The sequence below is a fragment of the Methanobacterium congolense genome (assembly GCF_900095295.1).
Taxonomy (GTDB): Archaea; Methanobacteriota; Methanobacteria; order Methanobacteriales; family Methanobacteriaceae; genus Methanobacterium_C; species Methanobacterium_C congolense.
The window spans coordinates 57,672-115,342 of sequence record NZ_LT607756.1 but is presented as its reverse complement, the minus strand read 5'-3'; the positions used below and the strand labels follow the sequence as shown (position 1 = coordinate 115,342).

At 40.5% G+C, this 57,671-nt stretch carries 47 protein-coding genes (2 of these 47 cut by a window edge); 21 read left to right on the top strand and 26 right to left on the bottom strand.

The window, feature by feature from the left end:
• The 4 genes from MCBB_RS00535 to polC all read right to left on the bottom strand — a co-directional run.
• Positions 1-874, bottom strand: partial view of a DUF11 domain-containing protein gene (locus tag MCBB_RS00535; RefSeq protein ID WP_071905775.1) — the 5' portion only. Its footprint begins 701 nt before the window's first position; the window shows 874 of its 1,575 coding nt (coding positions 1-874); its start codon is at positions 872-874; its stop codon lies off the left edge, out of view.
• Positions 875-1,247: 373 nt separating this feature from the next.
• A complete protein-coding gene (locus tag MCBB_RS00530) occupies positions 1,248-1,703 on the bottom strand; it encodes a nucleoside deaminase (RefSeq protein ID WP_071905774.1) in 456 nt (151 codons plus the stop codon).
• 100 nt (positions 1,704-1,803) lie between these two features.
• Positions 1,804-4,125 (bottom strand): anaerobic ribonucleoside-triphosphate reductase, encoded by a 2,322-nt coding sequence (gene nrdD / locus MCBB_RS00525; RefSeq protein WP_171899052.1) that lies wholly within the window; start codon positions 4,123-4,125, stop codon positions 1,804-1,806.
• 105 nt (positions 4,126-4,230) lie between these two features.
• Entirely contained in the window at positions 4,231-7,548 is a 3,318-nt protein-coding gene (gene polC, locus MCBB_RS00520) for a DNA polymerase II large subunit (protein ID WP_071905773.1), read from the bottom strand.
• Between the two features lie 626 nt (positions 7,549-8,174).
• Here polC and MCBB_RS00515 point away from each other — a divergent pair.
• The 5 genes from MCBB_RS00515 (at position 8,175) to MCBB_RS00495 (ending at position 12,866) form a co-directional block, all read left to right on the top strand.
• Complete coding sequence (locus MCBB_RS00515; RefSeq protein WP_071905772.1) at positions 8,175-8,336, top strand: preprotein translocase subunit Sec61beta; 162 nt, start codon at positions 8,175-8,177, stop codon at positions 8,334-8,336.
• A gap of 180 nt (positions 8,337-8,516) precedes the next feature.
• A complete protein-coding gene (purB, locus tag MCBB_RS00510) occupies positions 8,517-9,866 on the top strand; it encodes an adenylosuccinate lyase (RefSeq protein ID WP_071905771.1) in 1,350 nt (449 codons plus the stop codon).
• A gap of 342 nt (positions 9,867-10,208) precedes the next feature.
• Positions 10,209-11,111 (top strand): hypothetical protein, encoded by a 903-nt coding sequence (locus tag MCBB_RS00505; RefSeq protein ID WP_071905770.1) that lies wholly within the window; start codon positions 10,209-10,211, stop codon positions 11,109-11,111.
• A 218-nt stretch (positions 11,112-11,329) separates the two neighbouring features.
• Positions 11,330-12,235: a hypothetical protein gene (locus MCBB_RS00500; RefSeq protein ID WP_071905769.1), complete on the top strand. Its 906-nt coding sequence runs from the start codon at positions 11,330-11,332 to the stop codon at positions 12,233-12,235.
• 232 nt (positions 12,236-12,467) lie between these two features.
• A complete protein-coding gene (locus MCBB_RS00495; protein WP_071907937.1) occupies positions 12,468-12,866 on the top strand; it encodes a DUF126 domain-containing protein in 399 nt (132 codons plus the stop codon).
• A gap of 114 nt (positions 12,867-12,980) precedes the next feature.
• On the opposite strand, the gene MCBB_RS00490 is transcribed toward MCBB_RS00495, so the two are convergent.
• The 3 genes from MCBB_RS00490 to MCBB_RS00480 all read right to left on the bottom strand — a co-directional run bounded on the left by MCBB_RS00490 (position 12,981) and on the right by MCBB_RS00480 (position 14,375).
• A complete protein-coding gene (locus MCBB_RS00490; protein ID WP_071905768.1) occupies positions 12,981-13,388 on the bottom strand; it encodes a DUF5518 domain-containing protein in 408 nt (135 codons plus the stop codon).
• 35 nt (positions 13,389-13,423) lie between these two features.
• Complete coding sequence (locus tag MCBB_RS00485; RefSeq protein ID WP_071905767.1) at positions 13,424-13,882, bottom strand: DUF5518 domain-containing protein; 459 nt, start codon at positions 13,880-13,882, stop codon at positions 13,424-13,426.
• Positions 13,883-14,015: 133 nt separating this feature from the next.
• Entirely contained in the window at positions 14,016-14,375 is a 360-nt protein-coding gene (locus MCBB_RS00480) for a DUF5518 domain-containing protein (protein WP_071905766.1), read from the bottom strand.
• 289 nt (positions 14,376-14,664) lie between these two features.
• Between MCBB_RS00480 and MCBB_RS00475 the strand changes: the two genes are divergently transcribed.
• From MCBB_RS00475 to MCBB_RS00460, 5 genes are all read left to right on the top strand, one after another.
• On the top strand, positions 14,665-15,939 hold the full coding sequence (locus MCBB_RS00475; protein WP_071905765.1) for a metal-dependent hydrolase family protein: 1,275 nt from the start codon (positions 14,665-14,667) through the stop codon (positions 15,937-15,939).
• A 144-nt stretch (positions 15,940-16,083) separates the two neighbouring features.
• Complete coding sequence (locus MCBB_RS00470; RefSeq protein ID WP_071905764.1) at positions 16,084-18,531, top strand: heavy metal translocating P-type ATPase; 2,448 nt, start codon at positions 16,084-16,086, stop codon at positions 18,529-18,531.
• A gap of 90 nt (positions 18,532-18,621) precedes the next feature.
• Positions 18,622-18,768 (top strand): YHS domain-containing protein, encoded by a 147-nt coding sequence (locus tag MCBB_RS00465; RefSeq protein ID WP_071905763.1) that lies wholly within the window; start codon positions 18,622-18,624, stop codon positions 18,766-18,768.
• A complete protein-coding gene (locus MCBB_RS12010) occupies positions 18,755-18,916 on the top strand; it encodes a hypothetical protein (RefSeq protein WP_171899051.1) in 162 nt (53 codons plus the stop codon). The genes MCBB_RS00465 and MCBB_RS12010 overlap by 14 nt, the downstream gene beginning before the upstream one ends.
• 234 nt (positions 18,917-19,150) lie before the next feature.
• Entirely contained in the window at positions 19,151-19,381 is a 231-nt protein-coding gene (locus tag MCBB_RS00460; RefSeq protein ID WP_071905762.1) for a hypothetical protein, read from the top strand.
• A 211-nt stretch (positions 19,382-19,592) separates the two neighbouring features.
• Here MCBB_RS00460 and truD read toward each other — a convergent pair whose 3' ends face one another.
• From truD to ftsA, 3 genes are all read right to left on the bottom strand, one after another.
• Complete coding sequence (gene truD / locus MCBB_RS00455; protein WP_071905761.1) at positions 19,593-20,846, bottom strand: tRNA pseudouridine(13) synthase TruD; 1,254 nt, start codon at positions 20,844-20,846, stop codon at positions 19,593-19,595.
• Positions 20,847-21,006: 160 nt separating this feature from the next.
• A complete protein-coding gene (locus MCBB_RS00450) occupies positions 21,007-22,125 on the bottom strand; it encodes an AAA family ATPase (RefSeq protein WP_071905760.1) in 1,119 nt (372 codons plus the stop codon).
• A gap of 500 nt (positions 22,126-22,625) precedes the next feature.
• Positions 22,626-23,969, bottom strand: coding sequence for a coenzyme F390 synthetase (gene ftsA, locus MCBB_RS00445; protein WP_071905759.1), 1,344 nt, complete (start codon positions 23,967-23,969; stop codon positions 22,626-22,628).
• A gap of 119 nt (positions 23,970-24,088) precedes the next feature.
• Between ftsA and MCBB_RS00440 the strand changes: the two genes are divergently transcribed.
• Complete coding sequence (locus tag MCBB_RS00440; RefSeq protein ID WP_071905758.1) at positions 24,089-24,865, top strand: hypothetical protein; 777 nt, start codon at positions 24,089-24,091, stop codon at positions 24,863-24,865.
• A 65-nt stretch (positions 24,866-24,930) separates the two neighbouring features.
• Here the strand turns inward: MCBB_RS00440 and MCBB_RS00435 are convergent, their stop codons facing one another.
• Together MCBB_RS00435 and MCBB_RS00430 are read right to left on the bottom strand one after the other, a co-directional pair.
• Positions 24,931-25,662 (bottom strand): HAD family hydrolase, encoded by a 732-nt coding sequence (locus MCBB_RS00435; protein WP_071905757.1) that lies wholly within the window; start codon positions 25,660-25,662, stop codon positions 24,931-24,933.
• A gap of 113 nt (positions 25,663-25,775) precedes the next feature.
• Entirely contained in the window at positions 25,776-27,071 is a 1,296-nt protein-coding gene (locus tag MCBB_RS00430; RefSeq protein WP_145975978.1) for an amidohydrolase family protein, read from the bottom strand.
• Positions 27,072-27,287: 216 nt separating this feature from the next.
• On the opposite strand from MCBB_RS00430, the gene hisG reads away from it, so the two are divergent.
• Positions 27,288-28,148, top strand: a complete 861-nt coding sequence (gene hisG / locus MCBB_RS00425) for an ATP phosphoribosyltransferase (protein WP_071905756.1) — start codon at positions 27,288-27,290, stop codon at positions 28,146-28,148.
• 210 nt (positions 28,149-28,358) lie between these two features.
• Positions 28,359-29,138 (top strand): fumarylacetoacetate hydrolase family protein, encoded by a 780-nt coding sequence (locus MCBB_RS00420; protein ID WP_071905755.1) that lies wholly within the window; start codon positions 28,359-28,361, stop codon positions 29,136-29,138.
• 232 nt (positions 29,139-29,370) lie between these two features.
• Here the strand turns inward: MCBB_RS00420 and MCBB_RS00415 are convergent, their stop codons facing one another.
• From MCBB_RS00415 to MCBB_RS00400, 4 genes are all read right to left on the bottom strand, one after another.
• On the bottom strand, positions 29,371-29,769 hold the full coding sequence (locus MCBB_RS00415) for a DUF5518 domain-containing protein (protein WP_071905754.1): 399 nt from the start codon (positions 29,767-29,769) through the stop codon (positions 29,371-29,373).
• Between the two features lie 235 nt (positions 29,770-30,004).
• Entirely contained in the window at positions 30,005-32,881 is a 2,877-nt protein-coding gene (gene leuS, locus MCBB_RS00410) for a leucine--tRNA ligase (RefSeq protein ID WP_071905753.1), read from the bottom strand.
• Positions 32,882-33,123: 242 nt separating this feature from the next.
• Positions 33,124-33,438: a divalent-cation tolerance protein CutA gene (gene cutA / locus MCBB_RS00405; protein ID WP_071905752.1), complete on the bottom strand. Its 315-nt coding sequence runs from the start codon at positions 33,436-33,438 to the stop codon at positions 33,124-33,126.
• A 90-nt stretch (positions 33,439-33,528) separates the two neighbouring features.
• Entirely contained in the window at positions 33,529-34,335 is an 807-nt protein-coding gene (locus MCBB_RS00400; protein WP_071905751.1) for an NAD+ synthase, read from the bottom strand.
• Positions 34,336-34,633: 298 nt separating this feature from the next.
• Here MCBB_RS00400 and MCBB_RS00395 point away from each other — a divergent pair, with 298 nt between their 5' ends.
• Positions 34,634-35,632 (top strand): ArsA family ATPase, encoded by a 999-nt coding sequence (locus tag MCBB_RS00395; RefSeq protein WP_071905750.1) that lies wholly within the window; start codon positions 34,634-34,636, stop codon positions 35,630-35,632.
• Positions 35,633-35,857: 225 nt separating this feature from the next.
• Positions 35,858-36,223, top strand: a complete 366-nt coding sequence (locus tag MCBB_RS00390; protein WP_071905749.1) for a cupin domain-containing protein — start codon at positions 35,858-35,860, stop codon at positions 36,221-36,223.
• 6 nt (positions 36,224-36,229) lie between these two features.
• Here MCBB_RS00390 and MCBB_RS11915 read toward each other — a convergent pair whose 3' ends face one another.
• The 6 genes from MCBB_RS11915 to cbiE form a co-directional block, all read right to left on the bottom strand.
• Positions 36,230-37,342, bottom strand: a complete 1,113-nt coding sequence (locus MCBB_RS11915) for an RDD family protein (protein WP_071905748.1) — start codon at positions 37,340-37,342, stop codon at positions 36,230-36,232.
• 76 nt (positions 37,343-37,418) lie between these two features.
• The gene (locus MCBB_RS00380) at positions 37,419-37,694 is read right to left on the bottom strand and encodes a hypothetical protein (RefSeq protein WP_071905747.1); all 276 of its coding nucleotides are present in this window, start codon (positions 37,692-37,694) and stop codon (positions 37,419-37,421) included.
• A 6-nt stretch (positions 37,695-37,700) separates the two neighbouring features.
• Positions 37,701-38,435: a hypothetical protein gene (locus MCBB_RS00375; RefSeq protein WP_071905746.1), complete on the bottom strand. Its 735-nt coding sequence runs from the start codon at positions 38,433-38,435 to the stop codon at positions 37,701-37,703.
• 4 nt (positions 38,436-38,439) lie between these two features.
• On the bottom strand, positions 38,440-40,059 hold the full coding sequence (locus tag MCBB_RS11910) for an Ig-like domain-containing protein (protein ID WP_071905745.1): 1,620 nt from the start codon (positions 40,057-40,059) through the stop codon (positions 38,440-38,442).
• Between the two features lie 13 nt (positions 40,060-40,072).
• Entirely contained in the window at positions 40,073-41,512 is a 1,440-nt protein-coding gene (locus tag MCBB_RS00365) for an Ig-like domain-containing protein (RefSeq protein ID WP_145975977.1), read from the bottom strand.
• A gap of 468 nt (positions 41,513-41,980) precedes the next feature.
• A complete protein-coding gene (cbiE, locus tag MCBB_RS00360) occupies positions 41,981-42,670 on the bottom strand; it encodes a precorrin-6y C5,15-methyltransferase (decarboxylating) subunit CbiE (protein WP_331709795.1) in 690 nt (229 codons plus the stop codon).
• A gap of 99 nt (positions 42,671-42,769) precedes the next feature.
• Between cbiE and MCBB_RS00355 the strand changes: the two genes are divergently transcribed.
• Entirely contained in the window at positions 42,770-43,957 is a 1,188-nt protein-coding gene (locus MCBB_RS00355; protein WP_071905742.1) for a redox-regulated ATPase YchF, read from the top strand.
• 146 nt (positions 43,958-44,103) lie between these two features.
• On the opposite strand, the gene MCBB_RS00350 is transcribed toward MCBB_RS00355, so the two are convergent.
• Positions 44,104-45,489, bottom strand: a complete 1,386-nt coding sequence (locus MCBB_RS00350; RefSeq protein ID WP_071905741.1) for an NAD(P)/FAD-dependent oxidoreductase — start codon at positions 45,487-45,489, stop codon at positions 44,104-44,106.
• A 174-nt stretch (positions 45,490-45,663) separates the two neighbouring features.
• Here MCBB_RS00350 and MCBB_RS00345 point away from each other — a divergent pair, with 174 nt between their 5' ends.
• The gene (locus MCBB_RS00345) at positions 45,664-48,465 is read left to right on the top strand and encodes a cation-translocating P-type ATPase (RefSeq protein ID WP_071905740.1); all 2,802 of its coding nucleotides are present in this window, start codon (positions 45,664-45,666) and stop codon (positions 48,463-48,465) included.
• A 335-nt stretch (positions 48,466-48,800) separates the two neighbouring features.
• On the opposite strand, the gene MCBB_RS11835 is transcribed toward MCBB_RS00345, so the two are convergent.
• Complete coding sequence (locus MCBB_RS11835; RefSeq protein ID WP_084789721.1) at positions 48,801-51,599, bottom strand: PAS domain S-box protein; 2,799 nt, start codon at positions 51,597-51,599, stop codon at positions 48,801-48,803.
• Between the two features lie 527 nt (positions 51,600-52,126).
• Here MCBB_RS11835 and MCBB_RS00320 point away from each other — a divergent pair.
• Positions 52,127-52,414, top strand: a complete 288-nt coding sequence (locus MCBB_RS00320) for a hypothetical protein (protein WP_145975976.1) — start codon at positions 52,127-52,129, stop codon at positions 52,412-52,414.
• A gap of 16 nt (positions 52,415-52,430) precedes the next feature.
• A complete protein-coding gene (locus tag MCBB_RS00315) occupies positions 52,431-53,447 on the top strand; it encodes a potassium channel family protein (protein ID WP_071905738.1) in 1,017 nt (338 codons plus the stop codon).
• A gap of 184 nt (positions 53,448-53,631) precedes the next feature.
• Here the strand turns inward: MCBB_RS00315 and sfsA are convergent, their stop codons facing one another.
• Positions 53,632-54,429 (bottom strand): DNA/RNA nuclease SfsA, encoded by a 798-nt coding sequence (gene sfsA, locus MCBB_RS00310; RefSeq protein WP_071905737.1) that lies wholly within the window; start codon positions 54,427-54,429, stop codon positions 53,632-53,634.
• Between the two features lie 178 nt (positions 54,430-54,607).
• Positions 54,608-55,360 carry a hypothetical protein gene (locus MCBB_RS00305; RefSeq protein ID WP_071905736.1) on the bottom strand — a complete coding sequence of 251 codons (753 nt, stop codon included), beginning with the start codon at positions 55,358-55,360 and terminating at the stop codon, positions 54,608-54,610.
• A gap of 360 nt (positions 55,361-55,720) precedes the next feature.
• Here MCBB_RS00305 and cfbD point away from each other — a divergent pair, with 360 nt between their 5' ends.
• Together cfbD and MCBB_RS00295 are read left to right on the top strand one after the other, a co-directional pair.
• Positions 55,721-56,794 carry a Ni-sirohydrochlorin a,c-diamide reductive cyclase catalytic subunit gene (gene cfbD, locus MCBB_RS00300; RefSeq protein ID WP_071905735.1) on the top strand — a complete coding sequence of 358 codons (1,074 nt, stop codon included), beginning with the start codon at positions 55,721-55,723 and terminating at the stop codon, positions 56,792-56,794.
• A gap of 251 nt (positions 56,795-57,045) precedes the next feature.
• Positions 57,046-57,671: the 5' portion of a sugar phosphate nucleotidyltransferase gene (locus MCBB_RS00295; RefSeq protein WP_071905734.1), read on the top strand. 382 nt of this gene lie beyond the right edge of the window; only the first 626 of its 1,008 coding nucleotides appear in the window; its start codon is at positions 57,046-57,048; its stop codon lies beyond the right edge, outside the window.

The window sequence follows — 57,671 nt, the reverse complement described above, 5'->3', positions numbered from 1 at the left end:
GATCGAATGGAGTAACTGTAGTACCATTATACTGGTTGTTGAAGCTAACTGTGACAAAACTAGTCTGAGTATTGTTAATGACGGTTTTTGTAGTGTCTATTGTCATGTATAACCAGTTTGTAGGATTTGACATTCCAGATATGAGATTTGCCCATACTGGATTATTAGAACCCCACCAGTTATTTTCAGCACTCACTGAACCCATAATATTATATATAGAACACGCTCCGTTGTTAATGAACTGGCTGAATGAAACCACAGAAGTAGCAGTAGTAGAATCAATATTCCAATTATCAATGGCTCCACCACCTTCACCATTTGCTATATTGTTTATGAATGTGCTTCCGTAAACCGCCAGAGAACCCCTATTTTCAATAGCACCACCATAATCAGTTACTGTGTTGTTGGTTAATGTACAATTAGTCACGGTTAACGTACCATAATTATAGATAGCACCACCATTCCCCGCCATATAACCTTGAGTTAGTGTTAAGTTTGTGATGGTGACATTAACACCACTGTTGATATGGAATATCCAGTTGGTACCTGCTCCGTTGATTATGGTTCCTGTATGGCTTTGACCTGTGATGTTCATGTTTCTATTGATGGTAATGTTTGTGTTGCCAGTTCCATTGTATACTCCATTTGCAATGTACACAGTTCCATTTTCTGAAATGGAATCCACTCCTTTCTGTATTGTGAGGTATGGAGAATCTGCAGTACCACTGTTGGCATCTGAACCATTGGTACTCACATAAACCTGCGAAGCAGTTGTTAATGGAGCAGCATTGACACTAGATACTGAAACCATGATAACAAAAATTGTGAGTAAAAGGAACATAACCTGTGCTTTTGGCTTTATTTGTTTTCGCATATTTTCACCTCCTTCATGCCCGTTATAAACAGGATATTCAGTATTATACCCTAATCAGAATAATACGTTCACAATAATAAAACTTTGGATTTTATCCGCAAAATACGGGCAATTAACGCGAATAAAATCAATCCACAGAAAATGTCGAAGCCCGAGGCAGTAATACTTTCAAATTAAACAGTCACATAACATACTAACCAAAATATAAAAAAGATCCCAGATTACTGCATAAAAACTGATTAAATAAATAAAATAACGTGGCATAAACATTAAAATTGTTTAAAAGCAAAAAAAAGTAGCCATTCACAAAAATGAAAAAAAATGTTTTTAAAAAAAGCAATTTTTAGAGGTAATGATAAAATAAATTGGGCTTTCAGTATCCCACACGTTCCATCTCTTCATCCCAGAGCTTTGAATTAGTTTTTATGTAATCACCCATGAGCTTCCTGCACTCGGGAAGGTCCAGATTCAAAACCTCAACCCCGTTCTCCCTTAAAAGGGCTTCAGGACCTTTAAGAGTTTCATTCTCACCTATCACAACCCTTGGGATTTTGTAGAGGATTATCATACCTGAACACATCTCACAAGGTGAAAGGGTTGTGTAGAGTGTGCATCTTCGGTAATCTGCACCTTTAAGTCTGCCTGCATTCTCGATGCAGTCCATTTCACCGTGAAGAACTGTGGATCCCCTCTGAAGGAGCTGGTTGTGGCCCCTGGAGATGATCTTTGCATCCTCAACAAGGACTGCGCCTATTGGGATTCCTCCCTCTTTTAAACTTTTTCTGGCCTCTCTCAGGGCTTCCTGCATGAAGGTTTGGTGGGTTGGCATTTTAATCCTTCTTTTGTTTTAATACTGGTGAAAAAAAGAATGAATATTATTTAATGGATTTAAATTAACGAAAATAAAAAAAATAATCTAAAGAAAAGGTTTAAAACCTCTTCCTATCCCTTAACTCCTGCATCTTTCCAGGGTTCCATCCGCCTGAAGCTGATTTGGACCTTCCAACCTGCTGGACGTATCCAGTTATTCTGTCGTACCATTCAACTTCTTTCTGTTCCCCGCAGTTTCCACACTGGTCCTGAAGGCCTTTCATTAGGCTTTTGCACTTCATGCAGAAGCTCATTGCTGAGCTGTAGGCCCAGAATCCTATGTCGGATTTTGTGGCTATCTTGTTGGTGAGGCTCATGAGTGATTCTGGGTTTGCGTAGGCCTCTCCCATGAATGCGTGGAATATGTGTCCTCCCAGTGTCATTGGGTGGAATTTTTCCTCGATCCTTATCTTCTCAGGTAACAAAACATCTGCGTTCACAGGTACGTGGGAGGAGTTGGTGTAGTAGTATGCACCAGCATCTCCCTGTGTGATTGCCTTGTCCCCGAATTTTTCCTTGTCGAGCATTGCGAATCTGTAGGCAGTGGACTCTGCAGGTGTCTGGAGAACACTCCATCTCAATCCTGTTTCCTCTTTAAGTGTGGCTGCGCGCTGGTTTATGTATTTTATAACGTCCAGTCCGAATTTTCTAGCATCTTCATCTTCTATGCCATTACCGCAGTGTTCAAGGAGCATTTCATTGAGTCCAACGAATCCGAAGGACATGGTTGAATTCTCCACCCTGTAGTACCTCTCTCCGTCAACATCCTGGGTCAGGAATGGGAGCAGGTTGTAGTCGTCAAGGCAGTGCATTGCCTGTCTTCTCCTGAGCATCAGCACCTGTTCTGCAAGGTTCATGTAAGAATCCAGGTACTCGAAGACGTCATCATCATCCCTTGAGTTGTAGGCTATCCTTGGCAGGTTCAGTGTGACGTATGCAAGGTTTCCTGTCCTCAGACAGTCCTTGTCCCAGTCTCCTGTCCAGTTGTCGTTGAGCTGGGTTCTGCATCCCATGTAGTTGGCCATGTTACCCCTGTAGTCAGGGAGCATGTTGGTGAAGTAGGCTGTTCCGTATTTGGCTGAGAGTTCATGGACCTTGAGCAGATCTTCTTCAAATTCACTGCCTAAAACCTCTTTACGGAGTGTGTAGATGGTGTTTGGGAAGAGGTGTGGTTTTCCATCTGAATCTCCCTTCAGGAGTTCCTCTGTGAATGCTCTTTCTAGTGCCCTTGTTTCCTCCTCGAAGTCACCGTAAACCCCTACAGCCTTACCTCCAGGCCCGTAGGCTGTTTCGTCTTTAAGGAAGTCAGGAACTGTGAATTCAAGGTTCATGGATGTGAATGGTACCTGACTGCCTCTGGCAGCGTAGGCCATGTTCAGGTTGTATATGAGCATCTGGACTGCCTGTTTGATCTCATCGTAGGAGAGCCCTGCAGCGAATGGTGCCACGAAGACGTTCCACAGGCTCATTGACTGTCCTCCACTCATGTTCTGCTGTGCTGCCAGCATTATTTCCCCTGTGTGATTCATGAGTGTTCCTATATGTTTTGGTGCTCCTGCAACTGAAGTGTGGTCCCCTGTACCGTCAACCCTTAATCCGTATCGTATGAAGGTTCTGAGGTCGTGCTGGAGGCAGTTGATGGGTCTTCCTGCAAAGAACTCAAGGTCGTGTATGTGTATGTCCCCGCTCATGTGTGCGTCTGCAAGTTCCTGTGGGATGCTTAGAAGTGCGTACTGTTTGAGGGCTTCATCTGCAACGTACTTGTGAACTGTTTCAGGGTTGTGTATCATATTTGCGTTGTCCCTGGAACCGTTTTTTATGAGGTTTGTAATGTTGTAAACAGGTATACCAAGTCGAGTGTACTTTTTACGCAGTGTTTCAAGGCCGTTTTCAACAAGCTTTGTGTTAACTATTTCCCTTATCATTGGCGCGGTTAAGTATTCCACGTCAAGTTTTTTAAGTTCCTTCCATACTTGAGTGGCTATTTTCCGAGCCAGTTCTCCTGACGCTTCAGTTTCCACTATCAGGGTTTTTTCTATTTTCCGTTGATCGAAGGGTTCTATTGTATCCCTTGATGTCCTGACACGCAAAGTGTTTGTTGCCAGGTACTTGTCTGCAACCTCCCCATCTATCTTTTTCAGGTGGTCGAACACCAACATCTTTATCTCTGCGGTGGATATGCCGTCGTATGCTGTTTTTGCAACGTAAGAGGCAATTTTTTCTGAAGCCCAGAGTGGAGCTCCCACCATGAGACAAGATCTAACTATCTTCTCGTGGCTGAACCTTTCGAATATTCCGTTGTTTTTTATGACACATGTTTGAGCCTTGGTTTGAAGTGCTGCAATAACACGTGCATCTTTTATTTCTAAGTCATCCCTCATGTAAACACCTTATATTAATTAAGACCTCAAAGTTCTTAAAGTTTTTTAAATCGAGTTTTAGTTATGAATATTATTGAACATTATATGGTTATGGTTGAAATTTTTCTATAGGAACACATCTAGTGAACTCTGTTTGGATTTATCACTTTCAAAGAGTGAGTTTATACCAGACTCAAGCAACCCTATCCTCTGAACAAGGTAAGGGTCTATTGGATATCTTTTCGATAATTCATTGGATATTTCAAGGTATTTCATTACAGAACCCTTTGATATACTGAGTATAAGGTTACTGCCACAGGTACACTCCCCTGAAAGGGGCATACGCCTGTACTTCTTACCACACTTGGTGCAACGAACCTTCTGCCTTGAAAACGCCCTTAAATTCCCTGCCATGTCTGGAAGGAAGTGAGAAGTCAGCACACCTTCAACAACACCCTTCTGATCAACGGCTCTTAAACGTTCTGCAAGGGTTATCTGGCCTTCAACTTTCTCTTTCATGGTTGGAAGCCTCTTGTATAGGCATTGTGTTGGTCCACTGTGTATGCTGGAAGTGTTGTGGGAAAACATCAATCCATGGTACTGATCATCCGTTCCAATCCTCTTCTTCACGTTATCAACAAGGTCAAGAACATCGGAGGGCTTTGCAAACTCCAGGGTTTTTTCGTAGAGTTCCTTTGGAAGTCTTGGCATCACATCGATGTTGTGTGACTCATCATCTATCTCTTCAGGATCTATCCTTGATGATAAAACCAGTGGCGCATCCATCTTACCTCCACGTGTACTTGGAAGGTAGACCTTGGAGAAGTTCAGGAGTGCGTCCATTAGGAGCATGACAGAGTCCTCATCACTGTCACAGTTTCTCCTCTTGGCAGAGTGGAAGTAGGGATGGGCGTAGCAGCACAGTGCCCTGGTGAATCCAACAACACGCCCAAGAACACCTGCAGATGTGTGGGGTGCAAGTCCCACTATGAGGTGGGAGATGAGGTCCTCCTTCTTCTCAACTTTGTAGAACCTTTCAAGCCCATAGAAGTCCTCGAGAAGGTCATCTATAAAGTGAGAAACCCTTATTAGATACTCTGCACAGTTATCTGAGATCACAACGTCCTGAATCTTGAGTTCAACAACCTGTTCATCATTTTCAAGCGCTGCTCCGTAGGCGTCGTGGGTGTATCCCATCTCAAGGAGTTTTTCATGGGTGACACCAACTTCACTCGGTATGAAATGGGTCAAGGGCAGGTCTGTTGAATCATGCCTTATGGTTGCATCTTTGAAGGTGTAAACACCATTTTTTGCCCGTAATATCCCCTTCTCAAGGGGTTCTGGGAATTTTTCCTCGGATATCATTCCCTGAACACCCTTAACCTCATCCATTTTCCTTATTCCAACGTTCTCAAATGCCTTTTTAAGGAGGTTTGAAAGGTTCACGTTCTTCCTACCTGAACCTGCAGGTACTGTTCTGGCACCACAGACAGGACATATTGCCTGTATGGAATTAATACCACACTCAGTACATTTGCAACGGCCAATGTCAACGTTTATGCTTCCCTTCTTTGCAGCATCTATTATGTTACGTCTGCTACCCCCGTTGGTACCTATTGGGAACAGGGAGTGAGGTGCAGGTTTCATCATCCTTTCCTTGGATTTTTCCGGCCTTCCAACCCTTCCTCCAATGTAAGTTGGGGCTTTGGCCATTATTTCAACCTCTGAAACCTTGTTCACAGCTTCAAGAGTTTTTGTATCCTCAGAAAGGTCAAGAGGTTCTCTTAGCGTGTGAAGTAGTGCGTAGGCATCTTCATGATCAACGAGAATCTTCCCCTCCTCAACCAGATGTGGAACACCCAGAATTTCAAGTATCCTCTTTCCAGGGTCCATTTCAAGTGAGAAACTCTTTTTAACCAGACCATTATCTGTAGTTAAATCAACCGTTGACCCTGACTTCATCCATTCAATAAGTTCGTTCAGGTCTTCTTTGGTTGCATCATGATAGAAATACGTGTAACTTGGATGTAATGGTACATTGTACCGTTTTGAAAGTTCAAATGCCCTTTCTGCAGTTATTTTTTCTGTTTCAAGGGTTTTAAGATCTACACCCTCCTGAAGTGCTTCATCTTCAGAGTAGGCGGGAGATTTTTCTATGGTCTGAACCCACCACTCCTCACACCATCCTGCAGGAAGGAGCACGTGGTTGTTACGGAGGAATTCACCAAAGGCAATGAGCATGTCACCTATAAACAGGATCTCCTCAACCTGGTTCTTGATCTTCCGAGCCTGGGCCTCGGATTCAACCTTCACCACACTACCATTCTTGAGTTTGACTATTGGACCTTCTATTGTATCGCAGGGAACAACACAGTTACCCTTACCAGGTCTTTCAATTTTCATCTGGGTTCCCACCGCCAGGAATTCAACTATCTCCATAGTTGATGGATGAACTCCCATGGCAGCAAGCCCTGTGTTTCTGGACCTGCCGTACCTTAACCTGAAGCCCCCCTTTGCCTTGGGGTAGGATAGTACGGGTCTTCCACCGATGATATCCCTCATGTACTTGTCGTCGACCTTACCTGAATCCCCATCGTCACTCTTGGAGTCTGGGGCTTTTGAGAATTTTTCAAGCCAGTTCCAGCCGTCGATGTTGAGTTTGCTTGCGTACTTCATGACCTTTGGGGCTTTCTGTATAACTCCCTCTGCCATTGCCAGTAGAGCTCCTCCCCGTATGTTGTTGGTTTCAACACGTTCAAGATCCCTGTTTGAAACTTCGATCTTGTCTGTTGGTTCGCCCGTAACCTCAACTGGAATGTTCTTTATTGCAAGACGGGTTTCTTCAGGTTTTGGTGAGTACTGGAGGTTCGTGACCTCTGATTCGTAGAGTTCAACCTCCTCAACGTAACGTTCAACCTCGATGTCAGTGGGTTTGAACACGTCAAGACCTAGGGATATCCTTATGTAGTCCCCTATGAGAACTGCCAGTGCAGCTGCAGTTCCCCCAGCACTTCTTATAGGTCCTGCGAAGTACACTGCAAGGTAATTTCCATCATCAAAGTTCTTTTTTATCCTGATCTGAGATATACCCTCTAGTGGTGCCGCAACAACACCCTCCGTGAGGATTGCAAGGGCAGTTCTTGTTGCCTGGTCTGATTTCTGTTCTTTAACCTCGATGCTGTCTTCAACACCCTCTTCATCAGGTGTTGTAACGATCTCACGGGCTATCTGGAAGGCCACCTCCTCACGGGAAACGTCCTTCTCAAGCTCCTTTATCCGTTTTGCAACACCCACCGGGCCAACAAGTCCCTCAACCCTCTCTGCAAGGTCCTTTGCAAGGGGTATTTCAGGTTCAAGCTCAATATCATGGCCCTTAAGCCTTGCCTCTTTCGCTATATCGTAAAGCTTCCTTGTTTCTTCTTCCAAATTCTCAAAGTATCCCATAACAGTCCCTTGATAATTTTTTTTGTATCGCTCAGTTAGTTCAGTTCTTCAACTCATCAAACATTTTTAGTTTGAATCAACGCAGAAAGATCTGTCTCTTGTGTGATCATTTAACTCTTACCTGGTGAGGAAGTGATTATATAATACTTGGCTTCCATTTTGTGTGATATTATAAAAAATGCGTAAAATAATTCATGTTAAGCACCAGATGAGCACCTTTTATTTTATGTTCAAGATCATTTATAAGTCTGTTCATTCCAGAATAAAATTAATCTAAAAAGCTTTTTAAATCTTAATAATACTTATAATTAAGTTTAAAGCATAATTAATTATTTAATAATGAAAATATAATTAATTATTATTTATAATTGTTTATTAAATAATTTAAATAATTATTGAAATGTTTAAAACATTTGAGGTTATTCTTACACAATTTCAAGCTGTTTAAGTGGATTTAGTTGGGAAGTTTCAGCTTAGTGTCCCATGGGAGTCTTTGAAGATTGATTGAAGATTGATGATTTATGATTTGATAAAAAAGCATATAGATATAAAGCTTGAAACAATATATTTTAAATCAAGAAAAATGTTATACTTAAGATACATAAAAAAAATTTTACGGTGATTTTATGGCTAAAAAGGATAAAAAAGTTCTCCCACCAAGTGGAGCCGGCCTTGTAAGGTACTTCGAAGAGGAAACAAGGGGACCTAAACTCACACCAGAACAGGTGGTCATCATGACCGTTATTCTGGCTGCACTGTGCATTGCACTCAGGTACTCATACTCCTAAATTCACATCTTTTTATTTAATCCAGATTTTCGATCCAGTTGAATCTGAATATTTTTAAAATTCAGGGTTTTTAAAATCCAAGGTATGTATTAATTTAATTAAGGTCAGATTGAGCTTTTTAATAGCTTCCTGACCATGAAATACAATTTTTTTATAAAATTTTTGAAAGAGGAATTACAAATGGCTATTCATCCCATTGAATACAGGTACGGAACAGAAGAGATGAGAAAGGTCTGGGATGCAGACAACAAACTTCAGAAGATGCTTGAAGTTGAAGCTGCACTTGCTAAAGCTGAAGCAGAACTTGATCTCATTCCAAAAGAAGCTGCAGATGAAATAAATCGTAAAGCAAGCACTGAATATGTTAAATCAGAGAGGGTTTCAGAGATTGAAAGGCAGACCAACCACGACATTGCCTCCATGGTCAAGGCACTTGCAGAGGTCTGTGAAGGAGATGCCGGTGAGTACGTTCACTTCGGTGCAACATCCAACGATGTAATCGATACATCCCAGTCCATGCTCTTCAGGGACTCCATAGACATACTAAGGTCAAGGATAATTGAGCTGACAGAGACACTCCTAAAGCTTGCAGAGGAGAACAAGACCAACGTCTGCATAGGAAGAACCCACGGTCAGCACGCCCTTCCAACAACCTACGGAATGAAATTTGCAATATGGGCAGATGAACTCCATAGGCAGATCGAAAGACTGGACAGCTGCAGGGGCAGGATCTGTGTGGGCATGCTCACAGGAGCTGTTGGAACAACTGCAGCCCTTGGAACCGATGGAATCACCATAAACAAAAAGGTTTCAGAGATACTCGGTTTAAAACCTGTTCTGATCTCAAACCAGGTTGTTCAGAGAGATGTTCATGCAGAGTTCATAATGTGCCTTGCAAACACCGCAAGCACCCTTGAGAAGATGGCCCTGGAAATAAGGAACCTCCAAAGGACTGAGATACAGGAGGTTGGTGAGAGCTTCGACCCTGAGAAACAGGTTGGATCAAGCACCATGCCCCACAAGATGAACCCAATCACTGCAGAGAGGATATGCGGTATTTCAAGGGTTATCCGAGCATATGTTGCACCTGCACTTCAAAACAATCCACTCTGGCATGAAAGAGACCTTACAAACTCTTCCTGTGAGAGGATAATCTTCCCAGAGTCCTGCATGCTGACGGATTACATAGTGAAACTCTCACTGAAACTCTTCAACAACCTCGTTTTCCACCCGAAAAACATTGAAAGGAACCTGAACATAACAAACGGACTTGTTATGGCTGAGAGATTTATGGCAGAACTCACAAGGAAGGGAGCTGGAAAACAAACAGCCTATGCACTTGTTAGAAGCTGTGCCCTTGAAGCGTACGCTAAGGATGCAGGTTTGAAGGAGATAGTTTCTGCAAACCATGAAGTGAGGAAGTACCTGAGTGAGGATGAGATAAACACCATGATGGATCCCCACACCTACCTCGGATCATCAGCTCAAATAATTGAAAATGTTTTAGAAGAGGCAAAGGACTGGTTTTAAGACCAGAAACCTTAAATTTTTATAATCTTTTAATCCCTTCTTTTAAATCATTTCCATTCTTTAATTCCACATTTATTTACTTCAATTAACCACGTTTTTTTTAAGGTTTTTAAAAGATCTAAAATCTTTTAGTGTCTGAATTCTATTTTTAAATTCATGATTAACCTCCTTTTTTGGTTTCATTTACCACAGCACTACACTCCTTAAAAACCTTATTTTTTCATATTAAATGTTTAAAACCAGTTTTGGGTTTATAAAATCCCTGATTAAAACGAAAATTTAATATCACTATACTCAAAATATAAAGAGTTATGAATTTAATAAAATGGGAGGTAAAATAAGATGGTGGATTTAAAGGAGATGACATCCGTGGATATCGTTCCATTCACATTGATGACATCCTCAATACAGGCATTAATGGCCCTTATATTTGCGATAATCTTCGTGATTACCCTTGGGATCATCAGCACATCCATACCACAATCAGGACAATTGGGAGTTGTTACATCCATTGGACTTGCAATAATTGTGATCTACCCTGTTGGCACATTCCTGCTGGGTGTGATGGTTTCATTTCTCACAGCACTATTCTACAACATCCTAGCACCAAGGGTGGGAGGTGTGAAGCTGGGATTTGAAGGAAATGAACTAAGATCCATACCAGCCGTACCCTTTTCTCTTATAACAGCCTTTATTGAAGCAATATGGGCGTTCATAATCGGACTCCTGATAGCTGCAGTTCTGGTTCCATTAGCTGGGATGGTAGGCACTATGGCACCTCTTTTTGCCAATGAAACCGTGACCTCAGGAGTAACTGCAACTTTGGGAGTATTTGGAGCCTTTGGATCCCTCTTTTTAATTGTTGGATTGCCAATAATCGTTTTTGTATTGGCTTTCATAGGTCATGCCCTGTTTGCAATTTTCTACAACTTCCTCATACCCATGATTGGTGGAATTAAACTTGAACTTGCTCCAAAAATCGATTCAATGAGTGAAATAAAATCCATAGCCGTTTTACCAGCATCAATTGCTCTTGCAGCGGTCTTCACAATATTTGGATTAATTCAGGGTATTTTAAACCTTGCAAGTATGAGCATGACAGGAAATGTTACAGGAGGAGTGATTTCACTGGTTGCTACAACTGTGATGTTCTTCGTGGTGTACTTCATAGTGGTTGGCATTTTCACCCTACTCTACAACTTCCTGGCATCAAGGATTGGTGGAGTTGAGATTGGATTGAAATAAGTTAAGCCCCTTCCACCTATTTTTTTGTTTAAATTCAATTTTTGATTTATCTCGAGTAAAAGTTTAACACCATCCTACATGGATCTCTTTAAATCTGTATACTCCCTAAAATTTCAAGATCATGCCATTGAACCGGATAAAATAGGAAAATTTAATTATAAAGTATTCCCAGACTTATTTGATATAAAGTGATTTGATATAAATTGGAGGTGAATGATTTGTCAGATATTAAAGAGATTAAATCCATTCGTATAGTGCCATACACCTTGATGAACTCATCCATATCAGCTGTGGTGGCATTCATATATGCAATATTCATAGTGCTGATCTTAGGGATCGCTGGAAATTTCCTACCAAGCAGCCTGGGCATTACGGGAGGAGTAATAGCAAGCCTTGGTGTGGCACTTCTCATTCTTCTGCCTGCTGCTGGCTTTGTATTTAGTGTTACCCAATCATTCTTAACTGCGCTCATTTACAACGTGTTCGTTCCAAGGATTGGAGGGATAAAACTTGAACTCAGGGATATGAAGGAAATTGTAGGGGTTCCAGTTGTTCCATTTGCCCTTATGCTTTCAGCAATCGGGGCAACCATCGTTTTCATAGCCATGCTGATAATAGGACCACTAATCATGATAGGTCTACAAGCAGCAGTAATTGGCGCTGCATATCAGGGCACTGTAATACCCGGATTAAGTTCAATCGGTGCCCTTGGAATCGTTGGACTTCTGATCCTGATAATTGGGGTCCCAATCGTTATGTTCGTAGCCAGTTTCATTATGACTGCACTGACAGCCATAATTTACAACCTGCTTGCACCTAAAATTGGAGGAATAGAGTTCGAGTTTGAAGCTTTGAAGGAAAAACTCTACGGTATAAACTCAATTCCAGCTGTTAAACTTGCCCTGATAACTGCAATTGTCATGGCCATTGTTAACCTGATATTTGAAGCCATAAGCACAGTTAGCAGCATTGCAATGGGTTCATCAGCTGTAGCAGGAGTTATAAGCCTTTTAATAAATGTTGTAGTTAATTTAGTTGTGAGCTTTATTATCTACGCTATTATGGCTGTGCTATACAACTACCTTGCACCTAAGATCGGTTCAGTTAAAGTCGAACTGGAATGATGGCATAATCCATGGAATACCTTGAATAATCTTAAATCGATTTAAATGTTGTTTTAAGATATTTAAGGCATTAATTATTTTTTTAAAATTTTTTGAAAAATCTGGAAGCAATTTTTAGTTTTGATATTTAGGATAACCTTGATTTTTAGTTAAAACCTTTCATTCACAGTAAAAGAATGTGCTGCAAAAATTTTTTATGGCTTCAGATTAAAGTGTGAACATGGAATCAAAAATAGTTAAAAGCAGAAAAATCTCAAAAGGCCATGCAAAGGGCGAAGTGATTATTACAAGGGATCCTATCAGTTTTCTGGGTGGTGTTGACCCTAAAACTGGTGATGTTGTAGATTCAAAGCATGACCTTCATGGAAAAAAGATAAGTGGAAAGATACTGGTCATACCTTCAGGTAAGGGTTCAACAGTTGGATCCTACGTGATATACCAAATGGCAAAAAACGAAACAGCCCCCCTGGCCATAATAGCACTTGAAGCAGAACCAATAATTGCAACAGGAGCCATAATGGCTGGAATACCAATGGTTGACAGGCCAGATGCACCGATTCTGGACATGCTCAAAGATGGAGAAATGGTTGAGGTGGATGCTGATTCAGGAACAGTGACTATATTGAACTGATGATTCACAGTGATATTCAGATATTTATTTCTATTTAAATTAAAAAAATTAAAAGTGTGGATAGAATCGTTTTTTGGATTGAAGAATTAAAAAAATAAACCATTTTGGGGAATCTCAGTTTTCTATAACCTGATCCTCATTTTTAGCTACAAGATAACCTAAAACACCACCAATTGCTCCGAGAACTGCATCAACGATGATCGTCAGGATGGTTACGAAGATACCCACCAGCATGGTTATGGTTACTGCAAGACCCATCTTTGAGAATATCAACCCAAAGATTGCAGTGAAAACTCCAAAGCCTGCAATAAATAGTACACCTATTATAAGCCCACCAAGAACTCCGGAAAGTGCGCCGTCAACTGCGCCATCCTTTTCATCATCCCCACGGGACATGTAGGCTGCTAGAAAACCCCCCAACACAGGCCCAAAAAAGAAGAGAGGAAATACTGCAATTGCTAAAACAACTGTTAAAACAACGTTTAATATCGCACCCAGCCCAATAGCCTTCCAATCTGTCATTTTATCACCTTTTGCACGGTTTTGTTACCTGAAGGTTATTTTTTGGTTTTATCTTCTGTTTTATCTTCTTTAACTTCAGATTCAGCCTGAATTTCAGATCCTGGTTTCTGAACTTCTTCTGATCCAGTTACAGATCCAGCAGGAGCCCTATCCATGTACTGGTTGATCAAGGCACCTAAAAATCCTCCAAGGGCCCCTATCAAAACTGACATTCCTATGTAAAGGACTGCAAGGATTATTAAAAGGCCTGCTATTTTTTCTGCTTCTCCGGATCTCACCAGTATGAAAATAATCAGGAAAACTGCTGTGAATATTCCAACCAGACTTCCGTGAATTGCTCCTTCCATATAATCCCTGGTTGCAATGTATCCTGTGAAAAGTGCAGCTAACAAAACTGCAATTAATACAGAATAAGCAGGTAGAATTAATCCAACTGCAAAATACAGCACTACTGCAACTAAGAATCCTAAAATAATTGATTTTTGATTTATCATGTTTTTTACCTTCTCTTTAAAATCTTTGCCTGTTAAAAGATTTGAAAATGGTGTATATCAATTTTTGGATTAACATGAAAGTTTAAGAGGTTCTGAATTAAGTTCAACAGGAGAGATAACTATCAGTACATGATTATGCTTCTCCCTTTACAATTGATCCAATGGCTCCCCCAACTGCCATTACGATTATAACCCCAATGAGTCCAATGAGTATAACGAAGGAAGTTATGGTGGCCACTGCAAATCCAAGTAAACCTGCGATTATGGTGCCGAAGATTAAAAGCAGGACTGATAGTACTATTCCTCCAAAAGCACCTGAAACTGCTCCATTTACCATTCCGTTTGCTGCATCTCCTCCAACCATGTAACCAACCAGCATACCTGCAATGAGAATACCAATGAAGAATCCCCAAGCAGGAATTATAACTCCAAAAATCGCCCCCAAAACTATTGAAAGTACAAACCCAATAATTACAGCACCCCAATTTATCATAGGATCACCTCAGATATTCAAATTCTTCATAATATTTCTTTGACCTCTATTCCTAATATTTTTTTCCTTTTCATCCAGGAAGAGGAATTAAAAAGGGTATATCTTAATTTTATCAATATTAACCCATTATAAACCGGATAATAACTCAAATCATCATCTTATATCCCAATTTCCATTGATTAAAAGAGTTTGTATTAATTTCAGTAATAAATAAAAACTAAAGATCCTATAATAACATTTGAATTCAAAATTTTAGATCACGGCAAGAACTTAGGATAAGATGATGAAAATGACGTGGACCCTCATAAAAAACGGGACTCTAATAGATGGAACAGGCGCAGATCCCATTGAAAATGCTGCAGTGCTGATAAAAAATAACACAATCCAAAGAGTAGGGCCTGAAAACTCCATTAAAATTCCCAAAGGAACAGATATCCTCGATGCAGGTGGCGGTTTCATTATGCCAGGTTTTATAGACGCCCACATCCACGTCATGGCAAACGGATTCAACAGAGAGGACACAATTTACGATCCACTATCCTTCTACTTCTACAGGGCCGTTGAAAATTTAAGACTCACCCTTGATGCTGGAGTAACGAGTGTGCGTGATGCAGGGCTTGCAGATGCAGGGATTAAAATGGCCGTTGAAAAAGGCATTATAAAGGGTCCAAGGCTTCAGATATGTGTCACACCACTATCCATAACGGGAGGCCACTTCGATTTCTGGCTCAAATCAGGGTACGATGTCAAAGTTACTTATCCCGGCTATCCAGACAGTATCTGTGATGGTGTTGAAGGGGTTAGGAAGAAGGTGCGGGAAGTGCTTCGTGCAGGCGCAGAGGTCATCAAAGTTATGGTGACCGGAGGAATTATGAGCGCAAACGACGGACCCAAAGCTGCACAGTTCACATCAGAAGAACTGAGGGTTGTTGTTGAAGAAGCCAGTTTTAAGGACAATATTAAGGTAATGGCACATGCTCATGGAGTTCAAGGTATGAAAAATGCGATTGATGCTGGTGTTCATTCCATTGAGCACGGAACCTACCTCGACGATAAAATAATCAATATGATGCTTGAAAATGGAACATTTCTGGTTCCAACACTCATGGCGAACAAAAACATCAAAGAACTGGCACTACAGGGCAAAACAAGAGAATGGGAAACTGAGGCTGCCCTGAAGGTCTTCGATATTCAGAAGGAGAACATCAAGAGGGCTTACCATGCAGGGGTTAGAATTGCAATGGGCACGGATTGTGGTGTTGTTGAGCATGGAACCAACCTCAAGGAGCTTGCACTTCTCTGTGAAATAGGTATGGATCCGATGGAAGCTATCGTTGCAGGAACAAAAACTGGAGCAGAATGTATGGGATGGGACAGTGAATTGGGCACACTTGAGGCTGGTAAACTTGCAGACATTGTAATAAGTAGAGTCGATCCCCTACTGGATGTTGAAGCACTTGGAGATCCTGAAAACATCGTTGTGGTTATTAAAGACGGTGAAATTGTCAAGGATACCCTTGAATCTATATCTAAAAAGAATTTCTTATCCTTTGACAATATTTAAAATGAAGATTTAAAATGAATTAAAATGAAGATGATTGAAGGTTGCTTCGCTTAAACTCTATGATCAAACACATGAATCAGTATAATTACATAACGTATGTTATAATATTGATCAGTACTTAAAAAGTTCAGGAAGATGCTGAATATGGATAAAAAAACTAAAAAAAAGGCAAATATTAAGATATCAGGAATGAGTTGTGCTTCCTGCGCCCTGAACGTTGAAAAATCCCTTGAAAAAATGGAAGGAGTTAATGAGGCCCATGTTAACCTCGGTACGGAGGAAGCCACAGTTGAGTACGACTCTGAAAAGCTCGGGCTCAACCAGCTTGAGGACGCAGTTGAGGACGCAGGTTATGGTGTTGTCAACGAGAAGGTGACCATCAAGGTTGGTGGTATGAGCTGTGCAATGTGTGTCAAGGCAATAGAGGACGTTATGGGCAAACTGGATGGTGTTAGCAGTGTAAACGTTAACCTTGCATCTGAAAAGGCCTACGTTACCTACAACCCCAGAATGGTAACGGTTGCAGATATGAGGGATGCAATAAATGACCTGGGCTACCAGTACCTTGGGATTGAAGGGGAAGAAACAGAGGACCTGGAGGAAAAATTACGATTAGAGGATCTTAATGGTAAAAGAAACCGGATAATTGTTGGTTTCGGATTTTCCATTCCACTCATGGTGCTCATGTACTCAAACATCATGCTTCCAATTCCAATGTCGGAGTTCATGCTCATTGTTTCAATAGTTCCATTCATCTACGTGAGCTATCCAATATTCAAAGCCGCTTACAGGGCCCTTCGTAACAGGAATCTGGACATGGACGTTATGTACTCCATGGGTATAGGTGTTGCATTCGTCTCAAGCGTCCTTGGAACCTTCAGCATAGTTCTAACACCAGAATTCATGTTCTATGAAACTGCCTTAATGCTTGCTGCATTTCTAATGATGGGCAGGTGGCTTGAAACCCGTGCAAAGGGCAACACATCAACTGCCATTAAAAAACTCATTGGAATGCAGCCAAAAACAGCCACCATCATCAGGAAAGGATCAGAGGTTCAGATACCCATAGAAGATGTTGAGGTGAAAGATACCGTGGTTGTAAAACCCGGCGAAAGGATCCCTGCAGACGGTGAGGTTGTTGAGGGTGAAAGTTATGTTGATGAATCTGCAATAACAGGAGAACCATTGCCTGTATTTAAAAAGGACGGTTCAAAGGTTGTTGGTGGAACCATCAACAAAAACGGGGTTTTGAAGTTCAAAGCCCTGAAGATCGGAAGGGACACCGTACTCTCACAGATAATAAAACTCGTTGAAACTGCCCAGGGTTCAAAACCCCCTGTGCAGAGGATAGCAGACCGTGCTGTGACCTACTTCATACCAACTGTTTTAACCACCGCAGTTGTTGCTTTCGTTGTATGGTACGTTTTACTGGGAAGCACACTGCTCTTTGGACTCACAGTCCTCATATCCATCCTTGTTGTGGCATGTCCATGCGCTCTGGGTCTTGCAACACCAACGGCAGTTACAGTTGGTATTGGAAGGGGAGCTGAACTTGGAATACTCGTTAAAAATGGTGAATCCCTTGAAGTATCAGAAAAACTCACAACCATACTCTTCGATAAAACAGGAACACTCACCAAGGGCAAACCTGAGGTTACAGATGTTTTAGGAATTGGTGTGGATGAAGATTCCATTTTACAGTTCGCTGCAAGCGTTGAAAACAACTCTGAACATCCACTTGGAGATGCTGTTGTTAAAAAGGCCCGTGAAAGGGGGAGGGACATCTTTAAAACCAAGGAATTTGATAGTTTCGGTGGAAAGGGTGTTAAAGCTATTGTTGATGATGAGGGACATAGTAAAACTGTTTTTGTTGGAAACAGGGCACTTTTCAAGGAACAGAAAATTCCACTGGACAAGAAGATCGAAGCTGAAATCCTTAAAATTGAGAACAATGGAAAAACCGCAGTTTTGATTGGTATCAACAGTGAAATGGAAGGCATAATTGGTATCGCAGACACCCTCAAGGAGGGTACTGTGGCTGCCATAGGGGAGCTCAAAAGGATGGGCCTTAAGGTGGCAATGATAACAGGGGACAACCAGAGAACTGCAGATGCCATTGCAAAACAGGTTGGAATTGATGTTGTTATTGCAGAAGTCCTTCCACAGGACAAGGCAGTCCAGGTCAAGTCACTGCAGGATGAGGGAGAAGTTGTTGGATTTGTAGGGGACGGAATAAACGATGCACCTGCCCTTGCCCAGGCAGACGTTGGAATTGCCATTGGAAGTGGAACCGATGTTGCAATAGAAAGTGGGGACATAGTTCTTATCAAGGATGACCTCCAGGATTCTGTTGCAGGGTTACAGCTTTCAAGGAAGGTTATGGGCCGGATAAAGCTGAATTTATTCTGGGCCTTTGCCTACAACGTTGTTCTGATACCGGTGGCTGCAGGGGCACTTTACCCTGCATTCGGTATAACCTTTAGGCCGGAGTATGCAGGACTTGCAATGGCATTAAGCTCTGTTACGGTTGTTAGCCTTTCATTACTGCTTAAAGGATACGTTCCTCCGGTTAAAAGCCTTAAAAAATCATGATAATATCAGATTATCTTTTTCAATCCATAAAAAATTTAGATTATAAAATTCAATGTTACATAGGTAACAAAAAAGAGTGAGGTGAGTTGTATGGCAGTGGATCCCATATGTAAAATGGATGTGGATGAAAAAACAGCTAAATGGGTGAGTGAATACAAAGGCAAGAAGTACTACTTCTGCGCCCCTGGTTGCAAGAAAACCTTCGATGAAGAACCTGAAAAATATGCAGAAGAGTAAATGCGAAATTGGAGGGATTGTTGTGGGACTGTTAGATTCTGTAGCTAAAAAAGCCACCAAAGAACTTGAAAAACAGGTCAAAGATAAAGGTGGAAAAGAAATCGAAAAACGGGCTAAAAAAGAGATGAAAAAGAGGTTCAAAATTTAATTCAAATTTTTGAACCTTAACTTTTTCTTATTTTTTGTTTTAAGATAAAAAAGGATTACTTCTTTTTTATATCCAAATTTTAACAGGAAAAAGTTTTATCAAGATTTTCAAAGGAACATCTTGCAGTTCCAATAGCCAAATACGTTCGTAGATACACGAACAACAATCTTTATATATTAGTTCGTATACATTGATACTATCTAAGTTGATGCGAAGAAAGTTGGGAGTGATAGTATGAAAGCCGAAGATTACTGCAAAAAATGTCCAGAATGTGGGTCTGTTGATAAAAACATTGACATAGTGAAGGTTCCAAAAAAAACAGAAGGCATTCCAGAGGATGTTCTGAAAAAGGCTCAAGAATCTGGAAAACTGACCATCATCCGCTGCAGCAACTGCAGACACATATTTGAGTATGCTAAGGACAGTAAAATGGATGTGGAGTTTAAAAAGATATGCATCCAATAAAAGATTTTTTTCATTATTTAACTTATTTTAACCGTCCAAATTGAAAATATATTAAATATATTAAAAAATAGGCTAAAAAACTTGAATTAATAATTTTAGTAGTAGTTTTAGAGTAGTTTTTAGATTATTTATGGATACAAACATTGAAATATACTAATTTTAACCCGGATAATAAAAAAAGAAATTCAGAGGAGTTAAAACTTGTTTTTGATCAGTAAACATCCTCTTTCATAATTTCCCGCAACACTGCAGTTGCGTAACATCCCTTAGGTATGGAAAACTCCACAAGAACCCCTTCTGGAGTTGCAGTTGCTGAAGTGTCCCATATTTTGAATCTCATTGCCCTGCGCAGTCCATGACTTCCAAGTCGGGGCGTTTTCGGGCATTCAAAATCTTCCCGGGTTATTCCCTCATCCTGAAGCACATTCTCTTCCATCTCACCCAGTTCGCCACCTGCCAGGGGCACCTTGGTACCGTAGAGGGGAGCGGTTGGATGAACCCTGAACTCCTTTATATCATCATCTATGGTTTTTGGATCAATTTCATGAACTATATGTTCCTCGTTGTCTATTATTATGTCTCCTTCAACGTATCGATCGATCCCAAGTTTTGACCTTTCACTCACCGCCTTGTTGAAGAGGTATGATTGATATGCATGTACGAACATTCTTTTAAGAGGTTTTGGAAGACTTTCAAGTGCTATTTTATAGGCCTTTTCATCAAACTCTCCCCTTTTCCTTCCCTGTTTCATGAGCTCCCTGAGCATCATCTTTTCGTACCTCATACCTGCAGGCATGCTCTCGTAGGCCTCCTGGAACTTTCCCTCATCGTAAAGTGCCCTTGGAACTTTGATATGCTCGGCCTCCTCAGGGTAGGGGTTTCCTATGTAAGCATCCACAGCGCCCTTGATGTCGTTGTGCACCAGGGCCATTCCAACCTTGTGAGTGTTGGGACGGTTTTTACCAAACCTCTGCCAGCCGTAGTAATTTGGAACACCCTTAAGGCTGAGCTCTGATAGTATTTCACTTGATGTCTGGGCATCTGCATCTGGATCCTCTGTTTCCCTGATGAGAATTCTGAACTTGTTTCCAACAAGCTGTCCTATCCTTAACTTCTTCTCGTTTGGAATTACCTTAAGTATCTTAACTCCCCTGAGTTTTTCTTCAAGGTTCTGGAGTTCTTCAGGTTCCACGTTGCTCACACAGAGCCACTGCCTTGTATGGGCTGCTTTATCCTTCATACCTGCAAACCCTGTTCTCTTACGGTTGATGTGAAGCTCCCTTGCAATGTCCAGAACAACATCCAGGGTGTTTCTGCCGATCTTGTCTATGAATAACCATGTGTTTGGTCCTGTACCGCTTGGAAAGCTTTCAGGTATTTCTTCAACGTAAAAATCCTCGTATTTTGTTCTTATCCTTCCACCAATTCCTTTTCCAGTTGTGACGTAAGTTTCAGCGTTGAGCATGAGTTTATCTCCCGAATTATCATTTTTTTTATTATTTCTGAAATTTATAGAACGTTCTATCTCATTTTTATGGAATGAAAATTTATATTTAAATTTCTTGAATAAGATTTAAAAAACTACCCCCTTTTCCATATCATACTTCATATTCCTTCCTTTAAGGTTATAAAGTTCTCAAATACTCCTTGAATATTCTATCTCTGAGTTTATATTTTCCTCTAAATGGTTTAACAATTAAATTCTTTTCTAACATCGCTTTTAACCAATATGAAGGCTCTGAAGTTAAATTTAAACCCGTTTTAATCTCTTTATATGATAAAAACTCTTTATCGCTTTCAGCCATTAAGCCCAATATCTTCCTTTCTTCGTTCGTAGCTTTTTCATGCATTCCTCTGAATTCTCTTTGAGCAAGCAAGCTTAAAGATCGTGGAAATGACTTTTTAAATTCCTTAATTCCAACTTTACCACCAGCAGCATCCGAAAAACAGTTATATGCCATAACTTGCATGTAATAGGGAATTCCTTCAGATAGTTCATATATTAAATTTATAACTTCCTCAGTGAATTCAACTCCTTCTTCTTGGCTAGGTATAACTATAGCATCCCTTAATTCGTTTAAAGACAATGATTTAAGTTCGTACGGTTCAAATATTCTCACAGCAGAGTCCAAATGATCCTGGATTTGTGAGAATATGTCATGTGCACCTGTTGCAACGAACATGATGTTCATTTCTTTTAAATTAAGTTCCTGTAAAGCATTTTGTAAGATACTTAAAACCTTATGGGGGCCCGTATCTGAGATTATCCTTTGGAGATCATCAAATAAAAGGATCAATACCGGGTTATCACCCTCAAGTTCTTTATAAATAGATTTTAATATTTTTTCGAGGGCTATAGAAGGACTTGTAGCAGGCCTTTCTCGTGATACATTAAATCCTATTCCTGGAAGACTAACACCTAACGAATTAATATTATCCCAAAAATGTCCTTCACTGATTCCAAGAGCATCAGCACATTTATCTATAATTAAACTATAAATATCATCAAAATTACCTTCTACAAGAGGGATACGTACAGGATAAACCTCATCAATGTCATTCAATTCTTTTTCAAATTTTATTAGTAAACATGTTTTTCCAATTCCCTTAGGACCATAAATGATTATATGTCCTGCGGCACCTTCCTTTGTAGATTCGTAAATTTCCCTTAATTGATTTAATTCATCTGCCCTACCTGTAAAATATGAAGGAAATATCCCCGTTCTCTTTCTAAATGGATTCATAAGTTCCACCCTCACTAATTGAAAAACATAGAAAATCACTATGATCCCTATGTTATCTATGTTTCAATCTCCTACTATAAAAAAGATAATGACAGAACATAGAAAATCACTATGATCCCTATGTTATTTATGATAACAATTCCTCCGTACCAACCCCGCTTAAACCATTAAATCAACATTACCCTGATAACTTTTGTAGCTCTCCTCAAGGAAAGATGATGGTAACTTGACTGATGAAGTGAAATGTTGAGAAACAGTTGTATCCATACCAATACACATAACAGACAAAGACTGGAAGAAAAAAGAAAAAATTGGAGAAATGATTAATTGTAATCCTTAAAATAAATGCTAAAGAAGTCAAAAACTCTCCATTTTTCTGAATATTCAATTATTGACCATCTTCAGAGGTAGCTTGCAAGGCAAAAACTTCTATGATTTCCGAGTAATTCTTGGTCGCCCATTTAGTATTTCAGATACCATGACTTGCCTTCCATAATCTTTCAGCGACGGTCAACCAAACGTTTAGGTCTTCCCCTTACATTGTAAAATTCAAGGCCTTCCTGTGACGTGAAGTTGAAGATGATGTTGAAGCTTCCATCGGCATGTGCCTCATGTAGGGCAGGCTTGTATTTGAGGAAGGATTTCAGGAATCTGTCCTGGATCATGTCCCTGTCGCAGCTTGCAGGGTCCCTGCACTCCATACTCACCCTCATGGTGACCTCCTCCTCATCCCCGTAGATGAAGGCCTCGTACTCCCCTGTCAGGTGATCCATGTTGTCCCTCTGGAAGACTCCCTGCTCCACATCAACCCTGTTGAATGGTGAACCCATGACCCAGACTGTTTCAGCTTCTCTCTGCGGGTTCAAAATACGCATGTGCGTCCTGCCACAGTCACATTTCTCTCTGGTCACAACCACGGTTGTGTCATCTGTGTCGTAGTTCAAAAGAAGGTTTCCAGTTTTTGCTCCAGGAGGCAAGAGGGTTGTGAGTACGATTCTACCACACTCCCCATCATCAACGAAGTTTTCAAGCTGTGGATCATAGACGTCCAGGTGCACAAGGTCTTCAGGCACATGGAGACCTGCCTTTTCACTGCACTCACCACACATGGTCCCCTCTGTACTGCCGTAGGTGTTGTAGACAGGGACGTCCCATACTTCCTCAACATAGGCACGCGACTCTTCTGAAAAGCTTTCACCACCAGCTATAAGTCTTTTTATACTTGATTCTTGTGGATCTATGCCTTCTGCTTCCATTCGACTTGCGAGTCTCAGGAGCTTGAACACACTGGCAACTATTCCTGTGGGCTCATAGTTCTTCATTATGCGCACTGGAAAGGTGCATTTTCCCTCAGGTATTATGGTCATACCTATCTTCTGGGCTGCAAGGGTCATGGTGTTGGCACCTACATTCATTCCATAGGATGCACATACAACAACCCTGTCTCCAGATGTGAAGTTCTGTGAGACAAATGCACGGGCGTATTTCTCTGCGTAGCGGTTCCAGTCATCCCACGTTAGGAAAAAAGATTTTGGTGTTCCACTGGTTCCACTGGTCTCGTGGATGGTGAATACATCCTTCCAGTCAGTGGATTTAAATTTGAATGCCTCTGTTTCAGGGGGTTGATTCTCCCTGACGGTTTTACCAGATATTATGGGTAGTTCCCTTAAATCCTCGTGCTCCCTCACATCCTGTGGATTCACATGGTTTTCATCGAACCACTTCCTGTAGAAGGGAGAGTTTTCATAGGCATATTTAACTGTGTAGCGTATCCTTTCATCCACAAGGGAATCCAGTTCATCCCTTGGCATGGTTTCCATCTTCTCTCGGAAATATTGGGCCATACATACCACCGATCCCACGTTACAACGAAGCTAATATTAACATTCTATTATAATTTATTGTAGTTCATTCAATAAAAATGATCTAATGACTATCATGAACCGTAACTTTAGTGAGATCTATGAAACGTAACATCTTCGGCCTGGACTTCAGTGCCGCCAAAGATCCTGGAAATAAGATATGGATGTCCCAGGGGCATTTAAAGAAGGATAGAATTACTGTTGAGTACACAGAAAGTGCGAAATCCCTCTGGGGCAACTTAGGATCCAAAGAGGTTTACTACGAGAAAATCCGAAATCTGGTACTTGAAAACTCATCTGGAGTTTTTGGGATGGATTTTTCATTCAGTCTTCCAGAGGAGTGCCTCGATGGTGCCAATTGGAATGATTTCATCAACAACTTCCACAAAAACTTTTTTAACGCAAAATATTTCAGAAAATATTGTCTGAAAATGACTGGAGGTCGTGAAAAAAGAAGGGAAGTTGAGGTGGAAATGGGAGCCCCACTTTCACCCTACAACCTCTGGATATACAAGCAAACCTACCACGGCATGAAGGACATTCTATCACCGCTTATGGGCTCCGTATCGATAATACCCTACACACAGGCCATTCCCGGAATACCCTGGCTCCTGGAGGTTTATCCGGGACTGATCTTGAAGGAAAGGAACATCTACATTCCCTACAAAGGAAACGAGAATGAATCAACAAAAAGTCAAAACCGGAGGCTTATGGTTGATGAATTGACTTCAAAATCCTTTGATGGCCTTGATCTGGAGGTTGATGAATCCTGCATTGAGAATATGAAGAAAAATGCTGGTGGAGATGCACTTGACAGTTTCATGGCACTACTTGTGACCTACAGGTTCTATAAACAGTTTTTAGATAATAAAAAATAAATAGTGAAAAATTGTTTTAGGATTTATAAAACTAGATAAAGCATCTAACGGTTAATCCAGAGTTTTTAATGCTGTACTGGATATGAATCTGGATTCACATCTATTCCGCTTTCTGAAGCTATCTTCAAGATTCCTTGGATGTCTTCAAGGTTTTCAAGGACAAAATCTGCACCTGCAGCCTCCAGTTCATCCACAGCAAAATCGCCAGTTGCCACCCCAACTGTTCTAACACAAGACTTCTGACCTGAAAGTATGTCCCGTGGTGTATCACCAACAACGAACACGTTTTTTCTGTCAAAAGCTCCATAAATATCATCAGCACGTTGAAGGGCCAGTTTTACAACCACACTCCTCTGAGCAGCTTCGTTACCGAAACCACCGAATTTGAAGTATTCCCTGAGACCCACCTTACCCAGTTTAAGCCATGCTATGGGTTCCATGTTACCTGTAACGAGTCCTGTTGGTATACCAATCATTTTAAGATTTTCAAGGACATTTTTTGCTCCTGCCAGAGGTATGAGATTCTCTTTGAAGAGGTTGTCCTGGAAGTAGGAGGCCATTCGATTCATACATTCATGGACACCTGCTCTTATTGTTTCTTCGTCCAGATCTTCCTGTGAAAGTATGTTGCAAAGTATCTGAAGGTCCGTCATTCCCTGGAGGTTTGCAACTGATTTTGGGTTTTTTATTCCGTAAACGTCAAGTACTGCATGTTTCATTGCCATGTAATGGTAATGAGAACCTACAAGCAGCGTTTTATCTATGTCGAATAGTATTAGATTTTTTGGATGATCCATGAATCCTTTTTCTCCTGAAAATTTTTTATTTTGTAATATCTTTCAAGTTTCAAAGTCAATATGATTTGAATATGAATTCCAATTTTTAAAAATAAAAAAATGGGTAATCGAATTCACAGTTTCGACAAAAGATCCTCTGATGCTTCCTCAGCCCTTGAGATCACTTCCACCTCATTTATGGTGAGAAGTTCCCTGTTCTTCATTAGCATCTCCCCGTTGCAGATGACTGTGTCAACATCTGCCCCGTTTGCAGAGTAAACAAGGTGGGAAATTGGATTTCTCAGTGGGGTCAGACTTGAGGATTTCATATCCACTAAAATGAGATCTGCCTTTTTTCCAACCTCTATGGTTCCAATTTCATCTTCAAGTCCAAGTGCAGCTGCACCTCCGCGTGTTGCCATATCAAAAACCTTTTGAGCGGGCATTGCAGTTGGATCAAGGGTTGTGACCTTTTGGAGTAGGGCTGCAAGTTTCATCTCCTCGAGGAGGTCCAGGTTGTTGTTGGATGCAGCTCCATCAGTTCCAAGGGACATGCAGATTCCTTTTTCTAGGAGTTTTGACACAGGCGAAACTCCTGATGCCAGTTTCATGTTGCTTGCAGGGTTGTGGGACAGCGCAACACCTCTCTCCTTTATGATGTCCATCTCATCCTCGTCAAGCCAGACTGCGTGGGCTGCAAGGACATCAGATCCCAGAAGTCCGATTTCGTCCAGGTACTCGAATGGCCTTTTCCCACTGGCCTCCATAACATCTTCAACCTCTTTCTGGGTTTCAGAGACATGGATATGGATCCTGAGGCCCTGTTTATCTGCCTCCTTCCTAACTCCCTCAAGAAGTTCCCTTGAGCAGGTGTAGGGAGAGTGAGGTCCGAATGCTACTTTTATCCTGCCATCTGCAGTTTCATGGCATTTATCTATGATTCTCTGGGTTTCTTTAAATTCTGCCTTCCTCTTCTCTTCATCTCCAAGGTCTATCATCCCATGGGAAAGGGTTCCTCTTATCCCTGCCTTATCAGCGGCATCTGCAACATGGTCCATGAAGAAGTACATGTCGTTGAAGCAGGTCGTTCCGGATCGTATCATCTCTGCACAGGCCAGCATAGCACCTGCATAGCAATGTTCACCATCAAGGTTGGCCTCAACAGGCCATATATGGTCGTTCAACCAGGTGTCAAGGGGCATGTCATCTGCAAGACCCCTCATTAGGGACATTGAGAGGTGTGTGTGGGTGTTGACAAGTCCAGGCGATAGAACCTTTCCCTCAGCATCTATCACTTCATCAGCATGGTTTAAAGAGGAATTTGAATAGTCTATCTCGGATATTTTATCATTTTCTGTGATCAATGAACCTTTTTTTATTTCATCACCAATTATTATGGCATTTTTTATGAGAATGGTTTTTGTTTCCACGTGCAACCCCCTTATCATGAAATTTATGATTTTTTTGAACTCTTTATATTTTAATGGAAGAACATAAATATCTACCATTCATAAACCTATTATGTTGCTAATTCACAGGGATTCTTCAATCCCATGGAATCAAGACATGAACAATAATTTAAAATTAAACGTTTTAAAATCATGCTTTTAACGTGTTATTGAATATTTCATTTCAGGAGGATTTAAATGCAAATAAGAATAGCTCTACCGTCAAAAGGGAGAATCAGTGACCCTTCTGTCCAGCTTCTGGGCAAGGCAGGTATTGGTGTGAAGGACACTGCCAACAGAAAGCTTTTTTCAGAGACCTACGATAAGGAGATAAGTGTCATGTTCACAAGGGCCGCAGATATCCCTGAATTTGTTGCTGATGGTGCTGCAGACCTTGGAATAACAGGCATGGACCTCATAGAGGAGAACGAAGCAGATGTGGAGATACTGGAGGATCTGAACTTTGGAAGTGCCAAACTCGTGCTTGCAGTTCCAGAAGACTCTCCAATTAACAACATATCCGATATAAAGGATGGATCAGTTGTTGCAACCGAATTTCCACATTTAACAGAGAAATTCCTCAAAAAAATGGGGATCGATGCCAAGATCGTGGAGTTAAGCGGTTCAACTGAAATTGCACCTTTCATAGGTGTTGCAGACATCATATCCGACCTCACAAGTACAGGTACAACCCTTAAAATGAACCACCTCAAGATAATAGGGACCATAATCGAAAGCTCCATAAAGCTCATCGCCAATAAAAAGAGTTTCAAGGAAAAGAATGAGAAGGTAGAAGCAATAAGAACAGGAATAAAGGGCGTTCTGGACGCTGAGGGTAAGAAACTGGTTATGATGAACGTTGCAGAGGAATACCTTGAAGACGTGAAAATGGCCATGCCAGGACTCACAGGCCCAACAGTATCCAACGTACTATCAAAAAAGGGAATTATGGCTGTTCATGCAGTTGTGGATGAGAAAGATGTTTTCAACCTCGTGAACAAATTAAAGAAGATAGGTGCGCGGGACATACTGGTTGTGCCAATAGAGAGGATCATCTAAACAACCTTTTAAAAGGTTGATCAAAACCTAATTCAAAGAATATTAATAGAAACTTCCAAAACATTCAAAACTTCATAGAAATCTCTTAAATTATTAGTTTTTAATTTTTTTTAAGTTTTTTATACGAATTTAGGTTTTAATATTTTAGGTTTTAATTATAAAATGCAAGGGGAACCTTCTAAAATTTTATAGTATCAATCAGGTGTTAACATGAAACTACTACGATTCAAAGCAGATGGTGTTGAAAAAACAGGGCTCTTAAATGATGATGAGATAACCAAAATCAACTGTTCTATGCTTGAGGCCCTCAATGCTTCAGATATCCACGAATTTAAGACAGAAAATTCTTACAGTCTGGGTGATGTGGATGTGCTGCCACCAGTATCCCCCTCAAAGGTTGTCTGCGTTGGACTGAACTACAGGGACCATGCAAAGGAGCTGGACATGAAACTTCCAGAGGAACCCGTTATATTCATAAAACCCTCAACTGCAGTTACTGGACATCTTAATGATGTTATATACCCCCCATCTTCAACACAGGTTGATTATGAGGCAGAACTGGGGATAGTCATCAAAAAAGAATGTCATAATGTCAACAAAGATGATGCATCTGATTTTATAGGTGGCTACACCATCTTGAATGATGTGACTGCACGTGACAAACAGCGTAAGGATATTCAGTGGACCCGTGCTAAAAGCTTCGATACGTTCGCACCAATAGGTCCCTGCATCGAAACTGAGCTTGATCCAATGGATCAACGCATATCCTTAAAACTCAACAGTGCCGTGAAGCAGGATTCCAACACCAAAAACATGATATTCAATGTTTATGAGCTCGCTGAATTCATATCCCATGTTATGACCCTCAAACCCGGTGACGTCATTGGTACAGGAACCGCTCCAGGTGTGGGGCCAATGCAAATAGGAGACACCGTTGAGGTTGAGGTTGAAGGCATTGGAGTACTTAAAAACTTCATTAAATCAATTTAATACCATATATTTGTTATAATTCTTATTCTAAACTTAAAATACTCCTTTTAATTTTTTTAGAATAATATAATAGGACGGATAATAAAAAAGGACCATCAACTGATTTTTTTTTGATTTAAGTTATTGATAAATGAAGTTATTTGATTAAAAAAAATCTGTGAAAATGTTTTAAAAAAAGTAGGACCTCCAAACCCATCGTGAGATGGATTTACAGATCCTTAGATCTTCTTTTTTATTCAGATTCCTCTGGAGAAGATCTTTCAAGTTCTGATTCTGCTCTCACCAGTGATCCGAAAACTCCACCTGCTGCTGCAAGAATTATCTGCATTATCAGGTATATGATGAGTGTTACAGCTAATGCAACTAGGAGGGTCGTGCTTGCACCTTGTATCATGATCATGGCAATCAGTAGGATCACGTTTATGACACCAGTCACCAATCCCATGAGGGTGCCGTTGAATGCCCCATTTTTGGTGTCTCCACCAACCATGTAACCCACAAGAAGTCCTCCAAGCATCAGGAGAGGGAACATTAAGTTCACACCAGCTATGAAGTAAGATACGAAGTAAAGTATTACAGCAATGGCTGTTCCAATTATAATAGGTCTCCATTGAATCATTTCTTTAACCATATTTTTTCACTTCCTTAAAATCTATGTTAATAAGATTGTAAAGGATATGTATAATAGTTTACCAGATTCACACCCAAATCTATGCCAAATATTATCAGAAGAGTTGTTTAATGGAGGAGCTCTTTTAAAAAAAGGTGTAACAAACTGAATGTGAATTATTTTAATGGGAATTTATACTTAAAACAGTTTAAATAAAAAAAGAAGTTGAATTGATGTTTTGAAACATCAAACCAGTTTATTCCATGTATATTGCAGGTTTGTATGGCGATGCATTCTTTGATTTACCCTCGGGGTCGTAGGTGGGGTCATCATAGACAATAACCTCTGCATCAACTTCCCCTGAGAGGTACTCAAGTGCGTCCTTGATTATGGAGTACTCATCGATCTGGCCAACGTACTTTATACGGGTCATGTCACGGGCTATTTTCTTTGCAAACATTGCAATTTCCTTTTTATCATCGTGGATGTTCTGTTTTGAGGCTTGTCCCATTATCCTGCCGATATCTGGTTTTCCAACTTCCTTGGCAATATCAAAAACCTTCCACTTCCATTCTGGAGCAACGTAAACGTGTATCTTTGTTGGTTTCACATCTATGATCTTTTTTATCTCGTTGATATCGTTTGCAAGGGTTTGAACAATTTCCTCAGCCTTCTGCACCTTCTCATCAATGACTTCATCATGGTACTCAGGCCAGTCTGCTTCTGATGCAAATCCTTTGCCCTGATGATTATTCCAGAGTTCTTCACATGCATGTGGCACGAATGGGGCCATTAAACGTATCCACACTCCAAGGATGTAAGCTAAAACCCTGCTTATTTCCTCCCTTGCAGTTTCATCGTCCAGCTCATGGTTTACACGACGGAAGTAGTGATCTATATCCTTTTTGAAGAGGAAAAGAGATTCCTGAAGTGCTTTTCTTGTCTGGAATCCTTCAAGGGCTTCAGTTGCATCCCTCATCCTCATATTAACCTGGCTGAGCATCCAGCGGTTCACAGGTTTCTCAACCTCAGGAACTGACATGTGATCATTGAGATCTATTTTAGAGCCGTATATCTCATCAACACGGTCTGAAAATTCCATGAACCAGTCAAGACGTTTTTTTATTCCCTTGACCTCTGTTTCCCTCCAGTCGAAGTCCTGCCATGGCTCGGCAGAGGACATCAAGAACAGTCTCACAACATCGGATCCATAGGTCTCTATGGCATCCTCAAGCATGATGATGTTTCCCTTGGATGATGACATTTTATGGCCTTCAAGAAGGCCCATTCCAAATACAACTATTCCCTGTGGCCATTTATCCTCTGGGAATATTGCTGAGTGGTGGAACATGTGAAATGAAAGGTGGTTTCCAACCAGATCCTTAGCAGAAAGCCTCCAGTTAAGTGGGTACCAGTAGCCGAACTCATTCTTTATGTTCTCAATCATCTGCCTGTTTATATTTCCCTGGTACCCCTCACCGGATTTGAGGCCTAAAAAGACTTCGTCGAAGAACTGATCGTTGAGATCCTCGGGGTCTACATCCTTCATGTACTTGGCAATGGTGTAGTAGGCCATGTAGATGGTTGAGTCGCTTAAAGGCTCGATTATCCAGTTTTTGTTCCATGGAAGCTTCGTTCCAAGTCCCAGCCTTCTTGAGCATGCCCAGTCCTGAAGCCATCCAATGTAGTAGTTGAAGTTGGAGCGAACCTCCTCCGGAACTATGTTCATGCCTTCAAGACATTTGTAGGTGGATTCCTTCCAGTTTTCATCGGAGTACTTGAGGAACCACTGGTCGTCAAGGATTTTAACAACACATTTAGTTCCACACCTGCATATAACCGGTCTTTCAGAGAATTCATACATGATGTCTCCTTTTTTATCTGCCACAAGGATTTCTATGATTTTATCCCTTGCATCAGATACTGAAAGTCCCTTGTATTCACCAGTCTTTTCTGCCATTACTCCCTTTGCATGTTCGAGTTTGTATATCTCGTTTGTGGCATCCTTGAGTTTTGGATGGTTCTGGTTTTCAACCCCGAACTTCTGGATCATCTCCTGGGCAGGTATCTCCCCAAAGCCCTTGAGATTTATTATACCAACAGGCTGCAGTGCCTGAACTTCTTCTGTTATACCGTACTTCTCAAGCTGCTCCGTGTCAGCCTTAAGATCCATGAGTGCTATGTAATCTGCTGGAGCATGCCCCGGTACCGAGTAAACAACACCTGTTGCATACTCGGGATCAACAAAGGATGCAGGCAGTATTATGTGTTCAGCACCTGTTAATGGGTTTTTAACGTATTTACCTATCATTGAGGGAGCATCGACATCTGATACTATTGATACATCCTTTTTCTGGTTGATTATGTTGTCGTAGGATTGTCTGCTCACGATCCAGGTTTCATCATCAACTTTTACCCGGACGTACTCTGATTCAGGGTTAAGCCAGAGGTTTGTAGCTCCGAAAAGGGTTTCAGGACGGAAGGTGGCTGCAACGAGGTAATCGTTTCCAATCTGGAATTTTACAAGGGTAAGTTCGTTTATTCCAACACCCTCACCTTCCAGGAGGTCATGGTCCCCTACAGGATTCTGGCATTCTGGACAGTACTTAACAGGATGTTCCCCTATCCTTACAAGGTCCTTTTCCTTGAGTTTTCTGAACTGCCATTCAATGAACTTCTGGTAGTGAGGGTCTATGGTCCTGAATTCCCTCCTCCAGTCGATGGAGTAGCCCATCCTGTTCATTACATCGTGGTACTCTGTGCTGAAGTACTTCACTATGTACTGAGGGTCTGTGAACTTCTGAAGTTCATCTTCAGGGACTTTATGGACGTTTTTGTAGATATCAAGTGTCCATGGGTCCTGTCTTTTGATCCTCTTTGCTATTCCTATGACAGGGGCACCTGTAACGTGCCATGCCATTGGGAAAAGGACGTTGTAGCCCTGCATTCTCTTAAATCGAGCATAAACATCAGGTACTGTGTAGGTTCTTCCATGTCCCACATGCATTGCACCGCTTGGGTATGGATAAGCCACCGTTAGGAATATTTTCTCCTTTTCACTTGGATTTGACTCGAATAATTTTGATTCCTGCCATTTCTTCTGCCATTTCTCTTCAATTTTAATATCTGTCAACTGATCACCGCCATAATAAATTAAATGATTTATTTTTGTTAGTTTAATGAATTTTAATGGTTATTCGAATGTTTAATTTTGTAGAGGTTTAGTTGATTGTAAAGGATATTTCATCTGCGGATATTATCTGTAGATGATGTTTTTTTAAGTCCAATGGATTAAATTCTAATGAATAATTTGGGGTTTTTAATTCCTAAGGAAGTGTTGAAATCTTTTTAACTGGAATTTAATTTCAAAGGGATTTAGTCCAAAAGCTCGCTTCTCATCCATTCCAGATAATCCGGAGAACCACTTTTTATTTCAAACTCAAGTATACATGGTATATCATAGCTGTGTACCCTTTTAACCCTCTCTGTAACCTCAGGAACCTTGTTTGAGAGGGTCTTTGCAATTAAAAGGGACTCTGAATCCTCTTCTATTTCCCCGTTCCAAAGGTACGTGGATTCTATCCTTGGAACTATGTTCGTGCATGCAACCAATTTCTCCTTCAGAAGAATTTTTGCTATTTTCTTTGATTCTGAAACTCCAGAAGTTGTTATGTATACAAATGAATACATTTCAATCCCCTTTTAATCAATTCATGAATGAATTTCAAGATCTGTTAATTTCAGCATGAATTAAGGTTATATTAATGTTTAACCTTAGTTTCATCTTACAAGTGCAATTGGTGCAGGTTTTAGTTTGTGTTCTGCAGCCAACACCATTCCTCCTATCCTTAAAACTTCTTCAACTGGGATTTCAAGTTCATCTGCAATTTCCTGGTCTTCCATTTTCTCATCAACCAAGAGGTATAGAAGATTGTCCAGCGTCTCGTACTTCATGCCCAGTTCATCTTCATCTGTCTGTCCAGCCCAGAGTCCTGCTGTTGGGGCTTTCTCTATGATTTCAACTGGAACCTTGAGGTGTGAGGCCAGTGCACGGACATGATTTTTGTAGAGGTCACCTATTGGGAGAACGTCCACCCCTCCATCACCGTACTTGGTGAAGTAGCCCACAAGAAGCTCTGTCCTGTTTCCTGTTCCAACAACGAGTCTTTTCATTGCATTTGCATGGTAGTATAGGATGAGCATACGCATCCTTGCCTTGAGGTTGGCACCTGCAAGTGCGGCGTTGTAACCCTCACCTGAATGAATGCAGAGATCCTTGAAGGGTGAGATCAAATCATCAACTTCCACTGTTTCATATTCTATTCCCAGTGCCTCTGCAACTTTCACTGCATCTTTAACATCCTCTTTAGATGTTGTTTCACTTGGCATTACAAGTCCAAGGATATTGTCCCTTCCAAATGCCCTTTCACAGAGGTAAGCTGTTGTTGATGAATCCAAGCCTCCACTTAAACCTATAACAACTCCTTCTGTTTTTGATTGACGCAATCTGTCTTTCAAGAAGTTGCAAATTGTTTCTACGGTTTTTTCTTCATTTATAGGAGGGATACCTCTGTTTTCTCCGTGCATATGTACCACTTTTCTTAGATTCTCCAATAGTTATACTGCAGGAACTAAAAACAACAATCCAACAAAGTTTTTAAAACTTCAAATGATTTTAGGAACTTCTCTGGAGCCCCTGAAAATTTTTTTTATGAATCCTGCTTCCAAGCGATCTCTAGTTATATATCTTTTGTATAATATTCATTTGCACAATTTTTATAAGCATGCATCGATCTACATAAGATAACATATAAATCAGTGTAACGTATCAAACAGAAAATCAGATAGGTTATCTGCTTTTGATACAAAGAATGGAGGGCATAAAATGGCATTTAAAGACCTTTTCAAGTTCAACAAAGGAAAAACAACATTTGTATTCATAGGTGGTAAAGGAGGAGTCGGTAAAACAACCATCTCCGCAGCAACAGCACTCTGGTGTGCAAGACAAGGACAAAAAACTCTGATCATATCCACAGACCCTGCTCACTCTCTCACAGACTCGTTCGAAAAGAACATTGGTCACAACCCAACACCAATAGCTGAAAACCTTGAAGCATTGGAAATAGACCCTGAAATTGCTATGAAGGATTATCAGGCAAAGATGAAGGAACAACAGGCACTTAACCCTGGAATGGACATGGGTATGATGCAGGACCAGATGGACATGGCTTCAATGTCCCCTGGAATAGATGAGGCAGCTGCATTCGACAAGTTCCTCCAGTACATGATGACCGATGAGTACGACATGGTCATATTTGACACAGCACCAACAGGACACACCCTCAGATTCCTTTCCTTCCCTGAAATGATGGATTCATGGGTTGGAAAGATGATAAAAGTTCGAAGACAGATTGGAAGTATGGCAAAAGCCTTCAAAAACATCATGCCATTCATGGGTGATGAAGAGGAAGAGGACAAGGCAATGGAGGACCTTGAAGCAACCAAAAAACAGATCAGGGAAGCAAGGGGAATTATGGCAGACCCTGAGAGAACAACCTTCAAAACCGTTGTCATACCAGAGGAAATGTCCATCTACGAATCTGAAAGGGCTGTTGAGGCACTTCACAAGTTCAACATCAACACCGATGGTGTTATAGTCAACCAGATCCAGCCGGAGGAAGCTGACTGTGACTTCTGTAAAGCCAGGAGACAGATCCAGGAACAGCGCCTGAAAACCATACAGGAAAAATTCGGCGACCAGGTCATAGCCGAAATACCACTCATGAGCCACGAGGTTAAGGGAATGGACCAGCTCAAGGAGATTGGAAACATCCTCTACGGTGAAGATGCTGAAGAGGGTAAAGGACCTATAGCACTTAACTGAATTCTTTAAAGGTTTTTTAAAACCTTATTTTTTATTTTTAAGTGATTTAAGCTTTTTTTATCGTGTTTGTCTTAATATAAATACATAACATACGTATAATTCTCAATTATAATAATTTTAAATCTAAATTCTAAAATTTAATCCCGACCATCAATTTAATTTCATTAAAAATTCATTAAAATCTATTGATTTTATTAAAAATTTATAAAAAAAGGAGACTGTTTTATGCTTATAAAAGACATCACAAAATCAGAATACTTCAAAGCAATGGATGAAACATTCTTAACTGAGCTTTTGCACCCTAGAAATGAGGGCATTGATATGGGGTGCAGCATAGCCCATGCAGTTTTAGGTCCTGGGAAAAAATCACTACCCCACATGCTCAAAAAGTCCGTTGAGGTTTACATCATACTTCAGGGCAGCGGCGTGATGCACATCAATGAGGAGGAGTGTGTGGTTGAACCAGGACAGGCTGTTTACATTCCCCCAGAAGCTGTGCAGTGGATTGAAAATGTTTCAGGGGAAGATTTGAAGTTCCTATGTGTTGTGAGTCCTCCGTGGAGTGAGGATGATGAGGAACTCTGTCTTTGATACCCTTTATTTTTTAATTACAACTGTTTTGGCTGCCATATCACCGATTCTCTGGTTTTTGTCAGATATTGCCATTACAATAAGGGCACCTAAGCCTGGTAAGAGGTAGGGCATCAGATCCACCACCAAGAGTATGGTTCTCAGGAAACTTTTAAGCAATCCTATCTTCTCATGGGGAGAATCTGTTACAACCTCTATTCCAATGGCCATTTTACCAATTGTCTGACCTTCTATCTGAAAGAGTACGAAGTAGATGAATGAAGCAAACAAACTCAGAACCAACCATACCATCGTGGATAGATCAGAGTTGGTTGTGTCTGAATTTGGAATCACCATTATGGTGATTATCAGCAATCCAAAACTGAAGACCCCCAGGACTATGAAATCCACCAGAAACGCCAGAAACCTGTTTAGAAGTGTTGCGTACTCAACCAACTCTGTTCCACACTCTGCACAGTAGAGTGCACCTTCAATGTTCGCTTTGTGACATGCCGGACAGTACACAGGTTTTGAAGATGTCTGAAGACGGTTGTAACTTGTATGTAACGGTTCATGATCATTTGAAGGTTCAGAGTGAGATTTTACATGGGAGTAAGAGTTTACAGGTTTTGAAGGTACTTCCATGTCCAGTGGTTTTCTTGTTTCTTCTTTAAAATGTTTTTCAGGGGTATTTTCATCATGTAATGCAGGTGGCACTTCAATTTCATTAACAATTTCTTTACCTGAATTTTCCACGTATTTGAAGTTCTTTTCGTTGAAAAGTCCTGAAGTTGTAGTTTCAGCATTTTCTCTTTCAAGGCCCCCTGCTTCCTGAACTGGTTCCTGATCAGGCACAGATACCGATGAAACTTCTCCCCTACTTTCTGCAAGTCTTCTGCTGATTTCCTTGTTTGAATAAGTTTTAACCTCTTTTGGCTCTTCTGGTTCTTCTCCCTTTATTAAGTTGTAAACGAATGATGCCAGTACAGTTGAAACAGTTAAAACAATTAATCTATCAAATGGATGGTCACTTGGCTCATAATTAGGCCATAAAGTTTGAATACCTATGGCAAAAAGCACCATTACCCCTATAAAGGTTAAAATTCCTGCAAAAACTCCCACAGTCTTTCTTGAAATCATGAAAATCAACTCCTTAAAAGTATTATTTTTTTAAATATTGCAATGAAGATAGTATCACAGCTGATATAAATAGGGTTTATGTTTTATTATTTTTTATTTCATCAAGCTTCCTGGAGATATCTTCACTTTTTACACTGGATTTTTCCTTTTCAACAGTACCATCAACAGTATCAACCTTTATAAGATTATAAACCACCGAAGCCAGCACAAAACATATAAACAAACCCATAATCCTTATAAGCAGATTTCCTGGGGATTGACCAATATAACCCACGGACAAAGCAATTACCGTACCCGATCCAATGAAAACAACCACTGCAGCTACCACTGCAAAAAAATTCCTAAACCCCATAAACCATCACATCAACCTAGTAATATCCGTGTTCAAAAGCTTGAAATAAGTCTTATAAGCCATTAAAAGATCAAATTCCACTATCTCCAACCGATCATCGTTCACAGCACAACAAGCCGCAAGAAACAAAATAAAAGCACCCTCCGTAGCCGTGAACTTAGTATCCACAGTTTTATGTTCTTCTATAAACTTATCACAATTAAGTTCATGCAGTTTTCCGTGTAACTTTTTCACTTTTTTGTCTTTCCAGTTCATTTTCTTAAGTTTGAGGAAGTATTCAGCAGTAACCTCTTGGGGGTTAGTAAGTGTGTCAAACTGGTCTAATCCCCTCATAACACGCTCATCCAAACCACCATACAATAGCCTAATAAAATCCTCATGAACAAGAGAACTACCTTTATAAACATAATAAATATCCTCAAAAACACGATACATCACATAAAAAGTTAAAAATTCTACTAAATCCGTAATAGGTGGAAAATAAAGCACAGGACTACTTAAATTCTCACGTGCAAGATTCACAACACGAATATTACCCTTTTCCGCATCACTATACTCAAAATCCTCCCCACTAACACCATCCTCCATCTTAAAAGCCTTAAAATATTCCCAATACACATCCGACCCCGTCAACTCCAAAATATCATCTAATACCCCTTCCAAACCATCAACATAACCAAACTCATCAACCAAACTCTTCTTTAAACTATCAATAGACCTTAAAGGATCAAAAATTCCCATCTTATTACCACCATTTTAAGATTTTTCCAACAGTTTTGCCTACATTTTTCACAGCATTAACAGCTTTTTTTACCGTGTTTTTTACTGTTTTAACTACTTTTTTTGCAACTTTCTTAACAACTCTAACAGTTTTTTTAACCACTTTTTTAACGGTTCTCACTACTTTCTTAGCAGCCTTTTTAACGGTTTTCACAGTTTTTTTAACCACTTTTTTAACGGTTTTTACTGCCTTTTTAGCTGTTTTAACAATTTTAACAGCAGTGTTCTTAACAGTTTTAGCTGTGTTTTTCACAATCTTCTTGACTGTGTTAACTGTATTCTTAACTTTATTAACAACTTTTTTGGTTGCCACTTTCACTGCATTAGGAATTAGTTTCTTTCCCTCGACAATTAGCTTCTTACCAATATCCTTCACCGTACTGCCCAACCACTTAGCATTACTAACAACAGATTCTATGGTTTCATTCCAAGCCTTCTTAATATTATTTGGATTCCAACTATTCGGATTAAAAATAGTTGTAACAGACTTCACAGTATCATAACCAAACAAACGCTTATAAACAGAACTCTCAATAATTTTCCTCAACACTTCTTTGCCAGAAATCCCCGCAACCAACTCCAAACACGCTGGAATCAAACCCAAACTAGGATCCAACAAAGAACTCAACTTCGAAGAAACACCCAAAAAAGCCTCAACAGGATCCTTTGTAAAAATACCCAATTTTCTGAGAAGCCCAGTCACAGGTTCTTGAATTTTACGCCAATACTTCATAAGTACTGAGCTTTTGGTGAGTAATTTACCTGCAAGCGTTCCCAATCGACCAATAGGAATAACTGAAACTAAAAGGAGTAAAAAACTCCCAACAGACAAATCACCATTCTCATCCACACCCGTAAAGAACTTAATAACCTGCTTAATATTTTCCCCACCCCACGTATGGTCGAGGTTACTGTAACCGTAAATATGGAAAAAATCATAGTTAAAGAAATCCCAAACATTACCGGTTGTCCAAGCCTTCTGACCAGCCTGAATCAACTTATCCCATGTATAAAACTGATAAAAAAATGGATTAAAAGGATTCTCCAAAAACGCAGCAGAACCACCATAAACAGAACCCTTCACATTACAAGCCCAAGAATTACCCGCATAACTCAAAAACCCATCCAACAAACCAGAAGACGATGAAGATATAGCAGACAAACCCCCACCAAAGACAGGAAAAACCACCTTGCCAGCCACAGTACTCTGAGAACCGCCTTTAACAGTTGAAACACCTGTGGTGTGGCCATGTGTTCCAGAAGATGATGAAGATTTTATGGTGGAACCAGATACAGGAAATAGTGATGTCTTTGTAGAACTTGATGCTGGTAAAGTTGATGTGGAAGCGGTTCCATGATTGGGATTAACCACAGGGTTGTTCACAGTGAAAGTCAGGGTTGTGCTGCCTGTATTTCCCAAAGCATCAACAGCCTTCAGAAGTACGTTATACTTACCGTTTCCACTGGAAACCGTGTACGGTATTGTCCAGGTTCCATCTGCCTGTTTCTTGAGTGTGTAGGTTTTACCCAAAATAAGGGCAGTAACGCTCTGAGTATCAGAATCAGAAGAAGCCTTAACAGTCAAATTACCACCTGTTCTAAGTGTAACAGGTGTTACACTGCCCTTCACAGTTGGCCGTGTTATCCACAGTGAAGTTTAAATCAACAGTGCCAGTGTTACCATATGAATCCAGCACCGTTAAAATAACGCTGTAAACACCACTAGAAACCCCAGGTACCGTGTACTGCAATGTCCACGCACCATTTGATGATTGGGTGAGATTGTAAGTTTTTTGGAGTATCAAAGCTGTTACACTGACTGCAGGATTATTGACATTTGCAGTGACAGTTACCTTATCACCGGACCTTACAATGACAGGCTGCAAATTCCCTGTCACATTTAAGGGTGCACTGATCGAAGTTAGGAATATATCAGGCAATCCATTGTTATCATCCACCACAACGTTGTCAGCCCATGACCCAAAGGCTATCTTCGTACCGTCAGCATTCACAGAAGGGCCAAAACTATCTGCATCAGTTCCTGTACCGTTCCAGGACATGGTTACAATCTGTGTTGTGTTGAGCAACCTGTCCCTAACAAAAACATCGGTAAAACCGTTAACATCGCCCGGAACCAGACTATCCACATAACTGTGGCTGAAGCGTGCTGCAGCCAATGCAACACGCGGTCGGATGTAGCCCGATGTGAAAACAACGTATCTGCCGTCTGCACTGATGGAAGGATGATCACTATCTGTCACTGCCTCCTGTCCAGTACTTGAAACACTGACGCGTTCAAGTGAACCTGAAATTCTGTCAAAAACAAAGACATCCTTCCTCCAGTTAGTGTCATCGCTGACAAGATTATCAGCATAGGATGTGAAGGCCACGTAACGACCATCACCACTGATGGACGGTTCATAACTCATTCCATCAGATTCTGTGCCATTTGAAGCTGTACTTATCCTTAAAAGTTTATTCAAGGTCTGGTCGTAGAGGAATATATCAGAACAACCGTTACCATCATCAGTTACCAGGTTGCTGGCATCGGATACAAAGGCAATGAACCTACCATCACCATTTACTGAAGGAGTATCACTATATGAATTCGCCTCAGTACCATTTACAGCCAAGCTGATCCTTTTCATGGAATCTGACGTTCTGTCGAAGACGAAAACATCATCACAACCATTACCATCACCAGACACTAGATTAGTGGCACTGGAAACAAAAGCAACGTAACGACCATCACCGCTGATGGAGGGAGCATAACTGTTACCATTGGATTCACCACCATTGGGGTGACTTATGAGGGTTGTAACTCCAAGTAGCATGTCACGGACAAAGATATCATCACAACCATTACCATCCTCAGGGACCAGATTCGTTGCTTCAGAACTGAAAACCACGTAACGACCATCAGCACTGATAACAGGCTCAGCATTATAATTATTAGAAGCATTACCCCAAGAAGAAACACTTACAACACAGGTAGTGTTCGCTGCAGATACAGAACCCGTCATCAAAACAACAAACAAAGCAAAAATCAGCAAAATGCTTTAAATCTTAAATTATAAACCCTAGCCATCGTTATCACTGCATATCAACATAATTTATCCTTAAAAAAGGACATTTAATCTATTAAAACTATTTAAACCATTAAATAAGATATAAAAATGTTTTAATTATTAAAATAAAAATTCTAATAAATTTAAAACATATTACAAATATTAACATGGAATATACTCTAAAGAGATCAAAATACGCCTTTTAAACCCTTTAAAATAATAATACTTGTAATAGTATCATATAATAAATAGTTTACGATAATACTTGATTAATACGAAGTCCAGTGAACTAACTACAAAGTGCACCAATTAACATACAAAAACTGCGAAAGAATGAACGGATGTATAGAAAAGAGGTTAAAATCTAAAAAAAGACTCAAATTTAAAGCAAACTCTAATTTAGTGATCTTAATATTCAGACAATCTGGTAAATAAACTTCAGTAGACAACCACAACGCACATGTAACCAAACTCCATATCCAGAACTTCACCCAAACTGGTTTCAACAACCCTCTCATCAGGGTAACTCATCTTCTCGCAGACTACAATCCTTCTTTCGGATTCAACACCCGAATCCATGAGGAAATCCGCAAGTTCCCCCACACCACGGTTCGGGAGGATTATAGTTGGTCTTCCATTGCCTATAAGTTTCAGAATATCCTCTGAGTTTCCCTTTCCATGCATTGTAACGATGTCTGCATCGTCCCAGGGTATCAAAAGCCTTGCAGAACACATCTGAACCGAACCCACACCAGGAACCACCTCAACCTCAACTTCCACCCCGAGGTCCTCCCTGAGTCTCAGGAGGGGTTTGAGCGTGCCTGAAAATCCAGGATCCCCTGTTGAAAGCACTGCCGTGTCCTTAGACGCAGCTTCCATGATTGCTTGGGTTAAAACTTCCTGAACGTTGCGCGCCCCAAGTTCAATCCTCTCACCAGCGGCTTCAGGGAAAAGTTCCAGTGCCCTGGTGCTTCCAACGATAACATCCACTGATTTCACAGTTTCAATAGCTTTAAGTGTCAGATATTCCCTTGATCCTGGCCCAGTTCCCACAACGTAGAGCTTTGACATGTTTCTGATTATCTCACATCCTTTACTTATAATTAACCATGGAATAGGTATTAACAAGGAATAGTTTCCTGAAATGCGAAATCGTTATTTAAATGTTTCTTTAAATAGTTGATCAGCAATTGAGAATTAAATAAAGGAAATATTGGAGAATATAAAATGCTTCAAATCGCTGTAACAGGAAAACCTAACGTTGGAAAATCATCATTCTTTAATTCCGCAACCCTCTCAGAGGCAGAGGTTGCAGGCTACCCATTCACAACCATAGACGCAAACAAGGCAGTTGGCCATGTTGTAAGCACCTGCCCATGCACCCAACTTGAGCTGACATGCAGCCCAAGAAACTCCAAGTGCGTTGAGGGCAAAAGACTCATACCGGTTGAGCTTGTGGACGTTGCAGGTCTCGTACCAGGTGCACATGAAGGCAGAGGTCTTGGAAACAAATTTTTAGACGACATGATGCAGGCAAAGGTTCTACTGCATATCATAGATGCCTCAGGCTCTACCGATGAGGAGGGAAGGCCATGCGAAGCCGGATCCCACGATCCACTCGAGGACATCAACTTCCTCCAGCACGAAATAGTGATGTGGCTCATGAGCATACTCAAGAAGAACTGGAACCGCATGGTACGAAAGGTCATGTCAGAACACCTTGACTTTGCAAAGGTCATAGCTGAACAATTCAGTGGTATAGGCATGGCCCTTGAAGATGTTATAGAAGCAAAAAGGATCATAACAAAGGATTACGACAAATGGGAAGATGAAGACATCATAACCTTCCTGGAGGATCTTCTCCAACGCTCAAAACCCACAATAATCGTTGCAAACAAGGCAGATACACCAACAGCAGCGGAAAATATCAAGAGACTTCAGGAAAAGTATGAGAACGTTATCCCTGCATCTGCAGAGTCTGAACTGGCACTTGTCCGTGCAGCTGAGGCAGGGCTCATAAGTTACGTTTCAGGAGATTCTGACTTCGATGTTCTGGACCCTGAGAAACTGAGCTCTCAGCAGCTGAAGGCCCTTGAGTACATAAGGGAACATGTTCTCCAGAAGTACGGAAGCACCGGAGTCCAGGAAGCTCTTAACATGGCTGTTTTCAAGGTTCTGGACATGATAGTTGTTTATCCTGTTGAGGATGAGCACAAGTACTGCGACCAGAAGGGCAACGTGCTTCCAGATGCTATACTCATAAAAAAAGGTTCAAAACCAAGGGATCTTGCCTACGTGATACACACCGATATCGGTGAGAGCTTCATGCATGCAATAGATGCTAAAAAGGGCATGAGGGTTTCAGGCGACTACGAACTTGAGGAAGGGGATATCATCAGTATTGTTTGCAGGTGAAACCACCTTAAAAAAATATTTATTCTGTTTAAACCGTTGTTTTGATTATTTTAAAATTTTATTTATTTTAAAAAGAGTAATGAAAATATTTAAAAATATATTTAATAATTCTAAAGGTAGTTATAAAATAATTTATAAAATACTTATTAAGTCTTATTTTCACCCAAAAGTGTTCTTGCTGCAATTATCCCAGTTGCTGCAGCCCCAACAATTCCCCTGGAAACTCCAGCCCCGTCCCCAGCAACGTAGAGTCCTTTCACACTTGTTTGGAGTTTTTTGTTCACCTCAACCCTCATTGCGTAGAGTTTTATCTCTGGGGCGTAGATCAGGGTTGAATCAGATGCAACTCCAGGTATCACCTTATCAAGGGCTTCAAGTCCCTCAAGTATGTCCACAACAAGTCTGTGGGGCAGTGCCATTGCCACATCCCCAGGTGTCACGCTTTTAAGGGTTGGAAGCACGTTGCTACGTTCTATTCGCTTCCAGGTTGACCTTCTACCTGCCCTCAGATCACCAAGCCTCTGTATCAGTGGTTTTCCACCACCGAGGGTTGTTGTTATGCTTGCAATGGATGATGCATAGGCTGATGTGTCCTCAACAGGTTCTGTGAGTTCCACTCTCACAAGGAATGCGAAGTTGGTGTTTTCAGATGTTTTTTCCTGCATTGAGTGGCCGTTAACTCCTGTGAAGTTGTTATAAACCTCTTCAACAACAAAACCTTTGTTGCAGGTGCAGAAGGTTCGGACGAAGTCATCGTAGGTTTTGGTGTTTATGTGGAACTTGGGATCCCAGTTTATACTGGTTACGTGGTCCATCACAATCTGGGGAACCTCAACCCTGACTCCAACATCCACAGGGTTGTGTTTTATAGGAATTTGAAGCTTTTTCATCTCTCCAGCAAGCCAAGCTGAACCTATCCTGCCTGGCGCAGCCAGGATGTAACTGCATTCCACTTCAAAGTTACCTTCTGCATTTCTGAGTCTGGCCCCCTTCACCTCTCCATCATCAACTACGAGCTCTGTGACCTCTGTTTGAAGCAGGAATTTAACACCTTTAGATTCAAGTTCCTGTTTTATGGAGTTTATTATGGCGGGTGTTTTGTCGGATCCCATGTGTCTCTGGATTATTGGTATGAATTTTATTCCTGATGCTGCTGATTCCCTTAAAACCCCTGATACTTCAGTTTCATTGGGTGCGTAGAGTTTCTCTGTGGCCCCATGTTTCAGGAAGAGGTCATCAACTTGGTGTACGATGCTCCATGCCTTGTCAAGGCTTACGAATTCCTCGAGGTTGCCCCCTATGTCGGGTCTGAGGTTGAGTTTGCCGTCTGAAAGTCCTCCTGCGCCTCCAAGTCCAGTGTTTATGTTGCATGGTGAGCATCGTCTGCACCTGCCGTTTTGAAGTGCCATGCAGATCCTCCCTTCCATAGCCCTTCCCCTGTCAGCAACCACGACCTTAAGATCCCCTGCCAGTTCCCCTGCTGCAAAGAGGCCTGCAGGACCTGCACCAATTATCAGAACATCACACTTCATTTTAACACCTAAACCCCCATTATTTTCCTGAATATCCCTTTATAATATAATAAATACCTTTATTTTAATTCTCAACACTTGATTATTTATATTCTTAAGTTTATAAAAATAGTTAATAGTCAGGAATTGTTACCAATGAGAGAGGGAGGTACATTTCAAGTGTAAAACCCTATCATGAAAATCTACGAGATTCCTCCTGAAGATGTTTACGTGGAATTAAAAACATCAAAGGAAGGTTTAACAGATGAAGAAGCTGAAAAGCGTCTTGAAAAGTACGGGCTTAACCAGATAGAAGAGGTTAAGAAGAAGCCCCTGATCTACAATTTTCTGGCCAATCTGTACCAACTTCTGGCACTGCTTCTCTGGGCAGCCAGCATTCTTGCATTCATTAGTGGAACGCCTCAGCTTGGTTTTGCAATAATTTCTGTTATTGTAATAAATGCTGTTTTTAGTTTTTGGCAGGAGTACGAGGCTGAGAAAGCTGTAGAAGCCCTTAAAAAGATCCTTCCCTCCACTGCAAAGGTCATACGAAGTGGGGAAGAGGTTGTGATACTGGCATCCCAGCTGGTTCCAGGGGATGTGCTGGTACTTGAAGAGGGGGACAACGTTTCTGCAGATGCCCGACTTGTTGAAGCCTTTCAGATGAAAGTGGACACTTCAACCCTCACAGGAGAGTCCAAACCCATAAGAAAAGTTGCAGAACCAATCATGAAGGACAATGAGAGTTTTGTAGGTTTCAATAATCTTATTCTGGCAGGTACCAGCGTTACATCTGGTTCTGGAAGGGCCGTGGTGTTTTCTACAGGTTCAAAAACTGAGTTCAACAAGATAGCGTCACTGACCCAGGCTGTGAAGGAAGAACCAAGCCCACTACAGAAGCAGATGAACAGGTTGACCCAGATCATAGCGATTATAGCGATTTTCATGGGCGTGATTCTTTTTCTGGTAAACATTTACGTTGTGGAGCTTCCACTCTACATCGCATTCCTATTTGCAATTGGACTCACTGTTGCAAACGTCCCTGAGGGCCTGCTGCCCACTGTTACCCTAGCACTTGCAGCATCTGCCAAAAAGATGGTGGGCAAAAATGCACTTATAAAACGTCTGTCAAGTGTTGAAACCCTTGGATCAACCAACATAATCTGTACAGATAAAACAGGCACCTTAACAAAAAATGAAATGACCGTGAGGAAGATATGGATACCTGATGAGATCATAGACGTTACAGGGGCAGGATACAAACCAGCGGGGGAATTTTCCCATGATGGAGTTCCAGTTTCCCACAGGGAGGTTCGAGAGCTTAAACTTTTGATGCGTTCTGCAACCTTCTGCAACGATGCCAAGCTCGTAAAACCTGAGGGTGCAGATGAGAAGTGGAAGATACTTGGAGACCCCACCGAAGCTGCGCTTCTGGTTGCTGCACGTAAAAATGGTTTTGACTGGGAGGAGGAGATGAAAAAAGCTCCGAGAATAGCAGAACTTCCCTTCGACTCGAAAAGAAAGTCTATGAGTTCCATACATCAAAAAAGTGCTTCAGTTACCGGTAAAAAATTAAATACAGTTGGAGAACCCGATGTTGCGGATGAAACCAACCCTGGAACGAAGGTTGCATATGTGAAGGGAGCTCCAAAGAAGATCATAGCACTATGCCAGCAGATATCAATTGATGGTAAGGTTCAGACCTTTTCCAGGGAAGAAAAGGAGAATGTAATTAAAAAACATGACGAAATTGCAGCTTCAGGGCTTAGAATACTTGGAATGGCTTATAAAATTCTTCCATATGATTTTGATGATTTCAGACCTGAAACAGTTGAAGTTGACATGGTTTTTCTGGGGATGATGGCAATGCAGGACCCTCCCCGGCCAGAGGTTCAGGGTGCTGTTGAAGACTGCCACCGCGCAGGTATCAGAATCATCATGATAACTGGAGATTACGGTCTCACAGCCCATTCAATAGCAAGTGAGGTTGGAATAGTTGGTTCTGAATGTAACATAATAAAGGGAAAGGAACTGGACTCCTTATCCGATGATGAAGTTAAGAAGATTCTCAGATCCGGTTCCAACGTTATATTTGCACGTGCGGTTCCAGAGCACAAGATGAGGATAGCATCCATACTGGAAAGTGAGGATGAAATCGTTGCAATGACCGGTGATGGTGTTAACGATGCTCCTGCACTTCGAAAGGCAGATATTGGCGTTGCAATGGGGATCACAGGTACTGATGTTGCTAAGGAAGCTTCTGACATGGTGCTGACTGATGATAACTTCGCAACCATAGTTGCAGCCATCAAGGAAGGTAGGACCATCTACGAGAACATAAGGAAGTTTGTAACCTACATCTTCGCCCATGAAACAGCTGAAATCATCCCATTCATTCTCATGGTCATATTCAGAATTCCCCTTCCAATAACTGTTATGCAGATACTTGCAATTGACCTTGGAACAGATACTTTGCCTGCACTTGCCCTGGGAATGGGACCCTCTGAGGCGGATGTTATGGAAAGGTCACCCCGGCCCAGGAAGGAACGTATCTTAAACCTGCAGGTCATATTAAGAGGTTACGTATTCCTTGGAATTATTGAAGCCATCCTGGTGATGTCAGGATACTTCTGGGTCTTATCAAATGGTGGATGGCATTTAGGAGAGTCTTTAGCCTTTTCTGATCCCCTTTATCTTAAAGCAACCACCATGGTCTTTGCAGGGATAGTCACTGCACAGATAGGAAACCTTATAGGCTGTCAAACCAACAGAACCTCCACTTTCAAGGTGGGTGTTTTCAAAAATAAATGGATAATCCGGGGTATTTTATTTGAAGTGCTTGTGGTGCTTTCAATCGTTTACATACCCTACCTGCAGAGCATATTCGGTACAACCAGTCTTGGTGTCTTTGAATGGGTATATCTCATCTCATTCATTCCAATCATGTTCTTTGCAGAGGAATTCAGGAAATATATTGCAAGAAAGGTGCAAAAATAGTTTATGTACTTAAATAGATGCCCATTTACTATATTATTTTTTAATGATCTTCTAATCTATAATCAGGTTCTAATCGTTAGATAGTATTTTCTAATGATCTTCTAATTTTTAAATCAGTATACTCTAAAAAAACTGAAAAATAAAAAACTGAAAAATAAAAAACTGAAAAATAAAAAACTGAAAAAATAATGAAATAAAAAATTAAGGATATCTATTAATGATATCCAAATATAACGATGATCTAAAATTCCCTGTTCACTGGTCTGCCTATTTTCTGTTCACGGGTCTACTACTTTTTTAGGGGGTTTAATTTACAGTTCAATGATAACTCCGCTTCAACAGTTGTTCGCAACGAAAGTATCATTCAAGGGGATTTTTATCCTGAATGAAGTTCCTCCTTCTCGTAAAAGTTCAACCTCACCATCGATCTGGGATGTTAATGAGTTTATGAGTAATAAACCCAGTGTTTCAGTATTTTCAAGGTCCATATCCCCTGGAATTCCAACACCATTGTCCCCAATCAGGATCTCAAAGCCGCCATCGTAACTGTGGAGTGCCACTGATATCTCCCCACCTTTTCCATCGAATGCATATTTAATTGAGTTGGATATTATTTCAGTCACGATCAAACCGCAGGGTATGGCTGTATCTGCATTCAAAAACACATCATCCAGATCCGTTTTTATGGATACGTTGTTACTTCTTGAGCCGTAGGATATCAGGAGTTCCTTTGAAAGGCTTCTCACGTATTCTCCAAAGTTCACACTGGCAAGATCCGTTGATCTGTATAGTTTTTCATGGACCAGTGCCATTGATTTAACCCTGTTCTGACTCTCCTTGAAAACATCGTAGGCTTCTTCATCATCTATGTACCTTGACTGCAGGTTCAGGAGGCTGGAAACTATCTGCATGTTGTTTTTAACACGGTGATGTATCTCCTTAAGGAGAAGTTCCTTCTCTTCCAGAGATTTTTGTATCTTCTCCTCGGCCAGTACACGTTCGGTTATATCATCTGTAACCCCAACAAAACGGATTATATCTCCATATTCATTCTTTATTGGGGATATTTGAGATTGTATCCATCTGAGTGAACCATCAGGTCTTATTATACGGTATTCGATCCTTTTTTCTCCAAATTCATGTTTTTGGAAGATTCTGTAGGTCTGTTTTGAAACAGGTCCAACATCATCAGGGTGTACGATATCTATCCATAACCCTGGATTTTTGTAGATGCTCTCCTTGGACAATCCAAATATTTTCTCATATGCTGGGTTCACATACAGTGTGTTCTTGGATCCCACATCAGCTATCCATACACCCTCTTCAACATTTTCAGCCATTTGCCGGAACTTATCCTGACTTTTTATGAGTTTTTCTTCGGCATATTTAAGGGTAAGAACCTCTGCTATGGCATTTGAAAGTTTTTCAACTGTTTCAATATCGTCAGCATGATAATCCTCTTTTTTGTTTGCCAGTCCAATAACTCCAATGATGGTGTTGCCTCTTTTAAGGGGGACTCCTAAAAAACGTTCCAGTGGAAAATGGCCCTTGGGTAAACCTATGCTCTGAGGATGTGATGGTAGATCCTTCACTACGATGGATTTTCCTTCTATCACGGGTCTGGCATAGATTCCCTGGAGTTTCAGGTCCTTCATAAGGTATTCTTTATCGTTTTTTAAGAATTGAGATACTTCCCATGCGGGATCGCTTAATGTAATGAAATCAAGGTTACCCCTTTTGTTTAAGAGCTGTATGAATCCTAACTTACTTCCTGTGATCTCCTCGCAGGTATTCAGACAGATCTTTGCAAGTTCTTCCTTGTTTTTAGAGGATAATGCACATTTAAATATCTTGTTAAATCCTTTTAAGATTTTGTTCTGATTTATGATCTTTTCTTCCGATTTTTTAAGCTCTGTGATGTCCAGAAGAGATATCAATGTTTTATCTGTTCCTGGAATTCCTGCAATGTTCAACATGGCAGTTTTAAGAGTTTTTTTGCTGTCAAAGAAGTTCAGTTCATATTTAACCGGGGCTGTATCAGGAATCAGAGATTTTAATCTCTGGTAATCCATTATCTTTTTGAAGTTGGTTTTTGTGAATTTTTTAAGGTTTGTACCTTCCAGATATTCTGCACTGTAACCCAGGGTTTTTGTGAATTCCGTGTTTGTAAGTGATATGGTTCCATCCCTCTCAACTATGCACATGGCAGTTCCTGTGTTCTCGAATATGGTTTTGTACTTCTTTTGAGATTTTGCTAATTCGTTTTCGGCTTTTTTGCGCCTACTTACATCCCTTATTATGGTGCAGAAAACAGGTTCTCCATTCATAAGCCAGCTAGTGTGTGAAACATCAATTAAAAAGGTTTCACCGTTCTTTTTCATACCATGAGCCTCGAAGGTTTTTCCTTGAATTTCAAGGTTTGGATAGTTTAAATATCCTTCATGGAACTTGGAGTAGTCTTCTGGGAGGACCTTTTCGATTGAACTGCTCATAATATCTTTTTCAGAGAATCCAAACATTTTAGATGCGCTTTCATTCCATAATATAACATTTCCATCTTTGTTTATGAGTATTATCGCATCAATGGCTGATTCCACTAGGGAACGGAATTTTTCCTCACTTTCACTCAGAGCATCCATTGATTCAACGTAATCTGTTAAATCCCTCATTATCACCATTATAGACCTTATAATTCCCTCCTTTTTTATTGGAACCGGTATCAGTTTCATGATATGTTTTTTACCACTTGGGCCCACGAAATCCGAGTCAAATGGAGCAACAGATCCTCCTCTTATTAAATCCTCCATAAATTTCTCATGTTTGGAAATATCACCCCCTAGAATTTCTTTAAATTCTGAGAAGTGTTTCCCAATAATTTCTTGACGCTTCAATCCACCGATTTTTTCCACTTCGTAGTTGAAATCCATTATCTTCCCGTCAAGCCCAAGTACAAATACGTAGTCTGGAGAATGTTTGAATAAAACATTGTAAAGTTCTTCTTTACCTGTTAATGATCTACAAAGGTCCCGGTTCTCCCCTTTCAAATGAACATCTGATCTAAGATGTGACAACTCTTCCCTCATACTTTTAATTTCCAATATGAGCTGTTCTTTAGTTTTATCTTCATCCCTCATATTATTCACCGGAATTAGTCAATTAAATCCTAATTCTAAAATTTCCCGATTGTGCGGCCATTTATAAGACATGTGAAGGTCAAATCTTTAATGAGCAGGAGTATTTAATGACCCAGGGTACTTAGAATTTGATGAATATGATCGTGTGTTCACAAAGGCATAATGTTATTAGATAAGTTTTGTGAAGTGATCTTCATCCATTCATCAGTGCGAAAGTATTAACTCAGTTCAGTTGGTGAAGTAATGGCCCAAAACATGATAAAACTATAAAAATGTGCACAATAAATAATATCTAAAAGATTTAGGCATATTTTAGGACATCATGGTCTTTCAAATCTTGATAAATTAGTTATCTGCCAATATAATTATTTATAATCCGATCAAATCCGTTCAAATTCTTTTTAATGGTTAAACAATTCACTAAAAATATATTAAGGAGTATTTGAAACTATTATTAACAATTCAGAGGTGAAGGTATGAAGTTTAAAAGTATTGTTTTATTGTTGATGATGATTTTTAGTGTTTTAATGATTCCTTCATGTGTTTCTGCACATGAAATACCCGTTGTTACATCTGAATCCATTTCAGGAAGTTTAAACTCTGAAGTGACTCTTCAATACATCACGCCCCTGGTTAAAGGAAGTAGTGGAAGCCGTAGTAGTTCCAGTTCAAAGTCCCACAAATACCACGGGGACGATGACAATGATACGGATACAGATTCCGGGAATAGCAGTGTGTACCTCTGGATATTCATTATCATAATCGTTATAGTGCTTGTATTTGCAGTATGGTTCTTCTTCCTAAGGAAAGGCTGATGAAAGGTGAGATGGCATGTTCGTAGTACTTGAAGTTTTAAAGAAACATTTCCCAAGGCTGATTAAAAAACCAATCACCCGTATTTTGATACTGGTTCTGGCAGTTATAGCCTACGGAACCATTGGTTTCCATTTCATAGAAGGTCAACCGTGGACTGTCTCATTCTACTGGACCTTCATAACCATTGGAACTGTTGGATATGGTGATTACAGTCCTGTAACATCCCTTGGGATGTACTTCACCATAACCCTCCTTGTGCTGGGTATTGGAACATTTGCATTTGCCATTGAGTCAATTGTGGAACTTATAGTGAGTAAAGAACAGATGAAGCTCATGGGGCTGATTAACGTGAAAAGATCAAAACATGTTGTGATATGTGGTTGGACAGAAAGTACAGCAGAGTGCATAAAAGAGATTAAAAAGGGAAGTGAGGTTTTTGTCCTGGATGAGGATGAAGACGTTCGTAAGAGGGCACTGAAGAATGGGGTTAACTTCGTTCACGGTGACCCTACACGTATAAAGGACCTTGAAAAGGCCAACGTCAGGGGTGCAAAGGCAGTTATTGTGGATATGGAGTCAGATTCCCACACAATACATTGTATACTTGGAATAAGGAAGTTAGACCAAGACGTCAGGGTGATAGCTGAGGCACAGCGCTACGAAAACATCGAACAGATCAAGCTGGCAGGTGCAACCCAGGTGATATCCCCATTCGTGATATCTGGAAGGCTCATGCACAAGAGCATAGAAGACGGCTACGAGGCCATGTTTGTACAGGATGTTCTGGCTGAAAAGAAGGAAAGGGAATTGAAAGAAGTCAGGATAGGGGCTCAAAGTTACTTTGCAGGAAAAACCATAAGGGAAGCAGATGTGCACCATAAAACAGGTGTTGTGCTTGTGGGTATCGGTAAAAATGGTAAATTGACCATAGACCCACCAAGAGAAGTTATCATAGAAGCTGGAGATATAATACTTGGAATTGGGAAACCTGAAGAGTTTGAAAGACTTGAAGGAAAGATTTCAGAAGTTTAAATTCACATAGGGGGATATCCCTAAAATCCTTTTTTAAGAGATAAAATGTTTTTAAAGGATATAAAATGTTCTTAAATCCTTTTTTACAATACAATATCCTTTTAATCTTTCATAGATTGGAGGTTATCCATTCTTATTGGATAATTAACAACTGAATCTGAGACCTTGAAGAATTTAACGGATATTAAAAACTCATTTCAACCCTTTTAAATGGTTTTATCCTTAGTTCCATCTTTGGAGAGTCATAAATATTTTTAAATGAATATGGAACTATCAGAACTCCTGAATTCCTTGCTGCAGTTAGGGAATTTGAAAAATTAGGATCCGTAACTCTGTTAGGTGCAAAATCCGCAGCATCTTCCTTTAATATCAAAAAAAGCACTGCAGATGTGTAGCCTTCAGCCATAGCTCCTGTAAGTTCCTCAACATGTTTTCTACCCCGGGTTGTGGGGGCATCTGGAAACCTTGCATGACCCTCCTCAACTAGGGTGCAGCCCTTGACCTCCAGGAGCATCTTTTTACTGTTATCATTATCAGAATTAATATGAGTAATAGAATTAGGCGCATTGGTAGATAACAAGAAGTCTATTCTACTTTTACCATATTTATACTCCCTTCTTTCAACGGAATAACCCGAAAGTTCCTTTATGAGCCCTGACTCAATGAGTTCCTGGGCTATATCACTGTGGAATCCAGAGTTTATAAGAACCCAGTTTTCATCTTTAAAAACCGCAATGACGTCAAATTTTGTTTTTCTGCCTTCAGGATTTAATGCTGGCCTTAAAAGTAGTTTAACACCTGAAAAAAGGAGTTCTTCCAGCCTTCCAGGGTCGCGAAGATGTGCCTTTGCAGTGAAGGATTCCTGATCATTTGAATCACTGCCATTTAAATCCTCATTCAAAGTATAATCCATTTTGAATATCACTGTAAATCTGTTTGGTCTTTCAAGGAAGGTTCCTCGTATTAAGTTAGATATTATCATCAAATTACCTGTTTAAGCTAAAAGATAGTTTTCGTGCCCCTTGTATCTTCTAAAATCCTTTTGTATCTTCTAAATCTTTTATAATTCTAATTGTGTCCTTACAACATGTTTTTCCTTACGAAATGTTTTTCAAAATGTTTTTAATTCGAATTACAATCCTATAACATGTTTTATAATTCTAAATGTTCAGTCCATCCACTGCACCGAGGAATTCCTCTGCATGTTCCAGTGTGAGGTTGTAAGGTTCGTACATGTAGGTTTCATAGATAACTGACGTTACTCCAGAGTTTATAAGGGGCAAAGTTACAAATTTGGGGCTTTTTGGACCTTTATCGCCCTTTGGAAGGTAATAAGTCAACCATGGGATCTTAGAAATGATGTTTCTGGCTGCAATCTCTGATGAAACTCCCTGTACCGGTGAAACCACAAATCTACACTCCTTATAACCTGCGTGAACTCCCCTGTTGGAGTGAACATCCACTGCCATTTTGAAGTTACCCCTGACAACATCAGGCACAACGTATTCTGCAGCCAAGTTCTGGCCGTTTAGTCTTCCCTGGTCGTAATCATAAGCATCCGTTGTAACGTGGACCCAATAAACATAATAACAGTACATCAAGTTCTTTTGAGTTAAAACCGCCCATAAAATAGCAGTATGGGCCTTTACCTCGCGTGGATGCACACCTATGATGTAAGCAATTTTAACAGTTGAATTCAGGTTTCCGTATGGACCTCCACGCACAACGTAGCCCCCATCATCAGTTCCCAGGGTCACAACCTGGTTCATACCATTGAAGTTCGTTAGAGGATTTAAAGAGTCGTTACTACCATTGAACAGGGATTTGTTGATGGGACTGTTATAATCAATTGTAATGGCTGTTAAGACTATTAAAACCATTAAAATAACCAGAAAACTGTTTTTTATGTGCATGATCACCACGATCTGATCAACTTCTTATACTGATCAACTTCGATCATTCAATTTATATTTTATAAAATCCTACTTTACTCTTGTTCATGACCTATGTTGTATGTTCATGAAAAGGTTTAAGAAATTGATGAAAAGGATTTTTAATACATAAAATTCTTCATATTGACTTAAGTTCTTTACTTCAATTAATTAATGATACAAGAGGGCACCGTAACGTACCAATTGAGTATGAATCATTTAAATAATATTAATAAAATCTAATTTAGTCAAAGCTGATATTTTATCCTTGAATATGTCATCAATCTTAATTGATCCTAAAATTACATTCAACCAGTTTAAAAAAAACATGAGGTGAAATGAATGCATCCAAGACCAAGCCCAATAGCTGCTTCACTCTACACACTGCGTGATATGAACGTGGACGTTATCATACTCCATGGCCCACACGGCTGCTGTTTCAGAACAGGCAGACTCCTTGAAAACGACGGTGTCAGGGTTGTTACCACTGCAATGTCTGAAAATGACTTCGTATTTGGAGCTGCAGACAAGCTTGAGGAAACCATCAAAAAGGTTGAGGAAATGTTCTCCCCAAAGCTCGTTGGAGTGGTTGGAACCTGTGCAAGCATGATAATTGGAGAAGACCTTAAAGAGGCCGTTAAAAATGCAGATATAGATGCAACTGTTATTCCTGTTGAGTCCCATGGAGGATTCGGCGAAGGGGACAACACCGAGGGTGCCATAATGGTGCTGGACGCCGCAGCAAAGGTAGGAGTCATACCGGACGATGAAAGGGAAAGACAAACACACATGCTGAAACTCGCAACCCAGACCGAAAAAACAAGGGGAATGGCCCAGGGGGGCTATATAAAACCGTCCTACGGAGACAACAAGGTTCAGGTTGCAAGAACTCTCCTTGAAAGCTTTGAGAGAGGAGATAAAATAGCAATCGTGCTCAACGCCAAAAAAGAAACATCATACCTCTTCTCAGATATTCTTAAGGTTCCGTTTGGAGAGGTTTACCAGGATAACAAGCCCCTGATAATTGCAAACCTCGATGAAAACGTTGGACTTTCAAGGATAAGGCAGCACGCAGTTAATATCGGGAAAGAACTTTCAGATGATGGTGTAACCATTGATGAGGTAACTGGAGGTCTGGATGAGTACCCTGTTACAGGTGAGGAAGCTGCACGGATCATCAACGAAGGAAACTTTGATATGGTGGTGGTTGCAGGTGTGCCCCATGCACTGCCTGTAGAGGAGATAGAAGCTGAAACCATAGCTGTGACAGACGGACCAAGGCTTGTTGAACCCCTCAAGAAGCTGGGATACAGTTACGTTGTAACTGAACTCGACGCCCATTCCAAAACCCTTGGAACGGATCACATAGTTCCATCGGACTTTGGAGAAATTTTAAGGGGACTTATGGAGTTTTAAAGAAGTTTATTGGATTTTATTACTTTTTTTTATCAAACTTTTTCCAATTCATAAAATTCAATTCCTAAAAATTCATTTAGGGTTTGTAAAGGAAATTTTAAATCCAATGATCACAGTAATAACTATATCTGTAATCTTCAAATTAATAGTAAAAGAATTAATATAAAGAAGGTTTTGAATAGATAATTCAATAAAATGAGAGGATTCATAAAACACTTTGAAGATTATTCAAATACGATCACGGTGATAACATGACAAAAACTGTTGGAATGATACTCTGCGGAGGATTTGGGAAACGTTTGAGGCCTATCACAGAAAAGGTTCCAAAACCCCTCATAGAAATTAAGGATGACTACACCATACTGGACAAACAGCTCTTCGACTTTAAAAATGCTGGAGTGGACAAGGTACTCCTTTTAACAGGATTTTTAAGCGAAAAAATAAGGGAGAGATATGGTGATGAGTACAAGGGAGTTAAAATTGAATACGTTGAAGAACCAGAACCCCTTGGAACTTTAAACGCGATAAAACTTGGTATGGAACATCTTGGCGATGGTGAACAGTGCGTGATAAGAAACGGAGACGTTGTTGCAGACCTGAACATCAAGAAGATGATAGAACAGGGGGAAAAATCAGACTACCCCCTACAGATCTTCGTTACCAAGATGGTTTCACCCTACGGAATCGTTGAAATCAGCGGAGACCGTTTAGTATCCTTCAAGGAAAAACCAGTACTTGATTACTACATAAACGGTGGAGTTTACTTCTCAAATGGAAGTATAAACTTTGGAGACTTCGATGTTGGAGACATAGAAAAAACTGTGTTCCCAATGCTTGCAAAGGAAAATCAACTTGGTTACTACAAAGAGAACGGCCT

Coding starts and splice junctions, on each gene's coding strand:
- MCBB_RS00530 (WP_071905774.1), bottom strand. CDS start 1,703: ATGCCAACCCACCAAACCTTCATGCAGGAAGCCCTGAGAGAGGCCAGA.
- nrdD (WP_171899052.1), bottom strand. CDS start 4,125: ATGAGGGATGACTTAGAAATAAAAGATGCACGTGTTATTGCAGCACTT.
- polC (WP_071905773.1), bottom strand. CDS start 7,548: ATGGGATACTTTGAGAATTTGGAAGAAGAAACAAGGAAGCTTTACGAT.
- MCBB_RS00515 (WP_071905772.1), top strand. CDS start 8,175: ATGGCTAAAAAGGATAAAAAAGTTCTCCCACCAAGTGGAGCCGGCCTT.
- purB (WP_071905771.1), top strand. CDS start 8,517: ATGGCTATTCATCCCATTGAATACAGGTACGGAACAGAAGAGATGAGA.
- MCBB_RS00505 (WP_071905770.1), top strand. CDS start 10,209: ATGGTGGATTTAAAGGAGATGACATCCGTGGATATCGTTCCATTCACA.
- MCBB_RS00490 (WP_071905768.1), bottom strand. CDS start 13,388: ATGACAGATTGGAAGGCTATTGGGCTGGGTGCGATATTAAACGTTGTT.
- MCBB_RS00485 (WP_071905767.1), bottom strand. CDS start 13,882: ATGATAAATCAAAAATCAATTATTTTAGGATTCTTAGTTGCAGTAGTG.
- MCBB_RS00480 (WP_071905766.1), bottom strand. CDS start 14,375: ATGATAAATTGGGGTGCTGTAATTATTGGGTTTGTACTTTCAATAGTT.
- MCBB_RS00475 (WP_071905765.1), top strand. CDS start 14,665: ATGACGTGGACCCTCATAAAAAACGGGACTCTAATAGATGGAACAGGC.
- MCBB_RS00470 (WP_071905764.1), top strand. CDS start 16,084: ATGGATAAAAAAACTAAAAAAAAGGCAAATATTAAGATATCAGGAATG.
- MCBB_RS00465 (WP_071905763.1), top strand. CDS start 18,622: ATGGCAGTGGATCCCATATGTAAAATGGATGTGGATGAAAAAACAGCT.
- MCBB_RS12010 (WP_171899051.1), top strand. CDS start 18,755: ATGCAGAAGAGTAAATGCGAAATTGGAGGGATTGTTGTGGGACTGTTA.
- MCBB_RS00460 (WP_071905762.1), top strand. CDS start 19,151: ATGAAAGCCGAAGATTACTGCAAAAAATGTCCAGAATGTGGGTCTGTT.
- truD (WP_071905761.1), bottom strand. CDS start 20,846: ATGCTCAACGCTGAAACTTACGTCACAACTGGAAAAGGAATTGGTGGA.
- MCBB_RS00450 (WP_071905760.1), bottom strand. CDS start 22,125: ATGAATCCATTTAGAAAGAGAACGGGGATATTTCCTTCATATTTTACA.
- ftsA (WP_071905759.1), bottom strand. CDS start 23,969: ATGGCCCAATATTTCCGAGAGAAGATGGAAACCATGCCAAGGGATGAA.
- MCBB_RS00440 (WP_071905758.1), top strand. CDS start 24,089: ATGAAACGTAACATCTTCGGCCTGGACTTCAGTGCCGCCAAAGATCCT.
- MCBB_RS00435 (WP_071905757.1), bottom strand. CDS start 25,662: ATGGATCATCCAAAAAATCTAATACTATTCGACATAGATAAAACGCTG.
- hisG (WP_071905756.1), top strand. CDS start 27,288: ATGCAAATAAGAATAGCTCTACCGTCAAAAGGGAGAATCAGTGACCCT.
- MCBB_RS00420 (WP_071905755.1), top strand. CDS start 28,359: ATGAAACTACTACGATTCAAAGCAGATGGTGTTGAAAAAACAGGGCTC.
- MCBB_RS00415 (WP_071905754.1), bottom strand. CDS start 29,769: ATGGTTAAAGAAATGATTCAATGGAGACCTATTATAATTGGAACAGCC.
- cutA (WP_071905752.1), bottom strand. CDS start 33,438: ATGTATTCATTTGTATACATAACAACTTCTGGAGTTTCAGAATCAAAG.
- MCBB_RS00400 (WP_071905751.1), bottom strand. CDS start 34,335: ATGCACGGAGAAAACAGAGGTATCCCTCCTATAAATGAAGAAAAAACC.
- MCBB_RS00395 (WP_071905750.1), top strand. CDS start 34,634: ATGGCATTTAAAGACCTTTTCAAGTTCAACAAAGGAAAAACAACATTT.
- MCBB_RS00390 (WP_071905749.1), top strand. CDS start 35,858: ATGCTTATAAAAGACATCACAAAATCAGAATACTTCAAAGCAATGGAT.
- MCBB_RS11915 (WP_071905748.1), bottom strand. CDS start 37,342: ATGATTTCAAGAAAGACTGTGGGAGTTTTTGCAGGAATTTTAACCTTT.
- MCBB_RS00380 (WP_071905747.1), bottom strand. CDS start 37,694: ATGGGGTTTAGGAATTTTTTTGCAGTGGTAGCTGCAGTGGTTGTTTTC.
- MCBB_RS00375 (WP_071905746.1), bottom strand. CDS start 38,435: ATGGGAATTTTTGATCCTTTAAGGTCTATTGATAGTTTAAAGAAGAGT.
- MCBB_RS00355 (WP_071905742.1), top strand. CDS start 42,770: ATGCTTCAAATCGCTGTAACAGGAAAACCTAACGTTGGAAAATCATCA.
- MCBB_RS00350 (WP_071905741.1), bottom strand. CDS start 45,489: ATGAAGTGTGATGTTCTGATAATTGGTGCAGGTCCTGCAGGCCTCTTT.
- MCBB_RS00345 (WP_071905740.1), top strand. CDS start 45,664: ATGAAAATCTACGAGATTCCTCCTGAAGATGTTTACGTGGAATTAAAA.
- MCBB_RS11835 (WP_084789721.1), bottom strand. CDS start 51,599: ATGAGGGATGAAGATAAAACTAAAGAACAGCTCATATTGGAAATTAAA.
- MCBB_RS00320 (WP_145975976.1), top strand. CDS start 52,127: ATGATTCCTTCATGTGTTTCTGCACATGAAATACCCGTTGTTACATCT.
- MCBB_RS00315 (WP_071905738.1), top strand. CDS start 52,431: ATGTTCGTAGTACTTGAAGTTTTAAAGAAACATTTCCCAAGGCTGATT.
- sfsA (WP_071905737.1), bottom strand. CDS start 54,429: ATGATAATATCTAACTTAATACGAGGAACCTTCCTTGAAAGACCAAAC.
- MCBB_RS00305 (WP_071905736.1), bottom strand. CDS start 55,360: ATGCACATAAAAAACAGTTTTCTGGTTATTTTAATGGTTTTAATAGTC.
- cfbD (WP_071905735.1), top strand. CDS start 55,721: ATGCATCCAAGACCAAGCCCAATAGCTGCTTCACTCTACACACTGCGT.